The organism is Actinomyces oris (assembly GCF_001937665.1).
In the GTDB taxonomy this organism is placed as follows: Bacteria; Actinomycetota; Actinomycetes; order Actinomycetales; family Actinomycetaceae; genus Actinomyces; species Actinomyces stomatis.
Map to the genome: position 1 here is coordinate 57672 of NZ_MSKL01000020.1, position 57671 is coordinate 115342.

35 protein-coding genes and 3 tRNA genes (2 of these 38 cut by a window edge) are annotated in these 57671 nt (G+C 68.7%); 16 read left to right on the forward strand and 22 right to left on the reverse strand.

What is annotated here, in order from left to right; translation table 11 throughout:
* Positions 1-1157, forward strand: partial view of an RNB domain-containing ribonuclease gene (locus BKH28_RS08150; protein WP_075418333.1) — the 3' portion only. It extends 532 nt beyond the left edge of the window; 1157 of the gene's 1689 nt are visible here — the last part of the coding sequence; its start codon lies beyond the left edge, outside the window; its stop codon occupies positions 1155-1157.
* A 13-nt stretch (positions 1158-1170) separates the two neighbouring features.
* On the opposite strand, the gene BKH28_RS08155 is transcribed toward BKH28_RS08150, so the two are convergent.
* Positions 1171-1689, reverse strand: a complete 519-nt coding sequence (locus tag BKH28_RS08155; protein WP_075418334.1) for a TetR/AcrR family transcriptional regulator — start codon at positions 1687-1689, stop codon at positions 1171-1173.
* Positions 1690-1725: 36 nt separating this feature from the next.
* Between BKH28_RS08155 and BKH28_RS08160 the strand changes: the two genes are divergently transcribed.
* From BKH28_RS08160 to purM, 3 genes are all read left to right on the forward strand, one after another.
* Positions 1726-2592, forward strand: a complete 867-nt coding sequence (locus BKH28_RS08160; protein WP_075418335.1) for a DMT family transporter — start codon at positions 1726-1728, stop codon at positions 2590-2592.
* 217 nt (positions 2593-2809) lie between these two features.
* Positions 2810-4501 carry an amidophosphoribosyltransferase gene (gene purF / locus BKH28_RS08165; protein ID WP_430515700.1) on the forward strand — a complete coding sequence of 564 codons (1692 nt, stop codon included), beginning with the start codon at positions 2810-2812 and terminating at the stop codon, positions 4499-4501.
* A gap of 120 nt (positions 4502-4621) precedes the next feature.
* Entirely contained in the window at positions 4622-5767 is a 1146-nt protein-coding gene (gene purM / locus BKH28_RS08170; RefSeq protein ID WP_075418337.1) for a phosphoribosylformylglycinamidine cyclo-ligase, read from the forward strand.
* Between the two features lie 318 nt (positions 5768-6085).
* On the opposite strand, the gene BKH28_RS08175 is transcribed toward purM, so the two are convergent.
* The 3 genes from BKH28_RS08175 to BKH28_RS08190 form a co-directional block, all read right to left on the reverse strand.
* On the reverse strand, positions 6086-6289 hold the full coding sequence (locus BKH28_RS08175) for a DUF3073 domain-containing protein (protein ID WP_003781441.1): 204 nt from the start codon (positions 6287-6289) through the stop codon (positions 6086-6088).
* Positions 6290-6750: 461 nt separating this feature from the next.
* Positions 6751-9237 (reverse strand): UvrD-helicase domain-containing protein, encoded by a 2487-nt coding sequence (locus BKH28_RS08185; RefSeq protein ID WP_075418339.1) that lies wholly within the window; start codon positions 9235-9237, stop codon positions 6751-6753.
* A gap of 1 nt (position 9238) precedes the next feature.
* Positions 9239-15802 carry a DEAD/DEAH box helicase gene (locus tag BKH28_RS08190; protein WP_075418340.1) on the reverse strand — a complete coding sequence of 2188 codons (6564 nt, stop codon included), beginning with the start codon at positions 15800-15802 and terminating at the stop codon, positions 9239-9241.
* A 981-nt stretch (positions 15803-16783) separates the two neighbouring features.
* Between BKH28_RS08190 and BKH28_RS08195 the strand changes: the two genes are divergently transcribed.
* The gene (locus tag BKH28_RS08195) at positions 16784-17035 is read left to right on the forward strand and encodes a hypothetical protein (RefSeq protein WP_081380094.1); all 252 of its coding nucleotides are present in this window, start codon (positions 16784-16786) and stop codon (positions 17033-17035) included.
* A gap of 742 nt (positions 17036-17777) precedes the next feature.
* On the opposite strand, the gene BKH28_RS08200 is transcribed toward BKH28_RS08195, so the two are convergent.
* From BKH28_RS08200 to BKH28_RS08245, 10 genes are all read right to left on the reverse strand, one after another.
* On the reverse strand, positions 17778-20381 hold the full coding sequence (locus tag BKH28_RS08200; RefSeq protein ID WP_075418382.1) for a DEAD/DEAH box helicase: 2604 nt from the start codon (positions 20379-20381) through the stop codon (positions 17778-17780).
* A 37-nt stretch (positions 20382-20418) separates the two neighbouring features.
* Entirely contained in the window at positions 20419-25164 is a 4746-nt protein-coding gene (locus BKH28_RS08205) for an Eco57I restriction-modification methylase domain-containing protein (protein WP_075418342.1), read from the reverse strand.
* The gene (locus BKH28_RS08210; RefSeq protein WP_256695552.1) at positions 25164-28238 is read right to left on the reverse strand and encodes a helicase-related protein; all 3075 of its coding nucleotides are present in this window, start codon (positions 28236-28238) and stop codon (positions 25164-25166) included. The genes BKH28_RS08205 and BKH28_RS08210 overlap by 1 nt, the downstream gene beginning before the upstream one ends.
* A gap of 577 nt (positions 28239-28815) precedes the next feature.
* Positions 28816-29220: a DUF3618 domain-containing protein gene (locus BKH28_RS08215; RefSeq protein WP_075418344.1), complete on the reverse strand. Its 405-nt coding sequence runs from the start codon at positions 29218-29220 to the stop codon at positions 28816-28818.
* Positions 29217-29708, reverse strand: a complete 492-nt coding sequence (locus BKH28_RS08220) for a DUF3618 domain-containing protein (RefSeq protein WP_075418345.1) — start codon at positions 29706-29708, stop codon at positions 29217-29219. The genes BKH28_RS08215 and BKH28_RS08220 overlap by 4 nt, the downstream gene beginning before the upstream one ends.
* Positions 29705-30193 carry a phage holin family protein gene (locus BKH28_RS08225; RefSeq protein ID WP_075418346.1) on the reverse strand — a complete coding sequence of 163 codons (489 nt, stop codon included), beginning with the start codon at positions 30191-30193 and terminating at the stop codon, positions 29705-29707. The genes BKH28_RS08220 and BKH28_RS08225 overlap by 4 nt, the downstream gene beginning before the upstream one ends.
* A gap of 291 nt (positions 30194-30484) precedes the next feature.
* On the reverse strand, positions 30485-32221 hold the full coding sequence (locus BKH28_RS08230; protein WP_075418347.1) for an ABC transporter ATP-binding protein: 1737 nt from the start codon (positions 32219-32221) through the stop codon (positions 30485-30487).
* On the reverse strand, positions 32221-34089 hold the full coding sequence (locus tag BKH28_RS08235) for an ABC transporter ATP-binding protein (protein WP_075418348.1): 1869 nt from the start codon (positions 34087-34089) through the stop codon (positions 32221-32223). The genes BKH28_RS08230 and BKH28_RS08235 overlap by 1 nt, the downstream gene beginning before the upstream one ends.
* Positions 34090-34475: 386 nt before the next feature.
* The gene (locus BKH28_RS08240) at positions 34476-37058 is read right to left on the reverse strand and encodes an ABC transporter permease (RefSeq protein ID WP_075418349.1); all 2583 of its coding nucleotides are present in this window, start codon (positions 37056-37058) and stop codon (positions 34476-34478) included.
* 3 nt (positions 37059-37061) lie between these two features.
* On the reverse strand, positions 37062-37901 hold the full coding sequence (locus tag BKH28_RS08245; RefSeq protein WP_178388849.1) for an ABC transporter ATP-binding protein: 840 nt from the start codon (positions 37899-37901) through the stop codon (positions 37062-37064).
* 299 nt (positions 37902-38200) lie between these two features.
* Here BKH28_RS08245 and BKH28_RS08250 point away from each other — a divergent pair, with 299 nt between their 5' ends.
* Positions 38201-40816, forward strand: coding sequence for a hypothetical protein (locus BKH28_RS08250; RefSeq protein ID WP_075418351.1), 2616 nt, complete (start codon positions 38201-38203; stop codon positions 40814-40816).
* 81 nt (positions 40817-40897) lie between these two features.
* On the opposite strand, the gene BKH28_RS08255 is transcribed toward BKH28_RS08250, so the two are convergent.
* A complete protein-coding gene (locus BKH28_RS08255) occupies positions 40898-42220 on the reverse strand; it encodes a glycoside hydrolase family 3 N-terminal domain-containing protein (RefSeq protein ID WP_075418352.1) in 1323 nt (440 codons plus the stop codon).
* 59 nt (positions 42221-42279) lie between these two features.
* On the reverse strand, positions 42280-42720 hold the full coding sequence (locus tag BKH28_RS08260; RefSeq protein ID WP_075418353.1) for a metallopeptidase family protein: 441 nt from the start codon (positions 42718-42720) through the stop codon (positions 42280-42282).
* A 168-nt stretch (positions 42721-42888) separates the two neighbouring features.
* Here BKH28_RS08260 and BKH28_RS08265 point away from each other — a divergent pair.
* The 4 genes from BKH28_RS08265 (at position 42889) to acs (ending at position 45399) form a co-directional block, all read left to right on the forward strand.
* Positions 42889-42961, forward strand: a tRNA-Glu gene (locus BKH28_RS08265).
* Between the two features lie 38 nt (positions 42962-42999).
* Positions 43000-43073: transfer RNA gene (locus tag BKH28_RS08270), tRNA-Asp, on the forward strand.
* A 47-nt stretch (positions 43074-43120) separates the two neighbouring features.
* A tRNA-Phe gene (locus BKH28_RS08275) sits at positions 43121-43193 on the forward strand.
* Between the two features lie 277 nt (positions 43194-43470).
* The gene (gene acs / locus BKH28_RS08280; protein WP_081380095.1) at positions 43471-45399 is read left to right on the forward strand and encodes an acetate--CoA ligase; all 1929 of its coding nucleotides are present in this window, start codon (positions 43471-43473) and stop codon (positions 45397-45399) included.
* A gap of 126 nt (positions 45400-45525) precedes the next feature.
* On the opposite strand, the gene BKH28_RS08285 is transcribed toward acs, so the two are convergent.
* Positions 45526-46038, reverse strand: coding sequence for a permease prefix domain 1-containing protein (locus BKH28_RS08285; RefSeq protein ID WP_075418354.1), 513 nt, complete (start codon positions 46036-46038; stop codon positions 45526-45528).
* Positions 46038-46367 carry a PadR family transcriptional regulator gene (locus tag BKH28_RS08290; protein ID WP_075418355.1) on the reverse strand — a complete coding sequence of 110 codons (330 nt, stop codon included), beginning with the start codon at positions 46365-46367 and terminating at the stop codon, positions 46038-46040. Before BKH28_RS08290 ends, BKH28_RS08285 begins: the two co-directional genes overlap by 1 nt.
* A gap of 167 nt (positions 46368-46534) precedes the next feature.
* On the opposite strand from BKH28_RS08290, the gene BKH28_RS08295 reads away from it, so the two are divergent.
* From BKH28_RS08295 to BKH28_RS08310, 4 genes are all read left to right on the forward strand, one after another.
* A complete protein-coding gene (locus BKH28_RS08295) occupies positions 46535-47968 on the forward strand; it encodes a mechanosensitive ion channel family protein (protein ID WP_075418356.1) in 1434 nt (477 codons plus the stop codon).
* 100 nt (positions 47969-48068) lie between these two features.
* Positions 48069-48539 carry a peptide-methionine (R)-S-oxide reductase MsrB gene (gene msrB, locus BKH28_RS08300; protein ID WP_075418357.1) on the forward strand — a complete coding sequence of 157 codons (471 nt, stop codon included), beginning with the start codon at positions 48069-48071 and terminating at the stop codon, positions 48537-48539.
* Positions 48536-49507: an endonuclease/exonuclease/phosphatase family protein gene (locus tag BKH28_RS08305; RefSeq protein WP_075418358.1), complete on the forward strand. Its 972-nt coding sequence runs from the start codon at positions 48536-48538 to the stop codon at positions 49505-49507. The genes msrB and BKH28_RS08305 overlap by 4 nt, the downstream gene beginning before the upstream one ends.
* Before the next feature lie 196 nt (positions 49508-49703).
* A complete protein-coding gene (locus tag BKH28_RS08310) occupies positions 49704-50750 on the forward strand; it encodes an AEC family transporter (protein ID WP_075418359.1) in 1047 nt (348 codons plus the stop codon).
* A 168-nt stretch (positions 50751-50918) separates the two neighbouring features.
* Here BKH28_RS08310 and BKH28_RS08315 read toward each other — a convergent pair whose 3' ends face one another.
* From BKH28_RS08315 to xseA, 3 genes are all read right to left on the reverse strand, one after another.
* Positions 50919-51860: a carbohydrate kinase family protein gene (locus BKH28_RS08315; protein ID WP_075418360.1), complete on the reverse strand. Its 942-nt coding sequence runs from the start codon at positions 51858-51860 to the stop codon at positions 50919-50921.
* A 582-nt stretch (positions 51861-52442) separates the two neighbouring features.
* Positions 52443-52784: an exodeoxyribonuclease VII small subunit gene (locus tag BKH28_RS08320; RefSeq protein WP_428978921.1), complete on the reverse strand. Its 342-nt coding sequence runs from the start codon at positions 52782-52784 to the stop codon at positions 52443-52445.
* Positions 52785-52977: 193 nt separating this feature from the next.
* The gene (gene xseA / locus BKH28_RS08325; protein WP_075418362.1) at positions 52978-54339 is read right to left on the reverse strand and encodes an exodeoxyribonuclease VII large subunit; all 1362 of its coding nucleotides are present in this window, start codon (positions 54337-54339) and stop codon (positions 52978-52980) included.
* A gap of 62 nt (positions 54340-54401) precedes the next feature.
* Here xseA and BKH28_RS08330 point away from each other — a divergent pair, with 62 nt between their 5' ends.
* On the forward strand, positions 54402-55451 hold the full coding sequence (locus tag BKH28_RS08330) for a 4-hydroxy-3-methylbut-2-enyl diphosphate reductase (RefSeq protein ID WP_256695555.1): 1050 nt from the start codon (positions 54402-54404) through the stop codon (positions 55449-55451).
* Between the two features lie 114 nt (positions 55452-55565).
* Positions 55566-57179 carry an amino acid permease gene (locus BKH28_RS08335; RefSeq protein WP_143224104.1) on the forward strand — a complete coding sequence of 538 codons (1614 nt, stop codon included), beginning with the start codon at positions 55566-55568 and terminating at the stop codon, positions 57177-57179.
* A gap of 489 nt (positions 57180-57668) precedes the next feature.
* Here the strand turns inward: BKH28_RS08335 and BKH28_RS08345 are convergent, their stop codons facing one another.
* Positions 57669-57671, reverse strand: the final stretch of a protein-coding gene (locus BKH28_RS08345) for a transcriptional regulator (protein WP_075418366.1). It continues 369 nt past the right edge of the window; the window shows 3 of its 372 coding nt (coding positions 370-372); its start codon lies beyond the right edge, outside the window — the gene reads right to left on this strand; the stop codon is at positions 57669-57671.

A 57671-nucleotide genomic window follows, 5' to 3' on the forward strand; every position in this document is an offset into this window, starting at 1 on the left:
GGACCATCGACCTCGACGAGCGCGGCGAGGTCGTCTCCGCCCGCGTCGAGAGGGCCCTCGTGCGCTCGCGGGCACGCCTCACCTACGCCCAGGTCCAGGCCGCCATCGACGGGCAGGGCGCGCTGTCCCAGGAGGCGCCGGCCGACTTGCCCGAGCTCCTGGCCGAGATCGGCCGCCTGCGCCTGGAGCGCGAGGCCGCCTGCGGCGGCATCAGCATGACCACGCCCGAGCAGGTCGTCGAGGTGACCGAGGCAGCAGAAGCAACAGAGGCAGCACAGGCAACGGAGCCGGCGTCGCCGACCGAGGACGCGGGGGACACAGACCCCACCGAGAGCGCCGGCCCGGCCGGCTACCGGCTCGCCTACCGCGTGCCCGTGCCCGCCGAGCAGTACAACGCCCAGATCTCCCTGCTCACCGGCATGTGCGCCGCCCGGATCATGGTCGACAGTGGCGTCGGCATCCTGCGGACCCTTCCGCCGGCGCGCCCCGAGGACTACGCCCGCCTGAGGCGCGTCGCCGCGGCCCTGGGCATCGACTGGCCGGCCGCCCAGCCCTACCCCGAGCTCGTGCGCAGCCTGGACCACGCCGTGCCCGCCCATGCGGCCTTCATGGAGCAGGCCATGTCCCTCTTCCGCGGATCGGGCTACCTCGCCTTCGGGGTGGGCGGCGTCGGGGTCCCGGCCGAGGACGAGGCCTCCGACGCCGAGGAGGCCGTCCACTCCGCGATCGCCGCCCGCTACGCCCACGTCACCGCCCCGCTGCGCCGCCTCGTGGACCGCTACGGCGAGGAGGTCTGCATCGCCGCCTGCGCCCAGGCGCCCGTGCCCCAGTGGGTGCTTCAGGCGCTGCCCGACCTGCCCGACGTCATGGAACAGACCGGCAAGCGTGCCCGCGCCATCGGCCGCGGAGCCCTGACCGCACTGGAGGCCCTGGTCCTGCGCGGCCACGAGGGCGAGGTCTTCGACGGCGTCATCACCTCCGAGCGCGATGGCCGCGGCGAGCTCGTCCTCGTCGAGCCCGCCGTCGTCACTGAGATCCGCGCCGGCAAGAATGCCTCCGACGGAGGCCTCCCGGTAGGTGAGCGCGTGCGGGTCCGCCTCCTGTCCGTCGACCCCGCCACCGGCATCCGCTTCCAGCTCCTGCGGAACCGGTCCTGAGGCGCCAGGTGCGTCAGGCCTGCGGGAGCAACTGATCCAGCAGTTCCTCAGCATCGCTTCCCACCAGGTCCAGCGCACCCCGTGAGGCGAGTGAGGCGACGCCGTGGACGGCCGCCCAGGCGGCGGTCGCGGCGGCCTCGGGCGCATCCGGGCGTTCCTTGGCGAAGCGGGCGCGCCATTCTTCAAGGAGTGGCAGGGACCTGGCTCGAAGCTCCCGGCCGCTGCCGGCCAGCACGTCGTGACGGGTGATGAGGTCGAAGGCGTGGGGGTGCTCGACGGCGTAGGCGACGTAGGCCCTCGCGGTCTCCTTGAGGCCTGCCTCGGCATCGGTGAGGCGAGTGCGGAGCTCATCGAGGCACACCTCGGCGATGGCGGACAGTAGCAGCGCGAGGGTGGGGAAGTGGCGTCTCGGTGCGCCGTGGGAGATGCCGCAGCGCCGGGCCACCTCCCGCACCGTCACCGCGCTGATGCCGTTCTCTTCGAGCAGCTGCCGCCCAGCCTGGATCAGACGGTCCTCCGTTGTCTGGCTCATGGCCCTAGCCTGCCTCTTGTAGACGGCGTCTACAACATGGTAGACACCGTCTACATGATGGCTTTCGGATACTCCCTCGCCCTGGTCTCGGTCGGGTCCGCCCTGCACGCCCTGTGGAACGTGCTGGTGAAGCGCTCCGGTACTTCCGACGTCGCCTTCGTGTGGGTCTACAGCGCCATCGCCGCGCCGCTGTGGCTCGCGGTACTGACAGTGGGGGCGACCTGGGGAGGTCTGGGCCCGGCCTGGTGGGCGGCCCTCGTCAGCACGGCGCTGCACACGGCCTACGCGGCGGTTCTCCAACGCGCCTACTCGGCGGCGGACCTGTCAGTGGTCTACCCGGTCTCACGCGGACTGGCGCCGGTTCTGGTGACGGCGGTGGTGGCGCCGTGGACCGGGGGCCCGAGTGCCATCCAGACGCTCGCGCTGATGGCGGTCCTCGTCGGCGTCGTCCTCGCCTCGAGGGTCACCTGGCGGGATCTGACCCGGGCCCGAGGCCTCTGGGCGGGCGGCGCCGTCGCGTCCTGCACCGCCGCCTACACCCTGTGGGACGCTTTTGCCGTCGCGGAGCTGTACGTCTCTGTTGTGCCCTACATGGCGCTGTCCAGTCTGGCTCAGTTCGTGCTGCTCACTATCGTGCTGGGCCGGCGTCGTCGCGAGCTGCCCGCTGCTTTGGCTGCCGGCTGGGCCCGGGCCCTCCCGATCGCGGTGCTGGTGCCGGCGAGCTATGCGCTGGTGCTTGTCGCCATGCGCTTCGGGCCTCCGTCCGTCGTCGCCACCTCCCGGAGCCTCAACGTCGTCTTCGGTGTCATCGCCGGCGTGTGGCTCCTACGTGAGCCCTTCACCAGGCGATCCATACTGGGCGTCTCGATGATCGTCGTCGGAGTCCTGATGGGCGCCAGCTGATTCCGAAGCCGCCCGCGCTGAGCGGCTCCGGCGGTCGTAATGGTCAGACGGTGCCGGGCCATGACAGACTGTGTGTGTGCGCACCGGTGAGAAACCCTCGCAGATCACCTTCGACCATCCCGACGGCGCCCGTCGCATCCCGCGGGCTGGCTCCTCGGAGCCTCTCGGTCGGTCCAGCCAGTCGAGTCAGACCGATCCGACGGCTCCCGCGGCGCCCGTGAGCGCGCCCAGCCTGACCGCCCTGCCCGACGACCACTCCGACGAGCTCGAGCCCTCTCCGCGAGAGGAGTGCGGCGTCTTCGGCGTGTGGGCGCCCGGCGAGGACGTCTCCCGCCTGAGCTACTTCGGGCTGTACGCCCTCCAGCACCGCGGTCAGGAGTCGGCGGGCATCGCCACCTCCAACGGCTCCCAGATCCTCGTCTACAAGGACCTCGGCCTGGTCTCCCAGGTCTTCGACGACCAGGCCCTGTCCAACCTCACCGGCCACGTCGCCGTCGGCCACGTCCGCTACGCCACCCAGGGGGCCACCACCTGGGAGAACGCCCAGCCGATGCTCGGCCCGGCGGCCGGCTCCACCCTCGCCCTGGCCCACAACGGCAACCTCACCAACACCCGCGAGCTCATGGACGCTGTGCGCGTCACCTCCGGGGAGGACCTCAGCGGTGAGCTCGGCCGCGGCTCCTCCACCGACACAGCCGTCCTGGCCGCCCTGCTCAACCTCGTCTCCGAGCACGGAGCCCTGGAGGGCTGGGACTCGGCCGCCGACATCCTCACCTCCGGCATCACCGACGACGCCGATCTCGACGCCGCCTACTCCGCGCCGGCCCCCCTGAGCGTCCACCAGGCCGCCCGCCGGGTCCTGCCCATGCTGCGCGGCGCCTTCTCCCTGGTCTTCATGGATGAGCGCACCCTCTACGCCGCCCGCGACCCCCACGGGGTGCGCCCCCTGGTGCTGGGACGCCTGGGCAACGGGTGGGCCGTGGCCTCCGAGACCGCCGCCCTGGACATCGTCGGTGCCGCCTTCGTGCGCGAGATCGAGCCTGGCGAGCTCATCGAGATCGACGAGGACGGTGTGCGCTCCTCGCGCTTCGCCACCGCCCGCCGGGCCGGCTGCGTCTTCGAGTACGTCTATCTGGCCCGCCCCGACACCCGCATCGCCGGGCGCAGCGTCATCACCTCGCGCAACGAGATGGGAGCCGCCCTGGCCCGAGAGCACCCGGTGGAGGCCGACCTCGTCATCGCCACGCCCGAGTCGGGCACCCCGGCCGCCATCGGCTACGCGCAGGCCTCCGGTATCCCCTACGGTCAGGGCCTGGTGAAGAACGCCTACGTGGGGCGCACCTTCATCCAGCCCACCCAGACCCTGCGCCAGCTCGGCATCCGCCTCAAGCTCAACCCCCTGCGCGAGGTCATCGAGGGCAAGCGCCTCGTCGTCGTCGACGACTCCATCGTGCGCGGCAACACCCAGCGGGCCCTGGTGCGGATGCTGCGCGAGGCCGGCGCCGCCGAGGTCCACGTGCGCATCTCCTCCCCGCCGGTCATGTGGCCCTGCTTCTACGGCATTGACTTCGCCACCCGCGCCGAGCTCATCGCCACCGGCATGAGCGTGGAGGAGATCGGCGAGTCCATCGGCGCCGACTCCCTGGGCTTCCTGTCCGTCGAGGGCATGGTGGCCGCCAGCGGCCAGAAGGCCGACGAACTGTGCCTGGCCTGCTTCACCGGCGACTACCCGATCCCGCCGCCCGTGCGCAGCCTGAAGTCGGCCGCCATCCCTGTGCGCCGCGTCCCGACCGCCTACCGCGGACGGCGCCGCGCCGAGGCCGACGACGCTGAGCGCACCGTGCCGCCGGGCAGCATCACCCGCCCGGACCTGGCCTCCGGCAGCCCCCTGGGCTCGACGACGTCGTAGCCCTGGGCGGCCGGCCGTGCGCTGACTGGCCGACCCCGGTCAGCCGCCGGCCACCTGCTCCGCCCTCGCCCCTTCCGCTCACCACCGCACCTTCGACCCGAGTCCACAAGGAGCCCCCACATGACCCAGCAGCCCGAGCAGCCCACCTCCGCCATCACCTACGCCGACGCCGGCGTGGACACCGCCGCCGGGGACCGGGCCGTCGCGCTCATGAAGGACGCCGTGGCCTCCACCATGACCCCGGCCGTCGTCGGCGGCGTCGGGGGCTTCGCCGGGCTCGTGGACGTCTCCGCCCTGCGTGACTACCGCCGCCCCCTGCTGGCCACCTCCACCGACGGCGTGGGCACCAAGGTCGCCATTGCCCAGGCCCTCGACATCCACGACACCATTGGTCAGGACCTGGTGGGCATGGTCGTCGACGACATCGTCGTGGTCGGGGCCCGGCCCCTGCTCATGACCGACTACATCGCCTGCGGGCACGTCGTCCCTGAGCGGATCGCCGACATCGTGCGCGGCATCGCCCAGGCCTGCGCCGCCATCGGCACCCCGCTGCTGGGCGGTGAGACCGCCGAGCACCCCGGCCTCATGGCCCCCGACGAGTACGACGTCGCCGGGGCCGCCACCGGCGTCGTCGAGGCCGATCGCGTCCTCGGCGCCGAGAAGGTGCGTGCCGGCGACGTCCTGGTCGCCCTGGGCTCCTCCGGCCTGCACTCCAACGGCTACTCCCTGGTGCGCCGCGTCATCGAGCACGCCGGCTGGGGCCTGGAGCGCGAGGTCCCCGAGTTCGGCCGCACCCTGGGCCAGGAGCTGCTCGAGCCCACGCGCCTGTACACCCGCGTGTGCCTGGCCATGCTGGAGACCCTGTCCTCACCGGCCGCCCCGGGGCCGGTCCACGCCCTGTCCCACATCACCGGTGGGGGACTGGCCGCCAACGTCGCCCGGGTCCTGCCGGCCGGGCTCATCGCCGACGCCGACCGTTCCTCCTGGACGGTGCCGCCGGTCTTCTCCACCGTGCGCGAGCTCGGCTCAGTGCCGTGGGAGGACCTCGAGGGCACCCTCAACCTGGGTGTGGGGATGGTTGCCGTTGTCGACCCGGGCGTGGTCGACGCTGTCCTGCGGGTCGCCGAGGGCTCCGACATCCCCGCCTGGGTGCTGGGCGAGGTGCATGAGGCCGGGAAGTACGAGGCCCGGGACCGGGTGGTCTCCGGTACGAAGGGCGTCGACGGGGGAGCGGTCGACATTCACGGCACCTACCGGACCGCCTGAGCGGCCGAGGCCGCCGCTGGCACGAACAGCGGGCGACGACAACGACGAGGCCCCGATTGGATGCGGTATCCAACTGGGGCCTCGCACCGTGAGGTGTCACGTGTGGCGACTAGTCAAGCCTTACCGGGCCGGTTCTGCAGCAGTCGATCAGGGCGGCATCACCCTGACCTGGGTCGATGCGACACAGGTGGTTCGGGTCGGGAGTGAAAAGTCGCCGGGAGTGACACGGATGGCTGCCCGATGGCCTCGACTCACGCGCTCGTAGGCGCGCGGAAGGGCCGGCAGGTGCGTTCCTCCGGCCCTCCTCAACTGGGTGGGCTACTTGCCGCCCTCGTCCCAGTCGTCATCGTCGACGGCATACTTGGCGGCCAGCTCCTCGTAGTCGATCTCGTCGTCAGGCTCAGATCCCGAGGATGCTGAGACGAGCTCCCGCTCCAGAGCCTTGTAATCAGTCTCCGGGCTGAAGTACTTGAGCTTACGGGCAACCTTGGTTGCCTTGGCCTTCTGACGGCCGCGCCCCATAGGCTCGACCCCCTCCAACGTGTCACGGCGCGCACGTGGGCGCGCTCTTCCTGGTCAAATATGTCGTGGGGCAACCGTACAACGTCAATGGTCACGAACACCATTCGGACACCGGGGGAGAGGCGTGGTGACGCACACCCCACATGTTGGACGAGGGGTTCAAGAGTCCCATAGACATTGCCCAGCAAGCCTTCGGTAGACCCGCAGTGAGCCTGCGGATGTTGCCCAAAGTCGGCTCGAAGTACCTCCAGAGAGGCCGGGAGCCTCAGGGGGCGGGGCTGCCGTCCCGAGGATTCCTGACAAGGGGGTGGGGGGACTGCCTGGTGAGTAGGTGTCGGCACTTCGCCGGGGGCGTACGCGGGGGGCCTGACGTGTGCGCAGGTGGCGGCCCTGATGGGCGCACGGGTGCGCAGATGGTGGCCCAGACCGACTGAACCGCGAGGACGCACTGAGACCACAACCTACGGCGTGAGGGCGGTGATGAGGGGGCTGGCCTCGCCGCTCCAGGAGATGGCGAGCTGGTCCCGGGCGCGGGTCGCGGCCACATACAGCAGTGAGCGCTCCCGCAGGAGGGCATCGTCGTGGTCTGTGTCGGAGTACTGCTGGTCCCACAGTGGCCGGGGGATCGCGTTCTTCGAGACGTCGAAGAGCAGTACTTTGCGGAACTCCAGGCCCTTGGCGCGGTGCATTGTCATGACCACGGGCCTGCCCCGACCAGCTGCCTCCCGGTCCACGGCGCGCACCTCTATCCCGTGCTGGGCCAGGCCGTTGACGACGGCGTCGCGCTGGTATCGGTCACGCACGAGGACGGCGATTGTCTCCGGGGCACTGTCCTCACTGTCCCGGTCCTGCTCCAGCCACACCCGTAGCAGCTCAGCGGCCTTGCTCAGCTCGTCGGCGCGGTCGGTGGCGTGCAGCAGCAGTGGCTCGGGCCCGGAGCGCGGTGAGACGTAGTGGTGCTCCTCGGCCTGTCCCTCCATGTCTTCATAGGTGCCGGGATCGAGGATCCCGAAGGCGACATCGAGGTTCTGACGGGTGGTGCGGTAGTTGCGCGTCAGCCGCCGCGACCTCCCGCGCACCTGGATCCCGTAGTGGCTCAGCGTGATCTTCTTGCCGTAGATACGCTGGTGGGAGTCCTCAGCCAGGAACAGGTCATCTGGGCCTGGCTCCACCAGCGCCCGCAGCAGCTGCAGGTGAGCGGGCGTGAGGTCCTGAGCCTCATCGACGAGCACGTGCCGGAAGGGTCGGGGTGTGCCGAGCGCCGCCTCATGGTCGAGCCAGGCGGCAGCCAGGGCGAGCTGTTCGTCAAAGGAGGTCACGCCCAGGTCGGCGCTGCGGTCCCGGTAGCGCTCCATCGCCTTCCACACAGCGGCCCGCTTGGACCGGTCCAGGGCCACTCCCCGACCGGGGCGGCGCACGCGCAGGTACTGCTTAAGAGTTGTGACGCGCTGGGGCAGCACGATCAGCTCGTACTCCGACTCCAGGAAGTCGGCAGAGCGCAGTCCCTCGGGCAGCTCATCGCCCATGAGGGTGAGGACCTCCTGCCACACGTTCTCCCTGGGGTAGGTGAGTACCCGTGCCCGCGGCTGGCCGATGACCTCCTGGGCGATGGGGGAGATCTTGGCCCCGGCCTGCTGGAGGATCATGCGCGCAACCCGGTCCAGGCCGCTGACCATGACTCCGGACTCGCTCAGCCTCTCGGTGAAGGGCAGTCGTGGATCGAGCTGGGCGACCTGGCGGCGCAGGTCGTCGGCGAGGTTGCGCGTGTAGGTCGTCAGCAGGATCCGTGGCTCCTGCTCGTCAGCCTTGTCGCGCTTGGCGAGCTTGACGGCGCGGTGCACGGCGATGACGGTCTTCCCGGTTCCGGCGCCGCCCGAGACGCGCATGGGGCCGTTCGTGTGCCGCTCCACGATGGCCCGCTGCTGGGGATGCAGGAACAGCTGCCACTCGGCGAAGCTGAGCCCCTCGATGGCGCGGCGCAGGTCCTCGTCACCGACCAACCAGGTGAAGGTCGAGCGCGCCGCGCGAGTGCGTAGACCCTCGATGAGGTCAGCGTCGGTGGGTTCTGCGGACACGTCACGCGAGGGCCGCAGCCCGAAGTCCTCACGGATTTCCTCGATCGTCGCCCCGGTAGCCAGGTTGAGCAGTGCCTCGCCCTGCCAGGCGACCCGGGCGGTGGATGCCAGATCGAGGAGCTGGGACTCGCGCTGCGCCGCTAGTGCCGCTGCTCCGAGTCGGACGTCAATACCGAGCTCGTTGTGCAGCATTTCCACGGTGAGCCCGTCGGGCCACATCGGTGCCTGGTCCCGGCTGGGAACGGCGACGGCGCCCGGCACACTGGCGGCCCCGACGGCCACTCCGGCAGCCGTTACTCCTTCACCCTGGTGGCTCCCCATTGCGGGTTCGGTGCCAGGTGCCTGGGTGGGTGCGGAACTGGCGTCGGCTCCTCTGGCGGCTTCCTCGTTGCGACGGCGCGCCTCAGCGTTGGCGGCCTGGATGCGGGCCGTCTCGCGGGCGAGCTCATCGGCTTCGCGCTGGGCGGCGGCGAGCTCGGCCTGGGCTGTGCGCCGTGCCTCCTCAACGGCACCGGGATCCAGGCCGATGAGGTCCCCGACGTTGACGACCTCGGTGATGCCGTTGCGGGGGTTGACGTGGACGGTGACGGATTCGGCGATCTTGATGGCCTCGTCATGCGGCCAGATACCGTGGATGACGTAGACGACCTCACCGTCGGCGGCGAGCTCGAACAGGACGGCCCGGTAGAAGTCGGTGACGCGTGCGGTGCGTACGCGCCGGTCCCGCGATCCACGAATGGGCTCCAGGTGCAGCCCCGAGCTCGTGGTCATGGTGGACAGCTTGCTGATGAACGGCCCGATCTTCGCCCTGAGGGAGGGGTCCTTGGCGGTGGCGTCCTTCGTCTTGCTGCTGGGCAACAGGATCGTGGCCATGTCAGTGTCCTTCCAGGAGCTCGGGGATGAGCGCGCAGAGATCGGTGGCGGTGCGGGCCGGATCGTCGCCGGTGACAATGACGCGCCAGCCGGCCGCCGTCAGGGTCTCCTCGTCGCCGTCCTGCGGCTCGGCGAGGACAGCAACCTTGGGCGCGGCCCAGGACAGGTCCGTCATGATGCCGCCGACCTCGACGCCGTCGCCCTCGTGCGGGAGGCCGGCCGCAGCCAGGTGGGGCAGAAGGGTGAGGATCGGCTCGGGGGTGAGGTCCTGGTCGACGTCGTCCCAGCCGAGATCACTCATAGCGGCCGGGCTGCCGGCGACGTCGGCCACAGCGACCTCAGCCTGAGCGCGGGCGCGCAGCTCGTCCAGGGCCCGGCTGGTCGTGGTGATGTCCACGGGTACCTGAGCCAGGGCGAGCACGTTGCTGAGCCGCAGCCAAGCCAGCCAGGCCTCCGGGTGCTCGGGACTCCCCAGGGCCTCATCGGAGTCGTCCAGCACGAGGGCCATCCCCGTGGTGGAGGAGCCGGTGAGCTGGACCGCCAGGGCAAGGTGGGGGATAGCGAAGACCGAGCCGGAGTGCTTCGACGCCGCGGGAGCGCCTGCGGCATCAGCAGCACCAGCCGGCTCGGGCAGCTCGGCCTCAGGCCACAGCACACGCAACGCTTCCCACAGCGGATCCGCCATGGTTCGTCTGGTGTACTCCTCGGAATCACCCTCTGGGACCGGGGAGCACTGCAGGGAGGCGGTCCTGTTTAAGGGTAAGTGGTGGTAGGCACCGACGATGAGTGGCCCCCAGGCGGAGTCGGCCAGGGCCGCCAGGGCGGCGGTGGTCGGACTGGTATCGGGGTCCTCGTTGTCATCTCTGAGCATCGTCTCTAGCAGCGCCATTGGCCCGCCGCGCCAGGCGTCGATGGCCTGGTCGGTGACGCCGCCGGCGCGCGAGGCCCCCAGGGAGCCGTTCTTGAGCTGAGCGACGGTGGCCTCATTCAGCCAGGCCGGGTTCCACGGCCCGTCCAGGTCCTCGACGCTCACGGAGATGACCCGGTAGCCGGCGGCGCGCAGGCGTGCACGTTTGTCGGCGTCGTCGGCGAGACGGTTGTGCGCACGACTGGCGTGGTAGCGGCGGCCGTCGGTGAAGATGGCGATGGGACTGCGGCCGCCGGGGCGCAGGCAGGTGAAGTCGGGGCGGGTGCCGCGGGCGTCGAGCTGGGGGCGGATCCGCCAGCGGCCCCCGTCGATCTCCAACGCCGGTGCGCCCGAGGGGTCGCTGGTGGTGCGCACGGCCATCTGCTTGCTCAGGAGTTCGGCGAGTGCGGCGCGGAAGCGCACCTCCAGGGGGCTCTCCCCGGTGCCGGCGCGCACGGCCTCGTCGGTGACCGTCCACTGGGGGACCTCCGGGTCGAGCTCGGCGAACATGCCTTCGATGTCCTGGGCGCTGTTGTCCTCCCGTCCCAGGAGCTGGCCGATGGCGTGCAGGGCCGCGGCGCGGGTGACTTCGGCGGAGACGGCGTGGGGCCGCAGGCAGTCCGGGCACATGTCCTTGCCCTCGGCGCGGCACGGGCAGCTCTCCAGGTGCTTGCCGGTGCGGATGAGGAGGTTCCAGAGCCGGGTGGAGTCGTCATGGTCGGTGAGATAGCCGGTGCCCCCGGGCACGGTGTCGTGCAGCAGGAGGGCGGGACGGGTCTCACCGGGGGCGCCGCCGGCCACGGGGTGGGGGACGGATGCAATGCCCAGGTGATCGGGTGAGCCGCCGGTAGTGATCTCCAGCCCCAGAAGGATCGCGGAGGCCAGCGAGTCCACCCCCACCCGGTCGGTGGCGAAACCCAGCGGCAGGACGAAGGCGAGCGCCTCAGTGCTCAACTCGCGCATGAGGTCGACGGCGATCACGTGCTCGGCGGAGTCGCTCCGGTAGCGGCACCAGGGTCGGTGCTCGCGGGCGGAGGAGGCACGCGTGTCCGTGTCGAGCTTGCCGCAAGCCTCGCACAGGCGGAAGTCCCGCGAGGAGAGGGCGTTGCCGGAGACCCGGTCGACGCTCTGACCGGCCAGGGGCCGCCCGGTGTTGAGCCAGCGCAGGTTCATGCCGCGGTAGCGGGTCACCCCGAACCCGGAGGCCTCCACGTTCCACTGGCGCACCGTGCGGGTGGGGTCGAAGTCGGCCAGGGGCAGGACCTCGAAGTGGGTGTGGAGCCGCTCGTCGCTGGAGTCCCCGATGCGGGCGTCGTCCTGGGAGACGTCGGCGAAGACCCGGCTCAGGCGCAGGACCCGCCGGGCGCGTCCGACCTCGGCAATGTCGGTGTCACGGCACCTGGGGCACTCCGTGGGCGCGGCGGGCCGGGTCTCCTGCGGCTCACGCACGTCGATGTAGCCGCAGGCCTTGCAGCAGAACCACCACTGGGCCTGGTTGTTCAGGTCGGAGGCGTCAATGCCCTCGATCGCCATCTCCAGGCCGCGGGTGTAGAAGGTGGCGCCGGGAGCGAGCTCGTGCAGGGCGTTGACGGAGGCTCGATCGACGTCGCAGGGCTCGGAGTGGAACTCCTCCTTGTCCGGATCGCGCCAGGAGACGCGGGCGGACAGGCGCACGGAGTCGTCGATGAGGGTGTAGTTGGGCAGGATGCCGTGGCGCTCCAGGGCCGAGACCCAGTGCTCACGATCCTGGTCGAAGATTCGGGACTCGGCGGCCTTCCGGGCTCCTTCGGCAGAGCGATGGGCTCGTGTGTCCTCCTCGGTGGCGTTGGGGCGCTCGGCGGCGACCTTGAGCTCGGGCAGGGCCTCGCGGATCTGGCGTTCCTGGCGGTGGAGCTGCTCGGACTCGGCGCGGTGCTCGGCTGCGGCGCGCTGGAGCATCTCGCGAGGCCCGGCGCCGGCGTCCTGGGTCACCCAGCTGCTGAGCCGGTCGAGCGCCGGCGTGCGCTCCTGGAAGGCGGCGGTGAATGCCTGCACCAGCAGGGCGCCGTCGCGCTCGATCCGCTCGCACAGCGTGGTGACGAGCGAGCCCTCGCCGGTGGCACCCAGGGCGGTCTTCGCGGTGCCGCCGCCGTGGCCGCCGGAGGGGATGGCCGGGTGGTTCTCGCGGGCGAGGGTGTCAATGACGGAGGCCAGGAACTGGCGGCGCAGAATCTCCTCGGCCCCCAGATAGGTCGACGGCGGCGCGACAGAGCCGTTGAGCAGCCGATCCGGGGCGTCGAGGATCGGGAGCTGGCTGCGCCTGCCGGGCACGTAGGCCAGGGCGAGCGCCGAGCCGCTGCGGCGGCCCGCGCGGCCCACCCGCTGCACGTAGGAGGCGACGGTGGCCGGCAGGGAACCGAGCATGACGGTGGACAGGTCCCCGATGTCGATACCCATCTCCAGGGTGGGGGTGGCCACGAGGACGTTGGGGTCCCCGGGCACCTGCGTGGGGCGCTTGAACCCGGTCTCGACCTCGGCACGCTCCTTGGCATCGAGCAGGGAGGTGTGCTCATGGGAGTCGACCCGGCGCACATGGGCCCCGGCGTACATGCTGCGGTAAAAGCTCTCGGCCGGGTGCGGCTGGGCCCTCAGGTGGCCGGGGCAGGCGGCGGCCAGGCAAGGGGCGCCGTCGAGCTGGTCGACGGTGGCGGTGGCGGCGGGCAGCTGGGTGCGGCAGGTGTCGCACACCAGGAGCAGAGCCTCACGCGTGGTCTCGCGCAGCGGGGAGACGACGACGCGGCCGGCCGGCAGCCCGTAGACGGTGCCGCCAGAGTCGGTGGTGGTAACGCTGAGGATCCCGGCCTCGGCCAGGTGGGCCAGGAGCGCGCAGGCCAGGCGGGAGGCGTGGGTGGGCACGACCCCTAGGCACTTGCGGGCCCAGGTGGCGTACCAGGACTTCGAGGAGCCCACCGGCGTGAAGGCCGACTTGCGGGTGTCGAGGCGGCCGCCGACCTGGGGGAAGGCCGGGGCGGCGCGCCCGGTGGGGAAGGCCGGCTGGCCCTGGTGACGGTTGCGCTTGTACCAGATCCACAGGCGCTTGCCGTCGTCGCTCTTGTAGCGCGACAGCCACTCGTGGTCGATGGCGCCCTCGCGGCGCATGTGCTCCAGGGTGCCGCGTACCCAGGCGAGCAGGGCTGCGTCGCTGGTGTCCTTAAAGCCGTCGAGGACGCCCTGCTGGTCGGTGCCGAGGGCCTGACGGGCCAGGGCCACCAGAGCGTTGGCGCGCCCGGCGCTGACGTGGACGGTCACCGAGCCGGTGGCCTCCAGGGTGCGCCCGTAGGTGGACTGGAGCCCCACCTCCAAGGCGATATCGAACAGGAGCCGACGGCGCACGTGCGGCTTGGCCCGGCTGCGCTTGGAGGCCGGGGCCTTCGGGTCCCAGTAGGGTTTGAAGCGCTGGTGCTCGGACAGGGCCGCGGGGACCAGCCGGTAGCGGTCGAAGGCGCTGGCCTGGGCGTCGTCGAGGGCAGCCTCGGCCCATTCCTCGATGGGCATCTCCGCTCGCAGCGCCCCGCGCAGGGCCGAGCGCAGGCTCATCGTGTGGGAGCGCTGGTTGACATAGCCGGCGCGGTGGGCGGCGTCCTGCACGGAGTCGGTGAAGATGAGGGCGCGTTTCTCGGTGTTGTCGAGGCCGTCGTCGCCGAACAGGGTGGTCAGGGACACCGACAGGAGGGTGGCGACGGCCGAGCCGAGGAAGCGGATGGAGTCCTTGGACCCGCAGGAGGGGCAGACGTCGTTGGTGGAGTCCTCGGTGATGCTGCGCTCGTCCCCGGTGAGCATGAGGACCGGCAGGACGAGGCCCTCCTTGGCCTCGGTGCTCTCCTGGTCCGGGCGGCGGGTGAGGATTTCGCGGCTGTTGATGGAGTACCAGCGCAGCCCGGGGTGGCGGGCCTCCAGGTTGATCTCGCCGGCCTCGGTGCGGGTGCGGTAGTCGGCGTCCTCCCCGGGTGCGTGCAGGAGGGCCCGGAAGCGGGGGTCGCCGGTCTTGCGGTCGCGGCGCACGTGGGTCTGGTCGTCCTTCTCCTTCTGACCGGTGGGGGCCAGGACGATGCCCCACCCGGAGCGCCCGCAGGAGCGGCAGTACAGGGCGGGGCGTGCGGGCTCCTCGACCTGTGTCTGCTCGGAGACGGCGTCGGCCCAGCGGAAGGAGGGCAGTGAGCTCAGGGCCCGGTCGACGCGGGTGACCTCCCGGATCCACAGGGTGACCTCCACGTTGACTGCGCTGCGGTCGGGTTTGCCGTCGAGTCCGGCGCGCACGACGGACAGGGCCGCCAGGATCGCGGAGAGGACCCTCCGGGCTAGACCCGACTCCGGGATGGGGCCCAGGAGGTCCCGGGCGAGATCGGCCAGCGGCGTGGAGCGCTCGGCGGCGCGCACCAGGTCCAGGACGTCGGGGTGGGCCTGGAGTGCGGAGGCGAGGCCGGAGGCGTCGAGGGTGTCCTCCACCTCCTCGGGCAGGTCGTAGAGGTGGGCGACGACGCCGCGGAGCAGCTCCTCGGGGTTGGGGGAGCCGGCCTCGGCGAGGTGGGCCAGAGCCTGCAGGTTCTCACCGGGCAGGGAACGCAGGCGCAGGGCGCGGCCGGCCAGGCCCTTGGACTCGGCCACCTGGCGGTGCGTGGCGGCCCACTGGTCGAGGTCGGCGCGCGTCTCGGTGACGACGGCGCTGGTGGGCAGGTCGGTCCCAAAGACGTCGCGGGCGAAGGCAAGCATCTGCGAGGGGTCGCCGCCGTCGCCGAGGGTGGCGGAGGTCGCCACAGGGCACACGGGGCCGAGAGGGGCAGAGGCGAAGGCCTCCTGGCGGGGGTGGTCGGCGGGCAAGTGGGCGCGCAAGGTCAGGCCCAGGCGCCGCAGCAGCATGGCGACGTCGGTGCCCTGGGCGCCGTCGTAGGTGTGGAACTCGTCAAGGACCAGGTAGGTGAGCGACCCAGCTGAGGCCCGCCACAACTCGCGGTCCTCAGGGCGCAGGAGGAGCTGGTCGAGCATCTTGTAGTTGGTGAGCAGGATGTCCGGCGGGTTGTCGCGGATGACGTAGCGGTCGGTGATGAGGGAGTCGGCGGTGACGTGCTTGCGGGGGCTGGCGGAGGAGTCCCCGGTGTAGATGGCGGCGCGCACGCCGGCCAGGGCGGGGTCCTTGGTGATGAGGCTGACGAGGCGGCTGGCCTGGTCGGAGGCCAAGGCGTTCATGGGGTAGAGGATGAGGGCCTTGATGCCGGTGACTCCCTGGGCGCGGGCGCGCAGGACGTGGTCGAGGACGGGGTGGAGGAAGGACTCGGTCTTACCTGAGCCGGTGCCAGTGGTGACAATGGTCGGCTCGGGGCGGTGGCCGCCCTTGGTGGTCAGGCGCCGGTAGGAGTCCTCCTGATGCTGGTAGGGGGTCAGTCCCGGGTCCCAGTCGAGGGGACGGTCGGTGGGATCAGCGCCGGGGCGGGCGCTCGCGGCCAGGTAAGGCAGGCGAAGGCGGACGAAGGGGCCGACGAAGACTCCCTGCTTCTCGTCCTCCAGGAAGTCGGTGAGCACGCGCCGCGGCTCGGCGTCGGTGAGGGCGAAGGTCGTCGAGAGGTAGTCGACGATGGACCGACGGATGCGTTCGGCCTGGAGGCTAGGGAGAAGGAGCGTCATAGCTGGAGCGTGGTGGTGATGGGCGATGGGGTGGATGATGGCGGATGGTGTACGGGAGTGGTGTCTGCCGGGGCCGGCGCCACCTCGTGCGGATCGTCGTTGTTCCGGGAGTGATCCCGCAGATCAGAGGCTACCGCAGCGAGGGGAAGGCAGAGGAGGAGGCCCGAGTCGCTTCTTGGTGACGAGGCTGCCGACGCCGCTCGGGCTAAGATCGCAGAGCATCGCACCATCCCCTGGGATGACGTCAAGGCTGGTCTCGGGATAGAGGGCGCGGTCGGTTCGACGTGAGGTTACGAGCCTCGTTTGCGGAGATCCTTAGTGAGTCTCGTCCCGCTGTGGACAGGGCTGAGCGGGGCCGGCCATAATGGTGGGGAGCCACCCGGGTGCCATCCGGGCGACTCCCCTAGCAAGGGGATGGCCTAGCTGATCCACTTGCTGAGGGCATCCACAAGGACACCGACGGCCCGGACAAGGCGAGCGATCGAGTTCAGTATGTCGCTCACCCTCCGGGCCGTTACTTTGCCCTTGCGGACGTGTGCGCGTCGGCCTTTCGGCTTGGACACGGCCCCCACCTCCTTCCCAAGCCCTCTCTCCCCGGCAAGGACACATGGACGTTCCGGGAGGAGGTGCCGAGGGGAGGCAGGCTCCATCATGCCAGCCGGCACTGACATCCAGAGCGTGGCTCTACCACGGTTGTGGGCCGTGATAACTACTACGCCGATAACAAACGTTGACGGCTAGCCGTATTTTGTGGATAACATTATTTGCCATCATGAAGTTCTTGAAGAGTGCATGGAAGCATGGCCTCGCGAGAGATAATCGACCATGCTCTGAACAATCCTGTGACGGTCCATTATCTCTATGGGGATGTCATCGTCAGTCCTTCCTGATCCGGTCACCTGATCGAAGTTGGTGTCAACGACGACGATTCGTCTTTCATGCTACGTCTGTGCGCGAGAAGTTCTTGAGGAGGAAGTGAATATGAAGACCACCGACGAGATTCTTGAGGAGATCGAGAACGCCAACAACGGGGATGGCCCGGATCCCGTGGCTACGGTCGACGATCCCGATCTCGCAAGAATTGCGGTCGCGCAGATACGCCTCCGTGCCGCCGAGCGTGAGCTGGATGAGGCTGTGATGGTTGCACGCGATGTTGGCCTGTCATGGCAAGCGATCGGGGATGTATTGGGCATGACTCGCCAAGGTGCGAATAAACGCTTCCACGCCGCCTGACGTGGTCCACGGACGTCACAGGCAGTTCGACCTAAGGCATCGAACCTCCTCGGTAGGCATCCTTGACGAGTCTCGTAACCCCCCTTGCGGACATGTGCGCGTCGACCTTTCGGCTTGGACACAGCCCTCTCCTCCTTCCCAAGTCCTCCCTCCCCAGCAGGTACACATGGACGTTCCGAGACAGTATGCCGAGGGGGCATCAACCATCATGCGATTCCGCACTGACATCCTGATCCTGGTACTACGCTGGTTCGGTGTCCCAATAACTGGGCATTCTCTTGGGACCGGCAAACATGACTCACGCAGTTGCCGACCTCACCGAGGCCCGCAACCAGCGACAGGCTCGACGCAGTCGCCACCAACGGTGACCTGGTACCCAGACGTGTCTTCGCCAACTACGCGAAGTTCTGCATCAGCCGCACCAGGATTGCCATCGAAAACCCGTTGAAGGAGGTGTGATTCACACAATGCGATCGGATCCTCCTACCTCTTGTGGTAGGAAAGAGGCTCCGTTTCCATACTGCCGACATGAGTGGCTCCACAGTTGATGTTGCTGGTGGAAAATCCTGAATTTCTGCGGATTCACAGAGATCGACGTTGCTGCGGTGCCCATGTTCCGCTGTGTGGACACCTACTGTGGGACATTCTCTGTGTTTATAGTAAACAGCACAGCAAACTCAGTGAATTTCCTCGCTTCATCTGCATCGCTCTCGTGCATGGACAGTGGCGGAAGTAGGAAATCTCACTCCTCTGTGCACGATGTATGGAGTGCCTGTCCGACTGGAGTAATCGTCAATCGGTTAAGAACATCTGATGGCAAGAGGTTGAATCCGCGCAGCGTTTGAGTAACGAGCGTTCGTAGTTCCGTCGATTGTTTTCCTGCGCGTTCAGCTGCGATGCGTTTCCACGCCTCTGCCGTATCCGCGGCGATAGTTCGTATAGCGTCAGGGTGTGTGAGATACAAATTCTCGCTTGCAATGGTCATTGCGTCGCGATGGACCCCAGGTTTAGGGGAAATAATTATCACAGCACTGTCGGTTGGGATGCTTGAACATGCGCGATCGTCTGCGAGAAGTTGAAGTTGTCCGTTAGATTGTCTGACGTCTTTAATGGAAACTACCCCAGTAATTTTGTGTTCGCTCTTGGCTTCGAGGGCGAGCCATAGTTCGTTGCCCCAGCACCATACGGAATCGCATCTGCCCTGCTTGGCGGGTTTTGACGCCTCAGCTCCAAGCGCCTGACCAAGAACTGACAGCGCTGATTCGAATTTGCTAGCGTCCTGCAGCGCGAGATGTTGCTGCATTTCTGATATTCTTTCAAGAAACTTATTCTCTTTAAAGTTTCCTGATAGTAAAGCGGTAAGATTCTTGATGGAAATAGCGTCGGTATGGTTGATGGATGGGCTAGTGAGGTCCGGAAACTGCGACATATGGGCGATCCAAGAACACTTTCCTGCCAATGTGGTCGCTTCGTTCAACAATTGTTTAGATGTGACTTTTAATGTGGGATCATTATTTTCTTCCGCAGTCATATCTGTCCATGCGGATTCGAGGTATTTCCAGAATGCTTGGTATCGTCGAGTAGTGCTACCGCCGTTCCCCAATATACTTCCCGCCGCATGGGCATGCTGTGCTGCATCTCGCCAGGAACCCACCGATGCGCACTCCCATGCTTCTATTTCCTCTGCTACACATTCCGACAATTGCTGAGAGCCTGGTGAAGGAGATTGCTCGAAAGTCCGTCGATACTCGATGAGTGTTGGCTCTGCTTCGGATCTCCAGGTGTCATCGGTGTTCTGGTTAAGGAAGGCGCGAACGTTGCTCAGCATGTCTTTGTCGGTGCCGTCTTGTGAGTTCTCTAGGCCAAACATAATTTCGGCCTGCAGCTCAGGTGAAAGTGCGCTCCGCGTTGTTGGCTGCGCCAAGTAATCAGATAGGTTTCCCAGGATCATTACAATAGCTGTGTCTTCGGGTCCTCGCGTGCACCTTCCGATTCCTTGGATGATCCGAGTTCGAATCCTTGAATCCAGTGCAACGCCTGCCTGAGCGTTCCTTTGGAGAAAAATTTCTTGAAGATTCAGTTGGTCGGGCTTCCCGTCCAGAAGAACGAGGCGGCAGGTATCTCCGGGTAGATCTAGGCCATCGTAGCGGGCTGCTAGCGCGCAGATAGCATGCTCGGAATCTGCAAATGGTTCCATGCTCGTGGAAACATCATCGATGCCGAAGATTGGCCACCCGTCCGGCGCTAATCGTTTCGCATCACTCATGGCAACGTCAGTGCGCTGGGATAAAATGAGGGCTTTTCCTGCCTGGGAGACGATTTCGCGGCTCAACGTTGTTTTGTCAGTATCGACATACTTTGTGGATTCTGGAAATACAAAGAATCTGCGTCCAGATCTCGGGACAGTACCTTTGCCTGGCTGATGCAGGCGATCGATACCATGGCGCCCAAACGCGCGCTCAAGTTCACCCCCTTCGCCAAGAGTTGCAGAGAGGTAAACGCGCTGTTCCGCCTGCCTGAAGGGGTGATTCTGATGCGTAGGCGGGATATACGGACGAACGAGTATTTCGTTGTAAGAAACGTAGACCAAGCAAGATGCAATACATTGTTCGATCATGGAGTATCTGAAGGAGTATGGCTCGTCCAGTCTTGACAGGAACTTAATTATCTGCGCCACCATGCCAGGTTGACGTAGCGGTACGACTAGGCGAACCTCTTGCGAGAGTCCTCGGCTTGGCTGCTCTGCATTTAAACGTTCGAGGAAGACCTCGTCGATCGCGGGTGCTACAATTCTAAGTAGTCGCCGATACTCGTCGTCATTGCAATCCCTAATGAAGCGAAGGCTATATGCTTCGCCAACATACTGTTCGCCAGCATGTGCATCATCAAACAAGAGCACCGATGGGGCAGTTAGTTTCGGGTGTGAATTAAAAATGCTGCTGTATGTTGTGATTCCGATGTGTCGGGCCGACTCGTACCGAACTTTCGAATTCGGATCCCAATTCGCATGTGAGCCAGTCAGTAGGGCTGTGTCGATACCTTCTCGGTTCGCTTCATCACGTACTTGCTCAGCTAGTTGTCGTGTAGGGCAAGCGTAGAGAACCTGTTGATTGCGTTGCTGGCGGTTCCATTCTGCAATAAGGAGGCCAATTAGTGTTTTTCCTGTGCCTGTCGGCAATTCCAAGGCGACATCGGGACGTCGAACCTTATCCATGTATGCGTTGAGAACTTCCGATTGGTGTGCCCATAGTCCAGGAACTGCGTTCGGTCGACGAGGAAGGTCACGATAGAGTTCTCCGGGAGTCGTGGGGAGGACTGTAATGCGATTCGGCTTCGTGAAGGCCATAACTTTTCCTGTCGAGTGAACTAAGTGAGTATGTGAATCAGATGTGTTGGTTGGGGGCGGTCTGCGTGAGGGTGGTGTGGATGCGGCGGAAGTCGGATTCGCGGTCGCGGATGCGGAAGGGGAGGTCGTAGACGTAGGAGACGCCAGAACCGGGGTGGGTGTGAGTACGCTCCGATAGTGGCATGTCCTCGTTGGAGGTAGGGCGCTTGCGCTTTTCCCAAGCCTGGCGGACCGGAGTGGGTAGCTGGCGACCATTCGCGTCATAGACGTAGGCGCCCTGGCCGCGGCCGTGATCGTAGTCGTACAGCACCGCGAACTGGGTGCGGTAGATCGTGCACAGGTCCTCAATCGGCACGCCTAGCATCATCGCCACCATGACGTCGATCTCCGCTTGGGCGTTGCGACGATCCTCCGCCCGACGCAAGGGTGTGTCCGCTGTCCAGTCCGGACCGATTGACCGCTCGTCATAACGCTCCAGGATCGGAGTGTCAACCACAAATGACTCATCCCAGCACTCCGTCCACAGGTCTGCGTAGGCGTCCGTGAGGCAGTTAAGGCGGAGAACTCTAGCAGCAATTCTTAAAGTAAGCGAGTCGTTCTCGTTTAGCCTGGGGAGGCGATTGAATGTAGACATCTGTATTGTTGATTTAGGTGAAGAGCGCACTGAGAAGTCTGCGAGAAGGCTTGAGGATACGCCTAGTATTGCTGGAAGTGAACTCAATGTGAGATCATTTGAGCCTGCAGAAGAAACACCATGTACGTGTGTTGATCCTGGAGGAATGATAGATGGAATGAAGGTTCTTTCTCCGGTGTTGGCTGCCATGGCGCGCCAGGCAATGCGGTAATGGTCGCGGGCGGGAGAATTGTCCCAATGAGTGTAGAGACGGTCATACGTGGCGCGGTCGCCCGCGGGCTTGTACTGGGTGACGGGTTGTGCGCTCGGAGGGAGTGCTTCCAAGTCGGTTGAAGTCCAGTCCTGGTTGTGGCGCATAGATTCGTTGGGTTGCTTGTACAGCGGGGCTGAGACGTGAAGATGAGGTCCTTGAAGGATGGCGTCGCCCCAGGATGTGGGCCCCCATTTTTTTTCAAAGCGTCCCTTCTCGAAGTCTGACGTTTCATGCCAACCCGCTGAGAACTGGAGATTGAGACTGTCGATGCGTAGTTGTACGGCCAGTGTTGCCAACGTTCGTGATGCTGCTGAGTTAACAGTCGAGACCATGGGGGTCGAGCACCAGTCGTCAGATTCCGTCACCGATTGCCAAGTCTTTAGCGCTGCTTCATCAATGGATTCGATGCGGGCTGCATGAGGGCGTAGGTCCCAGGTTCCGGTGTGTGGATCCTTGAAGCCTGGTTCCTCGCCGCTGCCATCGTGCAGGAGCGAGCGCACTACTGTATCGGGGTGATATAAGGCTGCGGCATGCAGGAATTGTGGAGAGCGAGGTGCTCCATATACGTGAACTCCGTAGTGCTTGTGATCTTCAATGTCAAAGAGTCGGAGTTCATTGATGAATCGCCAGTGTCGCCGTAGGTGCTTGTATGTGACGGCGCGGAGTCTGGAGATTTTGGTGTCAGTAAAATGGGTGTTCATGTGGATGAGTGATGAGATGCCGTACTCATCCTGGTGTTCCCATACCTGACACATGAATGCGCGATAGAGATCCGGCTGGCCGCTGAGCAACGGATAGACGGTTGGGTCGCTCAGAAGCTCAGAGAGCACGATGACCTCAGCGGTTCCGTCGAGGACTGTGTGCAGGACTCCAGGACGAGCCAAGGTGCGTGGCATTCGCTCGTTCTTTGCGGTGACGGAAGGCTTGTTACTGAGTGACCACCAGGGGTCTCCTTCCGCGAGAAGACCAGCAACATCGGTGCGGGGCCTCACCCACGGCGGGTTCCCCACCTGGAGGTCGAAGCCACCGCGGGCGAAGACGGTGGCGAAGTCGAGCTCCCAGTGGAAGAAGCCCTGGGCCTCCGCTACCTTTTGGGCCACGGTGAGCCACTCGTGCTCGTCAATGACCGACTGCACTTTGCGGGCCCCGGCGAGGCCGAGCTCAACCTCCTCCATGGTCTCCAGCTCTGCCCAGGAGGAGGCATCCACAAGGGTCCCATCGGTGCCCTTGGCGTCCTTGACCTGCTTTCCCAGCAGCCCCTCCAGGGCGTCCAGCCACTCATCGAGGCTCGGCGGCGTCACATCCGTGGTCAGCGGCCAGAACCACAGGGCGCACCACGCATCCATGACCAGGCGCAGACGCCGGTACGCTGAACCCGGCGCCGCCAGGTAGGCCTCGATCTCTTCGCGGGACACCGTTGAACCGGAGCCCTCCTGTGCGTTGCGGCCCCACAGGTCAATGCGGCGCGAGGCCTCCGCCTCCGCCACCCGCAGGCGCCGCAGGGTCATCTCCCACAGGACTTCCACACGCCGAGCCAAGGCTGTCAACCGCAAGGCCTGGGTGGTGCTCAGCGCCTTCGTGATCTCCTTGCGCCAGGTCTTGAGGGCCTTAAGCCTGCCGGCATCAACCAGGTCCCGCACCTGCTTGGGGATCTCCACCGCGCTGCCCCAGCCCTTGGCCGGCAGGAGGAAGTGGTGGATGTTCCCGGAGACGTCCAGCGCCCCGCCGATCCGGTGCCGGGAGGCGGCATCGGCGTCGTCGAGCACGGCCGCCACCTGGCTCAGCGGCTCGGCCACCGGAGCGGCCGACAGCCACGCCCGCTTCTTTAGCTGGGAGGTGGAGTACAGGGCCCGGCGCGCCCCTACCAGCGAGTTACCGCGCCGCAGCCGTAGCCCGAACCACGGGGCCGCCAGCCCCTCCACCATCGTGTCCAGCCACAGGGACACCTCCGCCAGCTCCACTGCCGTCGCGTTGAGGTCCACCCCGTAGACCTGGTGCAGGGCGATGAAGGCCTTCACCTTCGCCAGTTCCCGGGGCCGCTCCTCAGGATCCACACGCCGGCCCAGCTCGCGCTCGCGCCGCGAGAGATACTGCTCCGCCAGCTGGCGCACCGCCTCAATCGCGAAGGCCCCCGAGCCCAGCGCCGGCTCACACACCGTCAGGTGCAGGATCTCCTCAGCGCTCGTCGTTCGCCCGTCCTGATCCAGCAGCTCCTCCAGCGCCTGCTGCACCGTGAAACGCGTCAGCACCTCCGGGGTGTAGAAGGAAGCCGAGCGCTGCCGGTCCCGGCCGGAGAGCCGGTAGACGAACTGACCCTTCTCATAGGTGACGTTGCGGCGTTCACCCGTCACCTCATCCTCCACCGTCACGAAGTCCTTCTCCTCCAGGCCCTTCATGACGTCCTCGGGCACCACCCACGAGCCCTTCGAGGCGTCACCGCCCGGCGCCACCTCCCACAGGCGCTCGGTGGCGAAGGAACCCGAGTAGCTCATGAGCCCCTCGTAGACGGCGCCCAGCTGGTTGATGCCCAGCTCCACATAGGAGATGAAGCCTCGGCCGCTCTTGCTGTTCTCCTTGGTCAGCAGCAGGTGGCGCAGCACCCGCAGCAGGGCCCCGTTGCCCAGGCCCACCTCGTCAATGAGGGCGGTCGCCACCGGGCGGAAGAGGTCGGCGCGCATCGGCCGGAAGACCAGACCATCGAAGCCACCCTCGTCGGCGGCTGGCACCTGCTCATTGTGGCCCTCATCGACCAGGCGGAACAGCCGGTCCAAGGACTCATAGATATGCGTGCCCGCCAGGGACGACTCCTCATGCAGCTCCCTGAGGGCCAGTTCGCGCAGACGATCCAGGCCGTAGCCGGCGTCGTACTCGGCGGCGCCCACCGGCAGGACCCCCAGCTCGGGGCTCGCCTCCGCATACAGCAGGAAGATGATCCGGTAGATGTAGCGCAGCGACTGCAGGGCCAGATCCTGCGCCCGCTCCTGGGCCAACGGCTCCAGCCCCCGCGCGGCGCGACGGCGCACCACCTCATTCGCGATGATCTCAATCGAGGAGCGCACGCCCTCACGCAGATCCTTCGAGACCCCCACCGTGTGGGCCGCCGAGTCCTCCAAGGTGGCCGCCCACCACGTCTCGCCCTCCGCCGTCGGTAGCAGAGAGCGGGCATCCAGGCAGGTCAAGGCCCGCTCCACCTCGCCGCCGCGCGTGGCCTCATGACGCTCGACGACGAGCTGCACGTTCACCGCCAGCCAGCGGCCCTCCGGCCACCGTTCCCGCTCCGCTACCAGCGCCCACTGGCCCGCCAGGACCAGAGCGAAGGCCGGGCCGTGACCATCCGTCATGAGCGTCGACAGCGCCCGGGACACCGACTCTACCGGCTCAGCCTCCTCCAGTGCCGGGGCGTCGGGGTCCCCCAGATCCACGGGCTGCCACTCCTCAGCGAGCGTAGAGGCGTCCTTGACCAGCAGGTCCTCCACCGTGGTCACCGGGCGGGCGCGCAGCAGCGCCAGCGGCGCCGGGCCTTCATCGCCCACCGGCCTCACCAGGGTCACCGGGCCCCGATCGGTCAGCCGGTACTCCGACGACGTGAAGCCCAGAATCTCGCGCAGGAGCGCATCGAGCTCGCCGGCCGCCTCCAGGGCGGCGCCGGTCAGGGAGCCTGCGTCGTCGGCGGGAAGGGCCGCCAGCAGCTCCTCCAAGCGGGAGCGCTCGGAACGGAACCGGGAGCGAGGCGTCGGCGTCGAGGCAGTACCGGGATCGGCCGGCTTCTCCAGGGCCTCCCACTCCTTGCGACGCTCCAGCACGCGCGCCAGGAAGGACTCCTTGGTGGCGTCGGTCGTGAAGTAGTGCTCGCTGATCCAGTCCTCGCCGACGACCAGCGCATCCGACACCGCCATCAGAGATCCCCTTCCATCCCGAAGTCCTGCGGCACCACCACCAGCAGCGGGCGCACCAGCGTGTGCGCGGGCAGGTGCTGTTTCCTGAGCTCGTGCTCCTGCGCCACCGTGATCCGCTGCTCGCGCAGGTGGCGGTTCTGGATGAGGCGACCGGCCTCGTCATCCCAGGTATTCGCACGTTCCGCCCAGGCCTCAACCCGAGCCTCGGCCTGACGGCTCGCCGCGTCCACCGTCACCTTCATGTGGTCCTTGGCCACCTTCACCGCCGGGGAGATGAGCGCCTCCAGCAGGCTGGTCTGCGTCACCGGCCCGGAGTTCCGCAGCTCCCGGGAGATACCCACCGCCTCGAACATGGCGGTGGGGGAGTCATGCACCTGCCCGATCGGCACCGCCTCGACCGGCCGGCCCGCATCCAGCTCCGACTGCGCGGCCGCCAGGTCCAGGTAGGGGAAGTCGGCACTGACACACACCATCGACACCGTCCGGCCCGCCTGGTTCGTCAGAGTCCCCAGCAGCAGGACGGTCGGCGAGTCGACGTCGCCGCGCACCGCGAACACTGAGGAGCGGCCAAGCTTGGCCAGAACCCGGTCGCCGGCCCAGTCCAGCACCGGGTGCAGCGGCCCCAGGTAGTGGGCCTCCGGCCAGGAGGAGTCCGAGGAGTCACTCAGGGCCTCCGTGAGAAGACGCGCGCCCTTCGTCTGCGTCGTCGCCAGCTTGAGATGCTCCTGGACACGGCGCTCACGCAGATAGGACTGCGGCAGCACCGACAGGCGATGGCGAAGCCCCGCCGGGGGCACCATCTCCACGATGTGCTGTGTACCGTGCTCGCGCCACGAGACACCCCCGCCGCCGGTCTGACGCTGCTCAGGCTCCTCAGGGCGCTCATAAAGCTCAGTGAGGGCCTGGCGCAGATAGTCCAGCTGGGTTTCGTACAGCGTCGATGTCGCCAGAGGGGCAGCGGGCTGGATGGGGGAGACTGGACCGGCCGGGTCACCGGGATTGCTTGGATCAGCAGGGGAGTCCTCGGTGCCGGTGGGTGCAGCGGCGTCGTCGCCCCGGGCCTCGGCCGTGCCCGTCAGCTTCGCGAACAGGGCCGCCATCGGATCCAGGTTGAGTGCGTCGTCGGCGTCGGGGACGACGTCGTCAATGTCCTGCCCGGCCGCCAGCGCCTGACGGATCGCCTCCTCCTCCTTCTCACCCGAGTACAGGCCCATGAGGGAGGCGGCGTCGCCCAGGGCCCGATGCGCCTGATCCTCCTTCTCCATCAGGCGCGTGAGCACCCGGACGTCGCCGGAGAAGCGCGGGTCCGACGGGCTCAGCAGCAGGGTCGTGATCTGCGGTGAGACACTCTGGCCGTAGCGGTCGATGCGGCCATTGCGCTGCTCGATGCGGATGAGCGACCAGGGAATGTCGTAGTGGATGAGCTCATGGCACTGGGCGTGCAGGTTGACGCCCTCCGAGGCGACGTCGCCAGTCACCAGGACGCGCACCGGAGTGTGGGCCTGGCGGAACTGCTCCACGATCTCCTGCTGCTCCACGTCGGACAGGCTCCCGTGCATGACCCGCACCGCGTCGGCGGGCAGGCACAGGTCCTCACGCAGGTGCTCAGCCAGCCAGGTCAGCGTCGCGATGCGCTCAGCGAAGACGACGACGCGCTCGGTCGACCTGGGGGCGATCCCGATGCGGCGCAGCTCGGTCAGCAGCGCCTGGTACTTACCCGATGCCGTCGTGTTGGCTTCGACGGCCAGCTCGCGCAGGCGGGTCAGGACCTGTGACTGCTCCGAGGGCTCTGTGCCGGATTCGCATGCTGCCCGGCTGCGGCGTCGGGCCAGGCGCTCGTCGATCGTCTGGATGAGGGCTGCCGGTGAGGACAGGAAGGACTTGGCCAGGGTCCAGGCGAACAGGGAGTCGCCGCGCGAGCCCGCTTTCCGGCCTCCGGGCAGGGTGGCGCCGTCGGAACGGTGCAGCCAGGTGCGCGAGAGCTCGCCGGCCACCGCGTCCTCGGCCGGGGAGGGCTCCACCAGCTTGTTGACCGGAGTCAGGCGCTCCTTCCAGCGGCCCCCCACGACGTCGCGCACCTCGTCGGAGTGACGGTGACGGCGGATGACGAGGCGACGCACCGCCTCCTCATCGAGGGAGCCGTCCGCGCGCACCGCCGTCGGCTCCAGCAGACGGATGAGTTCGGCGAAGGACTTCGGGTTGCCGTTGTGGGGCGTGGCCGAGGCCAGGATGAGGGCGTCGGTCTGGCGGGCCAGAATGTCCGCGAGCCGGTTGTTGAGCGTGCCTTTGTTAGTGACGTTGTGCGACTCGTCGATGACGACCGCGTCCCAGCGCTGCTTGCGCAGATGATTGAGGTAGCGGTCCGACTTCAGCGTGTCGATGGAGATGATCGCGCGGTGGAACACCGAGAACGGGTTGCGCGAGGCCGGCACCGAACGGCGCACCCGCTGGATGCCCACCGAGTCCAGGCGCACGAAGGGCAGGGCGAAGCGCGACCACATCTCGTGCTGCATCTGCTCGAGCACGTGACGGGGCGTGACGATGAGAATGCGGTCGCCCCGGCCGCGGCGCACGAGCTCGGCCAGAATCATGCCGATCTCCAGGGTCTTGCCCAGGCCCACGGTGTCAGCCAGGAGGATGCGCGGGCGCAGGTTCGCCGGGTCCAGGGCCTGGCGGACTGCCGTCAACTGGTAGGCCAGCGGGTCGGCGAGGACGTCACTGACCACGGCCAGGTCGGTCGAGGTCGCCGGGAGCGCCGTCTTGCGTAGCGTCGCCTCCAGCCACAGTCGCGAGAGCCGGTGACGAGTGGAGGTGTCCGCGATGACCCGGGTGTGGCGCGGATCCACCGGGACGATGTGGTCAAGACCAGCGGAGAACTGCGCCGTCGTGTCCCGAACCAGCTCGGACAGGCCCTGCACCGTCACCAGCATGCCGTCAGACGTGGTGGAGACCTGGGTGACCAGCCAGTCCTCGTCGCGTACCCGGACCACAGAGCCCGGAGCGACATCAAGAGAAGGGAGGGAAGGAGCAGGATCCGTCACCGCATCCTGGGGAGTCGTGGGCGCCGTTGTCACGGAAGTGATTTTAGGACGCCGGCGCAGGTGGTCGAGACCAATTCGGGGCAGTGACTGATCTGTGACCTGCGGGCCGGTGCGGGGCTACAGCGAGCAGAACTGGCGGGCGTGCGTCCTCGGTAGGACGCCCCGGCATGTACAGACTTGCCGCAGTGAGATGGACGTTCTGGTAGTCAACGACGACCGCCATTTAGAGGGCCACGAGTAGCCTCCTGCGAAGAAAGATAGACCCCGCCAGTCCCGGAGGACGGCGGGGAGTTATGGGATTAGGTTAGGGGCTTGCGGGGTGCGAGACTAGATGACATAAGTGTGTCGTGGAACACATTTCACTCGGTGGCGTATCTCCCCCTACTGCCTTGCTCAGGTATGACGGGAAACTGTTCTCCCAGCTATCAGTGCGCGAGGACGCACCCTCGGGGACGTACTTGGTGATCGAGGACTGCGTTCTCCTCCAGGTCACTGGGGTTTGACCGCAGTGATCTGGAGGAGAAGTACGTCCCCGGCGGACATCGCAGTCCTCGATGCGGACTGGCTGGCTCCTGGTGCTGGAGTATGGCGGGGCGCCGGTGCGCTGGCCTCAGCGGCGGGCGAAGCGGGTCAGGACGACGCCGGCGGTCACCACGGCGCCGGCGACGGCGGCCGCCTTGGCGAGCGTGGAGGTCGCCTCGGAGTCACCCTGCTTAGCGCGCTCCCAGGTCTGCTCAGCCTGCTCGGCCCATCGGCGGGCCTCCTCGCGCAGTCGGCTGGCGCCGGCCTCCGCCTGCTCGCGCAGGTGGTCGGCCTTGGCGCTCGCCTGCTCGCGCAGATGCTCCCCGGCCTCCTTCGCCTGCGTGCGCGGGTCGACCCGGGAGGCGAACTCGTCGACGCTCGCCGCCAGGGCCACGCGCTGGGCGCGCAGCCGCTCCTCGATCTGCTCGGGGCTCAGCGACCTGGACCCGGTGGCCTCGGCGCCGGAGGCACCTGCCTGCGTCCCGCTAGTCATACCCTGCCCGCCCGGGCGCGGAAGGCCTTGACCGCAGCGACGGTCGCCGTCACGCTGAGGCCCGCCAGGGCGAGCCCCGCCACCGTGACGATCCCCAGGGAGGCGGGGTCGCCGTCGCGGGCGTCGTCGAACAGGCGGGAGACGCGTTGGCCGAAGGTCAGCGTGCCGGGCTCGTAGGTATCGACCCCGCCCTCGGGGTCGGTGCCACCACCGGCCAGGGAGACCAGGCGGTTCTTGACCTGCCCGACCGTGTCCTCAACTTTGCTGACGGCCTGGCTGCGCAGCTCCTGGACCTTCTCGCGGGCCTTGAGCTTGGCGACCCTGGCCAGGTTGTTCGGAGCCAGGCGCGCGGCGAGCTCGTCGACGTCGGCGGCCAGCGTCAGGCGCCGAGCCGCCATATCGGACAGGACGGCGTCAGCCGACGGCGCGGCCTCAGCAGCCGGCGCGGCGGGGACGGATGTGGACGTGGGAGCGTTGTGGGTGCTCACTTGGCGTTCCCCCTCTCCAGGCCGGAGGCGACGGCCCCCTTGACGGCGTTGACCGACTCCATCAGACCCTCCTGTGGCGTGGGTGTGTCGGCCTTGGCGGCCTTGAGCCGCTTGATGCCGATCAGGGCCATCGGCACGGCGATCACGGTGAGGAGCAGCGCCACCACGAGGAAGGCGGCCCACAGCGGCATGATGTTGGACAGCCCCGACGTCATGGCTCCCAGCACCAACCCGAAGATGAACAGGGCCAGCACCCCGGCGGCGGCGAGCAGCCCGGCCCCCAGACCCATCTCCTTGGCCATGCGCTGGCCCTTGGCCTTGGCCAGGTCGATCTCGCCGCGCACCAGCGCGGAGATGTTCTCCGAGATGCGGGCGATGAGCTCACCGAGCGTGGGCTGGGTGCTGCCGCTGGCCCTGCGAGGAGGCGTGGTGGAGGCCGACGGCGTCGCCTGCGACGGCGGGGGAGGTGGCTGGTTGTTGGGCATGAACGGACCTTCTCATGTGAGGCACGGCGTTGGAGGCAATCAGCTGACTGCGAGGCGGCGGGATCGCGACAGTGGGACGACCCGCCGAACTAAGAATCTCACAGCCTGCGCCATCGTGGAACAACGCAGGCCCGAGCGGGTTTGTAGGTTTGGGAGATAGGGGCCGGCTTTCGCCACCGGCGATCTACGAAGGACTGCCGTCGCCGCCCTGACCGGTAGGGCGATCCGGACCGTGCCGACGGAGTGGAACGAGTCGGTGCGGAGCGTCGGTGCGGGCGGCCCGCAGGCCCGCTACTCCTGGTTCCAGGCCTGCCAGAGGCTCGCGTACTCCCCGCCGAGGGCCACGAGCTCGTCATGGCTGCCCAGCTCGACGATCCTCCCGTCCATGACGACGGCGACCCGGTCGGCGTCAGCGGCCGTGTAGAGACGGTGGGCCACCTCGATGACGGTGCGCCCGGCCAGCGCCGTGGACAGGGTCCGCTCCAGGGTGCGGGCGGCGCGCGGGTCCAGCAGCGAGGTGGCCTCATCCAGGATGAGCGTGTGCGGGTCCAGCAGCACGAGCCGGGCCAGCGCCACCTCCTGGGCCTGGGCGGGGCTGAGCTCGAGGTGACCCGACCCGACCATCGTGTTCATCCCCTCGGGCAGCGCGTCCACCCAGGTGTCGGCCCCGATGGCCTCAATGGCCTCGCGGATCGTGTCATCGGAGGCGCGGGGGCGGCCCAGGCGCACGTTGTCCGCCACGGTGCCGACGAACACGTGGTGCTCCTGGGTCACCAGGGCCACGTGGCGGCGCAGCTCGTCCTCCGTCAGGTCCGTCAGCGCCACTCCTCCCACGGTGACGCTCCCGGAGGTGGGCGGGTTGATGCCGGCCAGCATCCGCCCCAGCGTGGACTTCCCGGACCCCGAGGGCCCGACGACGGCCAGCCGCTCCCCGGGCACGAGCTCCAGGTCGATCCCGTGGAGCACCTCGACGCCCTCCCGGTAGGAGAAGCGCACGTCGTCGAGCACGATCCGCGTGCCCTCGGGCTCCTGGCCGGTGGGGGCGCGGTCGTCGGGGACCTCCTCCACCCCCAGGATGCGGGACAGGGAGGCCTGGGCGATCTGGACCTGGTCGATCCAGAACATGAGCTGGCCCACCGGTTTGCGCAGCTCCATGGAGTAGAGGGCGACAGTGGTGATCGCCCCCAGGGTCGCGTAGCCGCGGCCGGCCAGGAACCCGCCCCACAGGAGGATGACGACGACGGGCGCCCGCCAGGCGACGTCGAGCACCATGAACAGGCGCACCCGCAGCGCGGCCGTGTAGCGCTCCAAGGACCATGCCTCCTTGACGGAGGCCATGATGGCGCGCTCGCGGCGAGCCCCGATACCCAGCGCGTCCACGGTCTCGGCGTGCTCGACCGTCTCGGAGACCGCCCCGTTGAGACGGGCCTGGGCGGCCGACTCGGCCCGGTAGGCGGGGATGGAGATCGGCAGGTACCAGCGCATCATCGACCACACGGGCGGGGCGATGACGAGCAGCCCGAGCGCCAGGAGGGGGTCGGCGACGGCGGCGGCCAGGAGCGTGAAGACGATCGTCACCACGCACACGAGGATCTGGGGGATCCCCACCCGCACCAGGAACTCGATGCGGGAGACGTCGGTGGTGGTGCGCCCCACGAGGTCGCCGGTGCCGGCGGACTCCACCGCGCTCAGCGGCAGGTGCACCACCCGGTTCATCATGCGCTCGCGCAGCTCGGCGAAGACCGACTCGCCCAGGGTCCGGGCGTGCTTCTGGGCGAAGCGGTTGATGAGCGCGCCCACGAGCGTGACCGCGATGATGGTCAGCACGATCCGGTCCACGTAGCCGGCGTCGGCCCGCCCGGCCGAGACCCGCCCGACCAGCCGCCCCAGCAGCTGCGGGGCCACGAGCGTGGACAGGACCGCCGTGATCTGGAGGACCAGGACGACGGCGAAGCGCCCCCGGTAGGAGGCCATGATCCGGAAGGTCTTGCGCAGGGCGACGGGCCCGGGCGCGACGGGAAGCGCCATCAGCAGCTCGCCTCCGCGTCCTCACCCATGGCCCTCGAGACGACGGCGCGGTAGTCGGCCGCCTGCGCGTGGCCGTCGCGGGCCATGGCCATGAGCTCGCGGTGCGTGGAGCGCAGCCGCTCGGCGCCGCTGGAGTCCAGGAGGACGACCTCGTCGCAGGCCTCCAGGACCAGCGGCGAGGCGGTGACGACGACGGTCGTGCGCCCGGCGCGGGCCCGGTGCACCTGGGCGGCCACGCGGGCCTCGGTGTGGGAGTCCAGGGCGGAGGTCGGCTCGATGAGCACGAGCGTGGGCGCCTCGGTGAGCAGCGCCCGGGCCAGGGCCACGCGCTGACGCTGCCCGCCGGACAGGGACCGGCCCTTCTCGGTGATCATCCCGGCCAGGCCCTCGCTCAGGGAGGTCAGGACATCGCCGGCGTCGGCGATCTCGATGGCCTCGATCAGCCGGTCGTCGCCGGGGGCCTCGCGCTCCTGGGGGCGGACCTGCTGGTCGACGTCGGCCCCGGTGGTGCGTTCGGCCTCGGCGCGCACGAGGTCCTCCAGGCCCGCCGGCTGCGGGTCGGGGCCGCCGCGCACGTCGAGGGCCTCGCGCAGGGTCCCGGTGAAGAGCTGGGCGGTGGCGCCGGAGACGACGACGCTGGCGCGCACCTGCTCCAGGGGCATGGTGGTCAGTGGCCGGCCCGCCAGGGTCACGGTGGGGCCGGCGTCGGTGAAGCGCCCCAGGCGCGTGGCCAGGTCGGCGGAGACCTGCGGGTCGGGGCACACGAGGGCCGTCATGCGGCCCTCCTTGAGGCGCAGGCCGCTGCCGGTGTCCACCAGGTCGCCGCTGACGGGGTGGGCGGCGGCCGGGTCCAGGCTGAGGCGCTCCACGAGGCTGCCGGCGGCCGGCGCCACCTCCAGCAGGCGGCTCAGGCGCCGGGCGCCGACGACGGCCCGGGTGTAGTCCTGCACGGAGCTGGTGAACACCCACAGCGGCCAGGACAGGTAGGCGGTGTAGCCGTAGAAGGTGATGAGCCCGCCGGGGGTGAGGCTGCCGGCCACGGCCATGCGCGCCGCCACCCACACGACGATGGCGGCGAAGAGCCCGGGCAGCAGCACCTGGAGGGTCATGAGGGTGGCCTGGGAGGAGGCCACCTCGACGCCGCGGCGCCGCAGCTCCTGGGAGGCGTCCCGATAGCGGCGGGCGAAGACGTCCTCCCCGCCGATGCCCCGCAGGATCCGCAGGCCCGCCACCGTGTCCGTGGTGATCGTGGTGACCGCGGACTGGGCCTCGCGCTGAACGGCCTGACGCTTCTGCAGGGGACGGATGACCAGGGTGACGATGGCCGCCACCAGCGGCATGCCCAGGATGACGATGAGCCCCAGGCTCACCGAGGTGCGCAGCATGAGGACGGCCACGACGAGGAAGCTGGCCGCCGCCCCCAGCAGGGCCGGCAGGTACTCGATGAGATTGCCCAGGTAGCCGGCGTCGGAGGCGATGATGGTGGCGACCTCACCGGTGGAGACCTGCCGGGACAGGTCCTTGCCCGTGGCCGAGATCTGTCGGCCCACGAGCCGGTCGACGTCGAAGGCGGTGCGCATCCAGGCCGTCACCCCGAAGTAGGACAGCATCGTGTCCCCGACGGCGTAGACGACGAACAGCACCAGCAGCAGGGCGCCGATGCCCCAGACGCGGCTGTTGAGTCCGTTCTCGATCTCGGCGTCGAGGGCCTGCCCCAGGAAGGCCGGCACGATCGCCTGGATGGTGTTGGAGGTGCAGGCTGCCAGGGTCGCCAGGGTGACCGGGACGGCGGCACGGCGCAGCAGCCAGCGCAGAAGCGCCCCGGCCCCGAGGGAAGGGGGCTGGGGGAGTGGAGCGTCGGGGGTCATGGACTGTGCAGTCAGGGCGGACAGCGTTGCCGGGGTGGTCGGGAACGACCGAGAGGACGGTTCGGGCATGATCGCATGAGGCTATCGGAGCTGAAACGGGTGCGGCAGGGGGAGAGCCGGTGACAAGGAAGATACTGGGCACGGGAATATCCGGCGGGTGTGCGGCTCGGGCGGCTGTCGGACGGGTCGTGCAGACGTACCGGAGCCCCGGCCCGACCCCTCAATGGGGGCGGGCCGGGGCTCCGGGCTTGGCAGGGTCGGGACTCATCCAGTGCCGGCTGGTTGAGTCCCGACCCCACCGGCTGCCGCCGTGAGGCGCCAGCAGATGCGTGAGCGGTACCGGGCGGGGCCCGCCTGTCGCGTGCCTCGCGCCGTCTGCTCCTGGGTCACTCGGTGGCGATGGCGTCCAGGACGGGAATCCGGGAGGCGCGCAGCGCCGGCCACAGGGCCGCGATGACGCCGACCACCACGGAGAGCACGAGCATGCCCACCATCTGGCCCCAGGGGATGCTCAGCGACGTGAGCCCCTGATCCTCCAGGACCTCCTTGAGGGCGGCGGCCAGGACCACCCCGGTCGCCCCGCCCAGCACGGTGCCGTACAGGGCGGTGAGGACCGACTCGGTGATGATCTCCCCGGACAGCTGGGCCTTGCCCAGGCCGACGGCGCGCATGAGCCCGATCTCCCGCGTGCGCTCCGAGACCGAGAGCACCAGGGTGTTGACGATGCCCAGGATGGCGATGGCGATACTCAGCCCCAGCAGGCCGTAGAGGATGGCGAGCATCTGGTTGATCTGCTGGCCGACCTGGTCGGAGATCTCGTCGGCGTCGCGCACCGAGTACTGGTAGGTGTCGGCCACGATGTCGCGTGCCTGGTTCCGTACTGCGTTGAGGTCGGCGCCCTCGTCGAGGGTCAGGAGCATGCCCAGTGGCGCGTCCAGGACATGGGCCGCGTCCGTGCTGGTGCCCGGCGAGCTCCAGGAGCCCACCGACGCCGCCAGCTCAGGCGAGATGTAGTAGTTGCCGCCGGTTCCCTTCGGGTCGACGATGGCGCCGACCGTGGCCTCAGCCGACCCGCTGGGGCCGGTGATGGATACCTTGTCTCCCAGCTTGAGGCCCTCGTCCTTCTTCGCGGCTACGTGGGTGGCATCCAGGTCCTCCATCGACCCGGAGCTCGTGGAGACGTCGTAGGCCTTGGAGTAGGTATCGGGCTCGACGACGACGACGGTGGCGGCGGGGTTCTGGCTGCCGTCGGGCTTGGTGACGGAGTCGGCGTAGATGGAGTAGGAGGAGGTCTCCTTGACCCCGTCGATCGCGGCGATGTCCTTGGCCTTGTCGGCTGAGAGCCGGGTGTTCAGGCTGCCGATCGTGGCGGGCTGGACCACGAGGTCGGCCTTGAGGGACTTGTCGATCTCGTCGGCGGTCGAGGCCTGGAAGGAGGCGGCCAGCGTGGCGCCGGCGCACACCAGGGCCATGCCCACCATGAGGGCGCCGGAGGTGTTGGCCGTGCGGCGCGGGTTGTGGATGATGTTGCGCACCGCCAGGCGCCCGGCGGGCCGCAGCAGCCGGAAGGGCAGACCCAGCACGGCCACCACCGGGCGGGCCAGGGTCGGGGAGACGATGAGCAGTCCCAGGACCGTGCCGCCCGCGCCCACACCCATGATGGGGCGGCGCCACGTCAGGTCTGCGTTCACCCACGCGGCGGCGATCGCGGCCACTCCGGCCGCCAGCAGCAGCCCACCCAGGATCGTGCGCAGGACCAGTGACTTCTCCCGGGAGCCCGACACGCCGCGCATGGCCTCGACCGGGTGGGTCAGGGCGGCCTCCCGGGCCGGCAGCAGGGCGCCGACGATGGTGACGCCCAGCCCCACCGCCAGCGAGATCGCGATGATCGGCCCGCTCAGGCCCGTGCCCTCCAGCAGTGGCATGCCCAAGGCGTCGAGTATTGCGGACAGCCCGGCCAGGAGCCCCGCACCCGCGGCCACGCCCAGGGTGGAGCCGACGACGCCGATGACGACCGCCTGCAGGAACACCACGCCGAACACCGAGCCGGGTGAGGCCCCGACCGCCCGCAGGAGGGCGAACTCCTTGACCCGCTGACGCACGCTCATCGCGAAGGAGTTCATGATGATGAAGGAGCCCACGAACATGGCGACGACGACGAAGACCAGCAGGAAGACCTGGATGAAGCCCAGCTGCTTCTCAATGGTCTTGTTCTGCTCCTTGATGACCTCGGCCTGGGTCTGAACCCGGGAGCCGTCGGGAAGGAGCTTGGTGACCTCGGACTTGACCGTGTCCACCGAGGTGCCCTGAGCGACGTCGACGGAGATGCTCGACACCTTGCCGTCCGGGGCGGCGATCGGCATGAGCCAGTTCGGATCCACGCCCACGACCGTCGCGCTGGCCATGGACGACTCGTAGTGGAACTCGCCGACCACGGTGACCTCGCTGGGAGTGCCCTGCACCACGATGTGCGTCTTGTCCCCGACCTTGAGGCCGGAGGTCTTCAGGGCCCCGGACTCCAGGGAGATCTCGCCCCCTCCTTGAGGCTTGTGGCCCTGGACCCAGGTCAGGCCCTCCTCATTGTCATACTGCGGTATGAACAGTGTGGGGGCGCCGGTGGTGGTGACCGGGGTGTCGTTGGCTCCCACGAGGACCCCGGTCATCTCGACTCCGGGGTTGGCTGCCTCCACACCGTCGATCTGCTTGATCTGCTCGGTCAGGGCGCTGTCGATGGGCTGGGACGGTGTGGAGCTCGACGAGTTGTTGTCGCCGTTGGTGGCGAGCTTGGGGCCCTGGACGTACAGGTCGGAGGTGACGGTGGAGGACAGCAGCTTGGAGAAGGTCTCCGACATGGAGGCGCGCAGGGCGAGCGTGCCCGACAGGAACGCCACCCCGAGCATGACGGCGAAGGTGGTCAGGAAGAACTGTTTGGCGTGGGCGCGTACGGAGCGCCAGGCGACTCGTCTCACGGCTCAGGCCCCCTTGACGGCCGGGCCGGTCTGCGGGGCGCCGGCTGCGGGGGCGGGCTCGGCCTCGCTCAGCTCGCGCAGGGCGTCCAGGACCCGGTCGCGGTTGGGCTCATTCAGCTGGGCGACGACGTGGCCGTCGCGCAGGAAGATGACGGTGTCGGCCCAGGCGGCCGCCTCCGGCTCGTGAGTCACCATGACCACCGACTGCCCCAGGTCGTCGACACTGCGTCGCAGGATCTCCAGGACCTGGTCGGTGGAGTGGGAGTCCAGGTTCCCGGTGGGCTCGTCGGCGAAGACGACCGCCGGCTCGCCCACGAGCGCCCGGGCGCAGGCCACGCGCTGGACCTGACCGCCGGAGAGCTCGGCGGGCCGGTGGGACAGGCGCTCCCTGAGGCCGACGGCGTCGATCACCTGGTCGAAGCGCTGCGGGTTGACCTTCTTGCGGGCGATGTCCAGGGGCAGGGTGATGTTCTCCGCCGCCGTGAGGGTGGGGACCAGGTTGAAGGACTGGAAGATGAAGCCGATGCGTTCGCGGCGCAGGCGGGTGAGGCGGCGCTGGTTCATGGAGGAGACCATGTCGCCGTCGAGCATGATCTCCCCGGACGTGATCGAGTCCAGGCCGGCCAGGCAGTGCATGAGCGTGGACTTGCCGGAGCCGGACGGCCCCATGATGGCGGTGAAACGGGCTCGCGCGATGTCGACGTTGACGGAGTCGAGCGCTGTGACGGCGCCCGAGCCGCGGCCGTAGACCTTGGTGAGGCTGCGTGCGGAGACCACAGGGTCATCCACCGGTCGGTGAGGTGTGAGGATGGAGGAAGCGGTGGCTGGAACGGAGCTACTCATAGGTTCAGTTTGACAGTGGTATGGGTGAGGTGAATCCTCCTCGCGGAGGACAGGCCCCTGACTGGGTGGCCGATCGACCCTGACCCGAGGTCGGGGATGTCCCTGAGGTGGGCCGGGACGGGGGTGCAGCTGCGTGGAGGATGAAGGTGTTTTCCCCGGCTGACTCCGTTTCTTAAACCTTTCAGCCGATTCGTGACTACCATCAGGGATGATCGGAGCCTGGTGAAGGACCCGGGATGGGTTGGCGACGAGCCCGATCAGTCGAGGTCACCCAATACGTTCTCCCGGAAGGGCTCTGCATGGATCCGGTTCAGCTCATGATGGCGGCGCATCAGGCCGATGCGGCGGTTGCCGCGCAGACTCCGGACCAGGCCCTGCAGGCCGCGATCGCACAGAGCCGGCCCGACCTGTGGGCACCGCTGTCGACCAACCCGGCGGCCTATCCCGACCTGCTCGGCTGGCTGGCCAGTACCGGGAACGTCGAGGTCCTCGCCAACCTTCGCGCACGCGGCTACCTGACCGACGATGCGGCCGCCAATGCTGCGGACGCCGCGGATGCCGCCGTTACCGCGGGCGGTGAGCCCGCCGTGGATCCCACTGTCGTTCAGGAGGGGCCGGTGCAGACGGAGTCGGCCGACGATGGTGCCGCGCCGGTGGATGAGGGCGAAGCTGAAACGGCTGATGAGTCCGAGGTGGTCGAGGAGAGCGATTCGGAGCCTGTGGAGTCCGCGGAGTCTGCGGCTGAGGCCGCCACGCAGGCTGATGCGGAGGCGGAGGCCGCTGAGGATGCCGCTGACGAGGATCAGGGGTCGGGCTCCGACGAAGCGGATGACGGGGCCGGGGACGAGCCGGGCGCCGATCCGACTGCGGAGCCGACCGAGATCGACGAGTCCGCTGACGAGTCCGCGAGCACCGATGATGACTCTGGCGAGACCGGCGACGATCAGGGGGCCGAGGAGCCCACCGAGCCCGCTGAGGGCGCCGAGGTCGACGAGGCTGAGAGCCAGGCTCCGGAGGGCCAGGACACTGAGGACGCCACAGCCGACGAGCCTGCCGATGCGACTGAGGATCCGGGATCCGACGAGTCGGCTGATGAGCCCGAGGAGGACGCTCCTGAGGGGCAGGCCGCCGAGGATGCCGTCGGCGATGAGTCCGCCGGTGAGGTGAGTGCCGAGGTCGCTGAAGCGGTTGAGACCATGGAGGCCACGGAGTCTGAGGCTGCTGCACAGGCCGATGCGGAGGCGGAGGCCGCTGAGGATGCCGCTGACGAGGATCAGGGGTCGGGCTCCGACGAACCCGATGACGAGGGCGGGGACGAGCCGGGCGCCGATCCGAGTGCGGAGCCGACCGAGGTCGACGAGGCCGCTGACGATTCCGAGGACGCCGCCGACGAGGCTAAGAACACGGCTTCGGAGGGCCCGGATGCCGAGGACGTCGCCAAGGGCGACTCCGGTGAGGCTACGGACTCCGGTGACGACGTCATCGCCCCGGCCGACGAGGAACCGAAGGCCGAGGAATCCACCGAGGCGGAGAACATCGAACCCGTCGACGACGACCCGACCGTCCTCACCCCCGTGTCGCAGTGGCACGAGGTCGACTCGGCCGACACGACGACCGACGTCATGACCTCGGCCCAGTCCGCGGCCGTAGCCGCCGGCTGGGCAGCGGACTCGGCCGCTCCCGCCGCGGGCTCGGCCGAGTCAGTGGCCCTCCCCGTGCCCCCGCCCCCGTCGGCCGAGGACATCGCCGCCTGGGCCGAGACCCCCAGCGGGGCGCCGTCGGGCTTCTCCGCCGCTCAGCCGGCCGTGGAGCTGGACATGTTCGGGCCCCAGATGGCGGCCCAGATGCCGCCTCCCCAGCAGCAGAAGCAGCCGTCGAAGTCCAGCACCGGGCGCCTGATCGCGATCATCGTGGTCCTCCTGCTCGTCATCGCCGGCGGAGGCGGCGTGTGGGCCGGGAACTACTTCGCCAACAAGGGCAAGGGTGAGGACTCCTCCCAGGACAAGGCCGGCGCCAACGGGGACGAGGGCGGCAAGCAGAACGGCCAGGCCGACGCCGCAGCCACGTCGACCGCGGCGGCCCTGCCCTCGGGCGCGGTCAAGGCCTGCTCCAGCATGCCGACCTTCACGATCACCTCGGTGGAGGACGGCCAGGGTGAGCTGAAGGTCCAGGGCAACATGGCGACCTCCTGCACCGAGGGCGACTTCCTGGCCGGATCGTCCAACCAGGTCCTCGTCTACAGCGCCACCAGCCCCACCGGTGGCGCCGACGTCGACCACCTCGTGGCCTCGGGAACCTTCGACCTCTCCAGCGACCCGCTCATCATCCCCAACGGCGGACGGACGGTGACGCTGCGCTTCGGCGAGCAGCACTACTTCCGCACCGCCAAGGACCTCGACCTCAAGGGCCTGTCGGTCAGGCCCTCCTACGACCGCGGCTCCCCGTCCAGCGCCACCTCGAAGAGCTCGACGAACTCCCCGATGACCATCGCCTCCTCAGCGAGCTCCAACGCCAACCAGGAGACGCAGGACGAGCAGGCCGCCGGAGACGCCATCCAGTGGCAGGTCAAGCACGACTACCCCATCGTCATGAACAGCATGCGGGGTAAATGGACCCCGCAGCTGTCCTCCAAGCAGGTCGGCCTGGTGGCCGACGGGCAGACCTGGACCAACCGCTCGATCCTCGCGGAGTTCCTGAAGACACGGCAGTCCAACCCGAAGGCCGTCATCATCGACACCGGTCAATGGCCGGTCTACGACGTCAGCGGCTGGTGGGTGACCCTGTCCGGCGAGCTCTACGACGACGCCGACAAGGCCAACGGCTGGTGCGACGCCCAGGGCTACGACTCCGACCACTGCCTGGCCAAGCGCATCGAGTCCAACGGGTCGCCGCAGGGCACCACCAAGACCCGCTGAGGCTTGAGCCGGCTCGCCTGAGAACGCGATCGGCCCTCCTGAGCCACTGGCTCAGGAGGGCCGATGCGCTTTCGGCGCGACTCAGGACTGGAGGCCGCTCTTGAGGGCCAGCACTCGCGTGGCCGACTCGTCGACCCGTGCCGCGAAGGCCGGGTCGGACTGGGCGGCGGCAATGAGGGCCTTGACCATGTCCGCGACCACCGTCGGGTCCGCCGAGGCCAGCACGATGTCGCAGCCGGCCCGGATCGCCTGCACGGCCCGATCGCCCGCGGCCACGTCCTGGACCTGGACGGCGGCCGAGACGTCGTCGGTGATGACCACCCCGGAGAAGCCCATCTCCTTACGCAGCATGTCGGTGACGATCTTCGAGGAGAACACCGCCGGCGCCGAGGGATCCATGAGCGTGTACGTGGCCGAGGAGACCATGATGACCTGCGCGCCGGCGGCGATGGCGCTGGCGAAGACGCCGACCGCGGCGTCGGAGTTGCGGCTCGTGGTGCGGTCGACGACGCCCGCGGAGGTGTCCGTGTTGGCCGTCACCCGCCCCAGACCCGGGAAGTGCTTGTAGGTGGGGATGACCTTCGATGCCTGCATCCCCTCGGCGAAGGCGCCGGCCTGGGAGGAGACGGTGGCGGCGTCGTGGCCGTACTCGCGGCCCCAGTGGCCAATGGGTTCGTTGGTGGTCGGTCGGTCGATGTCGACCAGGTCGACCACCGGGGCCAGGTTCATGTTGACGCCGACATCGGCCAGCTCCTTGCCCCAGGTGCGCGCCGCGGCCACCAGCTGATCGCGCGACTGGGCCGACTGATCCATCGCCGAGGGGATCTCGGAGAAGCCCGATCCGGACAGGACCTGGACCTCGCCGCCCTCCTGGTCGGTGGACACGAGCATCGGAGTGTTGTGGGTCGTGCCCGGGCCGACCTTGCCGGTGAACGAGGCGATGACCTTCTGGGTCGCCTGGCTGCCCGCCGTGGTGCGGCCGGCAATGAAGATATTGCCGACATGGTGGGTGTCGATGGCCTCGGTGGAGGAGTCCTTGGGGGAGGTGGCGTCCACGCCGACCATCATGAGCTGACCGACCTTCTCCTCCAGGCTCCAGCCCGCCAGCGCTCCGTCGGTGGCCGTCGCGGTGGCCGACGCCGTCGTGCTCGCGGTGGGCGAGGGGACGGCGCTGGGTGATGCGGGCGCCGGGGTCTTGGGCTGCGCGCTGGGGGAGGAGCCGCCGGCCGACGAGGAGCCGGGGATCAGCGAGCATCCGGCCAGGGAGCCGGCGCCCAGGAGGGCCGCGAGGAGTACTGGCCGTCGGCTCACGTGGTTCTGCGGGGACTCGCCGGGGGCGTCGGGGGTGGGAGGCTTCCCGGCGTCCGGAGTCTCAGGCCGATGACGGTCGTTCATGCCGGCCACACTAAGGCAGGTCCCTGGGTGCTTGCGAGGTAATGACTCTTACGGCCGGTTCCCGGCGGCTACTCCCAACCCAGCTCGTGGAGGCGCTCGTCGGGGATGCCGAAGTGGTGGGCCACCTCATGGATGACCGTCACTGTGATCTCCTCCTCCAGCTCCTCGCGGCTCGTGCACCAGCGCTCCAGTGGCCCACGGAAGATGAGGATGCGGTCGGGCAGTACCATGGACCAGCCATCGTCGCGCTCGGTGAGGGGGACGCCGTCGTACAGCCCCAGGAGCGTGGGCAGGCCGGAGTCGTCATAGTCCTCCTCGGTGAGCATCTCCGGATCGGGCTCGTCCTGGATGAGAACGACGACGTTGTCGATCGCCTCGGCCAGGTCCGCGGGGATCCTGTCGAGGGCGTCGCCGACGACGTCCTCGAACTCCTGCTGCGACATCCTCCCGAAGGGCTGTTCCCGGGGCCGGCGGGGCTGGTCCGCCTCCTGCTGGTGCTCATGGCTCACGGGATCAGCCTGCCAGACCGTCAGGCTCCGGCTCGTCAGTCCTCGCGGGCCGCAATCCCGCCGAAAACCGAGCGGTGAGGAGGGTCACGCTCCTGGGATTTGCGCTGCGGAAGACTGTCCCCTTAGTGTTCATCCCGGTTCGAGGCGCGACGACGTCGAAGGCCCCTGGCCCCCATCGTCTAGCGGCCTAGGACCCCGCCCTTTCACGGCGGTAGCACGGGTTCGAATCCCGTTGGGGGTACGGATTCGCACAAGTGAATAACACAGTGAATTCACACTGGCCTCGTGGCGCAGTTGGTTAGCGCGCCGCCCTGTCACGGCGGAGGTCGCGGGTTCAAGTCCCGTCGAGGTCGCGGAAAGGTCGGTCCGATCAGAAATGGTCGGACCGCTTCCATCCCAAGGCTCTGTAGCTCAGTTGGTAGAGCGTTCGACTGAAAATCGAAAGGTCACCGGATCGACGCCGGTCGGAGCCACTGCGAAAGGCCCGGAACCCACAAGGTTCCGGGCCTTCGCTCTGTCTGCGTGCTCCGCCCGGGACCGAGCGCGCCAGGCCCCTTCTGTGTGACGCCCGCGGGTTCCCTTCGCCGTTTCGGTGGCCAAGCGGGCCTTCATGATGGATGATGGCTGCCCACATGTGTGCGACGCCACGTTCGTGAGTGCCGAGAGCTCCGTACTCCACACGGCCCGCACGCCACCGGACGCCCCTCGCCGCGTGACGGCGCCATATTCATACTGCACAAGGAGGACGCCATGATCTCAAGGACCGTGACTCAACCCCCGGGTGAGCCGATGGAGGAGCCGGAGCAGACCATCCATCCCGACCCCGAGGTCGTCGCCAACGCCTGGGTCGGCGACTGGCGCGCTCTGGAGGAGCGGGCCGCCGCGGATCTGGAGGGCTACTGGGCCGAGCGCGCCGGCGAGCTGGAGTGGTCCAGGCGCTGGGACACGGTGCTCGACGAGTCCGGGGCCCCTTTCTACCGCTGGTTCGTCGGTGCTAGGACGAACATCGTCTCCAACGCCGTCGACCGGCACCTGACCAACTCCCACCGCAACAAGCTCGCCCTCATCTGGGTGGGTGAGGACGTCGAGCAGGTGCGTACCTTCTCCTACTTCGACCTGGGTCGGGAGGTCGAGAGGATGGCCAACGTCCTCAAGGCCATGGGTGTGCACAAGGGCGATGTTGTGACGATCTACCTGCCCCGCATCCCCGAGGTCTTCTTCGCCATGCTCGCCTGCGCCAAGCTCGGGGCCATCCACTCGGTGGTCTTCGCCGGCTACTCCTCCGACGCCCTGAGCGCGCGCATCGATAACTCGGAGTCCAAGGTCGTCATCACTGCCGACGGCTCGTGGATCAACGGCAAGGTCTTCCCCATGAAGAAGATCGTCGACGACGCGGTGCGCTTCTCGCCCACCGTCCAGAACGTCATCGTCGTGCGCAACACCGGCACCGAGGCCGTCATGGACCCCATCCGCGACCACTGGTACCACGAGCTGTGCAAGCTCCCGATTGCCCAGGGCCGCTGTGAGACCGTGCAGGTCGACGCCGAGGACCCCCTGTTCATCCTCTACACCTCCGGGTCCACCGGCAAGCCCAAGGCGATCCTGCACTCCCATGGCGGCTACCAGGTGGGCACCTATGTCACCCTCCACGACTGCTTCGATGTCCATGACGCCGACCGTTGGTGGTGTACCTCGGACCCGGGCTGGATCACCGGCCACAGCTACCTCGTCTACGGTCCGCTGCTCAACGGCGCCACCGTCTTCATGTACGAGGGAAACCCGACCTACCCCTACCCGGACCGCTGGTGGAACCTCATCGAGCGTTACGGCATCAACGCCTTCTACACCGCCCCCACGGCCATCCGCACACTCATGCGTTTCGGCGAGGCATGGGTGCGGCGTCACGACCTGTCCAGCCTGCGGCTGCTGGGCAGCGTCGGCGAGCCCCTCAACCCCGAGGCGTGGCGCTGGTTCCACCACGTCGTGGGCGCCGACCGCTGCCCGATCATCGACACCTGGTGGCAGACCGAGACCGGCATGTTCCAGATCACGACGGTGCCCTCCATGCCTCAGAAGCCCGGCGCGGCCGGCCGGCCGGTGTTCGGCCAGGAGGCGGCCGTCGTTGACGATGAGGGCCGGGAGGTCCCTGACGGCGTCGAGGGGAACCTCGTCCTCAAGCGGCCCTGGCCCTCGATGATGCGCACTCTCTTCCGTGACCCGCAGCGCTACGTGGACACCTACTGGACCAAGTACCCGGGCCTGTATCTGACCGGGGACTCGGCCAAGCGCGACGCTGACGGCTGGTTCTGGATCATCGGGCGCACCGATGACGTCATCAAGGTCTCCGGCCACCGCCTGGGCACGGCCGAGGTCGAGTCGGCGCTCGTCTCCCACTCCGCGGTGACCGAGGCCGCCGCCGTCGGCCTGCCCCACGAGGTCAAGGGCCACTCCGTCCATGTCGCCGTCGTCCTGGCCACCGGGGTCGAGCCTTCGCGTGAGCTCGAGGCCGAGCTGCGTCAGCACGTGGCGGCGACTCTGTCGCCGATCGCCAAGCCGGAGTCCTTCGTCTTCCTCGAGTCGCTGCCCAAGACCCGCTCGGGCAAGATCCTGCGCCGGGTGCTGCGGGCCCGGGCACTGGGCCAGGATGAGGGCGACCTGTCCACCCTCGCCGAGGAGTGAGCTCCTCGGCTCAGGCCAGGCCCCGGATCAAGGGTGCGGTCGGAGCCGCTGCGAAGGGCCCGGAACCCACCAGGTTCCGGGCCCTTCGCTCATGACTGAGGGAGTCCTGGGCCGGGGTGGAAGGACTCACTGGCGACTGCGCCGGTAGTTGCGCACGGTGGCGAAGATGGCGAAGGCGACGGCGGCGACCGGCCAGATGATCCAGGAGATGTCCCAGGCGTCGAAGATGAAGCTCCACAGCAGGTAGATGACCACCGTGGCCGGCCAGTAGATTCCGGCGACGAGGTTGGTGAAGGGGTCGTCGTCCTGATCGCCCCACCCGGAGGCCTGCTGGCCGGCAGGTGCGGGGCCGGCGGGCCGGCTGGGCTCGGACGTCGTCGGGGCGCCGGCGGGAGCCGCCTGCGGGTAGCCTCCGGGCTGGATGTCCTGAGCGATGCCCAGGACCGGGGCCAGCTCGTGAAGGTTGCCGAAGTCGGTGATGACCTGCCCGACCGCCTCGTTGTGGGTCTTGCCCTGGGCGATGGCGTCGTTGTAGGCGTCCTCCATCATGGCGCGCAGCTCGGCGCGGGCCTCGGTCAGGCGCGGCGTGGTCGGGTAGGGGGCGAACATGTTGTCGAGGAAGGTCTCGATGGTGTCCATCAGTGGGCTCCTTTCGCGAAGCGGTCGATGAGGGTCTTGGTGTCCTCCCACTCGGAGACCTTGGCGGTCAGGTGGGCGGTGCCTTCGGAGGTGAGGCGGTAGTAGGTGCGGGACTTGCCGGAGTCGGATACCCCGGCGTAGGAGGCCGCCAGGCCGGTGGACTCCAGGCGCTTGAGGGCGGTGTAGAGGGTGGTCTGCTTGATGGTGTACTCGCCGTCGGAGACCTCGGTGATGGTCTTGGCCAGGTCGTAGGCGTAGGACGGCTGCCGCTTGAGCAGGGACAGGACGATGAGGTCGATGTAGCCGCGAATGGCGTCTGCGCTGATCATGTGAACCCTCCTTCCTGAGGTTCGTGGTGAAGGTGCCCTGAGGTCCTTATGCATCTAACGTACTACGGCACACGTAGTACGTCAAGTGGAAGTTGGAGGATGCTCCGGCCGTCGGTCCAGGCCATGTGTCACAGCCCAGGTACAGCCTGGCTGCTTAAGGTGGTCCCATGCTCGTCGCAGCCACCACCGCTCCCGCGACCCCCGGCGCAGATCCCAGCGCGAATCCTTCAGCCACCCCGACTCCCACGCCCACCACCGCTCCCACGGGTGTGCCACAGGTCAACGTGGACGAGACCGTCAAAGTGGTGACCAAGACGACGAACGACCTGGTCACCATCGCCTGGCAGGCCGGGCTGGGGGCCCTCATCGGCCTGGTCGTCGCCTTCGTGGTAGTGGCGATCCTCAGATTCATGGGCAGGCGCCGCCTCCTGTACCGCGAGATCGTGGAGTTCGGGCGCCGACCCGCCTTCGCCGTCGGCGCCATGACCGGGGCCTTCCTGGGCTCCCAGCTCGCTCTGACCGGACTGCGGCACGCCAAGAGCGACTCCACGACGATGGTCGTCATCGAACGCGGGGTCACCATCGCCCTCATCTTCGCGGTGACCTGGCTCGTCGTCGCCTTCGTCAAGGCCATCGAGTCCACCGTCGTCAAGGGGGCGCAGGCCGGCGGTAACCAGGGGCACGCCAACCGGGTGACCACCCAGAGTCAGATCATCCGGCGCGTCACCCAGGTGATCATCGTCATCGCCGGGCTCGTCAGTGCCATCATGACCTTCCCCAGCGTCCAGTTCGCCATGGGGTCGCTGCTCGCCTCGGCCGGTCTGGCCTCCGTCATCGCCGGTATGGCCGCCCGCTCCATGCTCGGCAACGTCTTCGCCGGCCTCCAGCTGGCCACCACCGACGCCATCCGCGTGGACGACATCGTCGTCGTCGACAAGGAGCAGGGCACCATCGAGGAGATCACCCTGACCTACGTGGTCATGCGCACCTGGGACGACCGGCGCCTCATCCTGCCCTCGACCCACTTCACCGAGAACCCCTTCGCCAACTGGACGCGCGGAGGCTCCCAGGCCACCGGCTCCTTCACCCTCGATCTGGACTGGCGCGTGCCCATCGCCTCGCTGCGCGCCGAGCTGGCCCGCCTCGTGGCCGCCTCCACCGTCTGGGACGGGCGCCAGGCCTCACTCGAGGTCTCCGACGCCGTCGGCGGCCACGTCACGGTGCAGGTCGTCCTGACCGGGGACAACCCCGGCGATGTCGGCACCCTCAAGTCCCACGTGCGTGAGGAGCTGGTCACCTGGCTCCAGCGGGAGGCCCCCTACGCGCTGCCGCGCACGCGAGTGGAGGTCGAGCAGGTCGAGCTCACCCAGGACCTCGGCCCCGAGGAGGTGGCCCGCGCGGCCGAGGAGATCGTCGCCAAGCAGAAGGATGAGGTATCCAGAACCACCACGCGGAGCGGAGACGATGCCGCCGTGACCACGGAGGCCGAGGGTGAGAGCGCCGCCCACGGGCTGGGGGCCCGGCGGGCCGTCACCCTGGGGCGGGCCATGGGCCGCTCCCTGCTGCACCGCGCCCGGCGCGGGGGACTGGGCCCCAGGTGAGCCGGGCAGCCGCTATGTGGCCGGCGCCCGAGCGGATGGGTGAGTTTTCGATGCGTGAACGCAGGTCGCCCGGCGCCGTCGGGCGGGTGACGATGAGCCCATGAGTACCGACATGAGCGGCGACCCCTCCGTGACGCCCGCCTCCGCGCCCTCCGACCCGGCCATCGACCTGGAGGCCGCCGCGCGCACCGACGCCCAGTGGCGCGCCGCCTTGAGCCCCATGGAGTACCACGTGCTGCGCGAGGCCGGCACCGAGCGGCCCTTCACCGGGGCCCTGCTCGACGAGCGCCGCGAGGGCGTCTACCGGTGCCGCGGCTGCGGCGCCGAGCTGTTCCGCTCCACCACCAAGTTCGACTCCCACTGCGGCTGGCCCTCCTTCTACGACCCCTCCGAGTCCGAGGCGGTCACCCTGAGCACCGACACCTCCCACGGCATGGTGCGCACCGAGGTCCGCTGCGCCACCTGCGACAGCCACCTGGGACACGTCTTCGACGACGCCCCCCAGACCCCCACCGGCCAGCGCTACTGTATGAACTCCGTGAGCCTGACCTTCGAGGAGGAGCAAGCATGATCCGGGTCCTGAGCCTCAATCTTCAGCACGGTCTGCCCGGCGCCGGGGCCGGGGACGGCAGCGCCTCCACCGGCTCGCTGGCCGGCGCCGACATCTCCGACCCCGCCACCGCCCGTGCCGTCATGCGGGCCACGGCCGAGCAGATCGCCGAGCTGGCCCCTGACATCGTCGCCCTCCAGGAGGTTGACCTGGGCCAGGCCCGTTCTGGGCGCCTTCACCAGGCGGCCTTCCTGGCCGAGGAGCTGGGCATGCCGACCTGCCGCTTCTCCGCCAGCTATGCCGGGCCGGTGGTGGGACTTCGCCGTCGGCCCCTGCGCACCGCGCTGAGCTCGCCGACCGACGACGTCCTCGGGCTGCTGCGCGCCGCCGTCGGGTCCGGACCGATCGGCTACGGCAACGCCCTCCTCTCCCGCTTCCCGGTCTCCGGCTGGCACGTCAAGCGCCTGGGGCGCGGGGCCTCCAGCGTGGAGAAGCGCGGCGAGCGGGCCTGGGACCCGCGCTCCTACCACGTGTCCACCGCATCCCAGCGCATCATGGTGGCCGCCACCCTCGAGGTGCCCGAAAGCGCCGGCGGGCCGGTCCGCCAGCTGTCGGTCGCCTCCACCCACCTGGCCACCCGCCAGTCCATGGCGGCGCGCCAGCTCGCCGCCGCCTGGGGGGCGCTCGCCGGACTGCCCGGGCCGCACCTGCTCGTGGGCGACTACAACCTCTCCGCCGAGCAGGTCGACGTCCTGGGGCTGGGGAGGACCGTGGGGGAGGGGCTCACCTTCCCGGCAGCCGGCCCCAATCGGCGCATTGACCACGTTCTGACCGACCTGTGGCCCACCGGCCCCGACGGCCTGCCCCTGACCAATGAGGCGGCCGCCGCAGGTGGGAGCCCGCTGCTGCGCGCCGTGGACTGGGGCACGACCTCCTTCATCATCTCCGACCACGTCGGCACCTGGGTGGACCTCGAACCGGTCGCCTAACGGGCGCCCCCGGCCCGCGATCCTGCGCTGAGCCCGCACGCGGTCGTACTCCCGGCTCCGGCCCCGTCGCCGCCCTGAGGCGGTCGTACCTTGTGGCCCGTTGAGGGGTGAGGGGACGAACGCGGGGGCTGACCTACGAACTCGTCGCGCCGGGGCCTATCATCGCCGTCGAAGCGGCCGATGAGAGGGGGAGGCCATGACCGATGTGGTGGCGGGACTGGCCGTCTTCGGCGTGGTCATCGCTGTCGGATGGTTGCTGGTGCGCAGCCGGGCCGTGCCGGCCGACGCCGACGGGGTCCTCACCCGCGTCTGCTTCTTCGCCGCCACCCCGGCCCTGCTCGTGACCACGCTGAGCCGCGCCGACCTGACGGCGGTTCTCTCCCGGGCCACCGCCGTGGCCGTGGCCGCCGAGCTCGGGGCCATCATCTCGGCCTGGTGCCTCCACCGCCTCGTGCTGCGCCGCCCCACCGCCGAGGCCACCATCGGTGCGCTCGCCTCCGGCTACGTCAACGCCGCGAACCTGGGGATCCCGGTGGCCGTCCTCGTCCTGGGGGACGCGGCCACCATCGCCCCGATCCTCCTGCTCCAGCTCCTCGTGCTCACCCCTGTCACCTTCACCGTGCTCGACGCCGTCACCCGCCGCGGCAACCCGTCTCGCCTGGCGACCTTGACCCTCCCGCTGCGCAACCCGCTGCTGTGGGGCGTCGTGGCCGGGACCGCGGCGAACCTGCGCGGGCTGAACCTGAAGGAGTGGGCCGGCGGCTACCCGTCTCAGGGCCTGGAGATGCTCGGGCGCGTCGCGGTGCCGCTCATGATGCTGGCCCTGGGCATGAGCCTGGCCGGGGCACCCCGGCCCCTGAAGAAGCCCGCGCCGGAGGAGCCCGCCCCGTCCCCGCAGGGCTCACCGGTCCGGTCGGTCCAGTCAGCCCGGCAGGATCAGGAGTCCCAGGCGGCGGCGTCGATGTCTCATCGCGGTGCGGTCCGGCGCAGTGGCCTGTGGCTGGCCGTGGGCTGGAAGCTCGCCGTCATGCCGGGGCTGGCCGTCGTCGTCGGACTGGCGGCGGGACTCCGCGGTGCGCAGCTGCTCGTCCCGGTCGTCACCGCCGCCCTGCCCACGGCGCAGAACGTCTTCATGTACGCCTCGCGCTACGGGGCGGCCAAGGACCTGGCCCGCGACGCCGTCCTGCTGACGACTGCGGGATTCGTCCCCGTGATCCTGCTGGCCGCCGCGATCCTGCGCTGAGCCCGCCCTGACGCGGTCGTACTGCCCGGCTGCGTCGTCAGCGCGGCCCCTGCCTCCGCCCTGACACGGTCGTACCTCATGCCGCCTGTTCGAGGGGTAAGGGTACGAACGCGAGGGGCTGACCTACGAACTCGTCGCGCCGGGGCCTGTCATCGCCGTCGAAGCGTCTCAGGGCAGCTCGTCGCGCGTGGGAGGGTTGGCCCCGGCCCGCGAGACCGTGATGTCGGCGATGGCCGCGGCGTGGCGCACGATCCGCTCCAGGGTCTCGGCATCCACCGCGCGCAGCGCCTCGCGCCGGTCCGCGCCCACGAGGTCCTCGCTCCACAGGGCGTCCTCCAGGCCTCCCATGAAGGAGTCGCCGGCACCCACCGTGTCCGCCACCACGACGCTCGGGTCGGCGGGCACCTCCAGACGCACTCCGGAGGCGGACAGGGCCAGGGCCCCCTTCTTGCCGCGCGTGACGACCACGATGGCCGCGCCCTTCTCCAGCCAGGAGCACAGCACCGTCTCCAGATCCGCGTCCTGGCCGTAGAGCCAGGTGATGTCCTCGTCCGAGCACTTGACCAGGTCGGACAGGCCCACCAGGCGCTCGACGACCTGGCGGGCGTCCTCGGGCTCACCCATGAGCTGGGGTCGGGCGTTGGGGTCGTAGGCGATGGTGGAGGTGGTGCGGGTCTCGCGCAGCACCTGCTCCACGGTGGCGGCACCGGGAGCCAGGATCGCTGCGATCGAGCCGGTGTGCACCAGCAGTGGAGCCTGCCCGTCAGTCAGGGCCGGGCGCGGCGGGTTCCAGTCCAGGTCGAAGACGTAGGTGGCGGCGCGGTCCTCACCGATGGTGGCCTGTGCCGTGGAGGTGCGCGCCGCGCCGTCGGCACCCGGAGCCAGACGGACCCCGGAGGCCTCCAGGTGGGAGCGCACGGCCTGACCGCGCTCATCGGTGCCGATCCAGCAGTGCAGCTCGGCGTCACGGCCCAGGCGCGCCAGCCCCAGGGCGACGTTGGCGGGCGAACCGCCGGGGATGTCCACGGGCTCCTGCCCGGGGTGGATGACGACGTCAACCAGGGCCTCGCCGATGACGAGGGCGGATCCTGAGCGGCCGGGTGCGGTCATGGGTGACTCCTTCGTGCGGGACCGGGGTCCAGTGGCGGTGAGCTGAGATGAGACGTGGGAGGGACGGAGGACTGACCGGAGTGGCGGGCGGGGAGAAGCGGAGCGGGTCGGTGAGGAGACTCTGGCGGATGAGGAACGTGGCAGCACGACACTGCCCGTGAATGGCCGACGCGCTAGTCGGTGCGCGGGGACGGAGGGCGAGTGCCCACAGACTACCGATCAGGCGCCGCCCTCAGGGCCCGTCTCGCCCAGAAATGTCCAAATCGGTGACAAAGGCCTTCCGGCGCGCAGGCCGTATGAACGAAAACCTTGGAATCATGCGGTTGTATTTCGTCAGGATGAGAGCGGGCCGAGCCTTTGTCACCGATTTGGACATCCATGGCTCCTTTCGGGCTCGTGCTCAGGATGCCGGTGGCGCTCGATGGGTGCACCGCTGCCAGATGGAGCCCCGGTCGATTCGTCGCTCAGGCGGGCACGAGCGCGACTCCCGGGTCAATGGCAACGTCGCCAAGACGGTCGATTCGCCGCGCAGGTGGGCATGAGCGCGGCCTGGAGCCGCCGATCCGGGCGGGTCATGCCCTGTCAGTCCGCGGAGTCCTCCTGCGCGACCGCGGCCAGGCGGGAGCGGGCCTCGTCGAGCCAGGTCTGACAGCGCTGGGCCAGGGCCTCGCCGCGCTCCCACAGGGCCAGGGAGTCCTCCAGGGGGACGGATCCCGCTTCGAGGCGCTGCACGACGGCCACCAGCTCCTCGCGGGCCCGCTCATAGCTGAGCGAGGCCACGTCCTCATTGGCACCGCCTGCGGAGGGGGCCGACGACGCTGAAGACCCCGAAGATCCTGAGGATGCCGAGTAGGGGCTGTTCTGGGGTGAGTACTCGTCTGGGTACTGGTCGGAGTATGGGCCGGGGTTCATCTCGGAGCTCACGCCCCGATTCTCGCACGGGCGCCGCCACGGGAGGGGCGGGTCGCCCACATCGCGAGGACGCGCCCTAGGTCTCGACGACTGACCCCTGGGGTGCCATCCGCAGGCTCTACGGTGCGTCCTGGGGGCTTGGCGAGGTCCTGCGAGGCCACGAGCGGGCGCGCTCCCAGAGGCGTTGCCGGTGCCCAGTCGCTGCTCAGTCGATGTTGGCGGGCCGGGGCTTGGTGGCGCCGACGACCTGGGCGACGAGCCGCCCCTGAGCCAGGACACCCTCGATGAGATCACCCTTTTTGACGTCCTCGGCGCTGGTGATGACCTTGCCGCCGGGGGTGCGCAGGATCGTGTAGCCGCGATCCAGGACGCCCTGCGGTGACAGGGCCGTCAGACGGGCGTGGTCGGCGCGCAGGTCCGCGGCCGCCAGCGACAGCCGGTGCCCCACGGCCCGGCGCATCCTGTCGCGGGCCTGGCCCAGCTCGATGACCCGGTCACGCACGATCGAGGTGGGGTCGGCCATGACCGGCCGGGCCCGCAGCTGGTCCAGGGCCGCCTGCTCGGCGTCCAGCCGCGAGGCGAGCACGCTGCGCAGGCGCTCGCGGGCCGAGTCCAGGCCCACGGTCTCCTGGGTGAGGTCCGGGACGATCCGACGGGCGGCGTCTGTGGGGGTGGAGGCCCGGTAGTCGGCCACCAGGTCCAGCAGAGGACAGTCGGTCTCGTGGCCGATCGCGGAGACCAGCGGCGTGCGGCAGGCGGCCGCGGCGCGCACGAGCCCCTCGTCGGAGAAGGGCAGCAGGTCCTCGACGGCGCCGCCCCCGCGGGCCACGACGATGACGTCGATCTGCGCATCGGCGTCGAGCTCCTGGATGGCCCGGGTGACCTCGCCGACGGCGCGCGCCCCCTGGACGGCGACCTCCCGCACCTCGAAGGGCAGGCCGGGCCAGCGCAGGCGGGCGTTGACCATCACGTCGTCCTTGGCCTTGGCCTGGCGGCCGCACACGAGGCCCACCTTGCGCGGCAGGAAGGGCAGGGGCCGCTTGCGCTCGGCGTCGAACAGGCCCTCGGCGGCCAGGATACGGCGCAGCTGCTCGATGCGGGCCAGCAGGTCGCCGACGCCGACGGGCCGGATGTCGTCGGCCTGCAGCTGGAGAGAGCCCCGCTTGGTCCAGAAGGTGGGCTTGGCGCGGACCACCACGCGGGCGCCCTCGCTCAGCTCGGCGCCGGTGCGCGCCAGGACGGCGTCGAGGACCTTGGCGTAGATGGACACCGACATGGAGACGTCGGCGTCCGTGTCCCGCAGGGTGAGGAAGGCCATGCCGGCGCCGGGGCGGCGGTTGAGCTGGATGACCTGCCCCTCCACCCACACCTGGCTCATGCGGGCGACGTACTGGTCGATCTTGGAGGACAGCAGTCGCAGCGGCCACGGGTTCTCCGCGGTGGTGAGGTTCGCTCGCGGCGCCAGCTCCCGGGGGCCGCCGTCCGCGTCGGGGCCGGACATCGGGCCGGCGCCGGGGGAGGGCTGCGGGCTGGGCTGGGAGGGGCTCTGGCCTGTCACATGCACCACTGTGCCACGTCCACCACTGGGGACCTGGGTCCTGCTGTGGCACAGTGGTGACCGTGACGACCATCGAGCTCGCCAGTGAGCACACCGACGCCGCTTCCCCCTCTCCCAAGGGCGGCAAGCGGATCCTCATGGCCGCCCCGCGCGGCTACTGCGCCGGCGTGGACCGCGCCGTCGACGCCGTCGAGCAGGCCCTGGCCCACTACGGGGCGCCGATCTACGTGCGCAAGGAGATCGTCCACAACAAGTACGTCGTGGAGGCCCTCTCGAAGCGCGGCGCCATCTTCGTCTCCGAGACCGACGAGGTGCCGGTGGGTGCCCGCGTCGTCTTCTCCGCCCACGGCGTCTCCCCGGCCGTCCACGCCGAGGCCGCCGAGCGCCAGCTGGACACGATCGATGCGACCTGCCCGCTGGTGACCAAGGTGCACAAGCAGGCGGTGCGTTTCGCGGACAAGGACTACGACATCATCCTCGTGGGCCACACCGGCCACGAGGAGGTCGAGGGCACTCAGGGCGAGGCCCCCGACCACATCCAGGTCGTCAACGGCCCCCATGAGGTGGACCAGATCGAGGTGCGCGACCCCTCCAAGGTCGTGTGGATCAGCCAGACCACCCTGAGCGTCGATGAGACCCTGGAGACGGTGCGCCTGCTGCGCGAGCGCTTCCCGGAGATGATCGACCCTCCCGGTGAGGACATCTGCTACGCCACCCAGAACCGTCAGGCCGCGGTCAAGCAGATCGCCCCGAAAGTGGACCTCATGATCGTGGTCGGCTCCGGCAACTCCTCGAACTCGGTGCGCCTCAAGGAGGTGGCCCTCGAGACCGGTGCGGGCGCCGCCCACCGGGTGGACTTCGCCAGTGAGATCGACCCGTCCTGGTTCGACGGCGTTGAGACGGTCGGCCTGACCTCGGGCGCCTCGGTGCCGGAGATCCTGGTGCGCGAGGTGGTTGAGCGCCTGGCCGAGCTCGGGTTCGACGACGTCGAGGAGGTGCGCACCACCACGGAGAAGATCTCCTTCTCCCTGCCCAAGAACCTGCGCGCCGACCTCATGGCGGCCCGGGGCGCCTCCTCCTCCCACACGCGTCGCCAGCCGGCCGCCGATCACACCTGCTGAGACTGAGCCTCCCCCGGCCGTGCGGGAGACCGTGAGCGTCAACACACGCCGGGGTGCGGGAGACAGGCCGAACGTGAACGCCGGGTTGCATGCTCGACGATTACCCTCGGTTGGGTGACACACTCCCATGACGAGTCGGCCCCCAGTGGCCCTCCCTCCGCCGGGGCGGGCGGGCGGTCCGGTAGCGGTGGCGCCGACAGTGCTGACCCTGTGACCTCGGCAGACCCTGTCGGCGAGGTGGTCTCCGACGCTTCCGGCCAGGTCTCCAATGAGACTCTGGAGGAGGATGGCGGGCTGCATCGGAGCCTGACCAGCAGGCACATGCAGATGATCGCCATTGGCGGCGCCATCGGCACGGGACTGTTCGTGGCCTCGGGGGCGACGGTCTCCACTGCCGGCCCGGGCGGCGCCCTGGTGGCCTACGCGGCGATCGGCCTCATGGTGCTGCTGCTCATGCAGTCCCTGGGTGAGATGACGGCGCACATGCCGGTGGCCGGCTCCTTCCAGACCTACGCCACCCGGTTCGTCAGTCCTTCCTTCGGCTTCGCCATGGGCTGGAACTACTGGTTCAACTGGGCGATTACGGTGGCGGCCGAGCTGGTGGCCGCCGGAATCGTCATGGGCTACTGGCTGCCGGGGGTGCCCTCGTGGATCTGGGCGGCGCTGTTCCTGGCGTTGTTGACGACGCTTAACGCCCTGTCGGCCCGCGCCTTCGGGGAGGGGGAGTTCTGGCTGTCGGCCATCAAGGTGGTGACGGTCGTCGTCTTCCTGGTGGCGGGTTTGGCGATGATCGTCGGCATCATCGGCGGGAAGTCCCCGGGCTTCAGCAACTGGGTGGTCGACGATGCGCCCTTCCATGGCGGGATGCTGGCGATCGTGTCGGTGTTCATGGTGGCCGGGTTCTCCTTCCAGGGTACCGAGCTGGTGGGGGTGGCGGCCGGTGAGGCCCGCAATCCGCGCCGGGACGTGCCCAAGGCGATCCACACGGTGTTCTGGCGGATCATGATCTTCTACATCGGGGCGATCACGGTCATCGGCTTCCTCATCGCCTTCAACGACAGCCGGCTGCTGCACACCGAGACCGAGGACGTGGCCTACTCGCCCTTCACCCTGGTCTTCGAGCGGGCGGGGATCGGGATCGCGGCGGCCCTCATGAACGCCGTCATCCTCACCGCGGTGCTCAGCGCCGGCAACTCGGGCCTGTACGCCTCGACCCGCATGCTGCACTCGATGGCCCTGCAGGGGCAGGCGCCGGCCTGGTTCTCCTACGTCAACCGCCACGGGGTCCCGGTGCGGGCCCTGGGGGCGACGGCGCTGGTGGGGGCGGCCGGCTTCCTCACCGCCGTGGTGGGGCAGAACACCGCCTACGCGTGGTTGGTCAACGTCTCCGCCCTGTGCGGGTTCATCGTGTGGCTGGGGATCGCCGCGTGCCACTTCCGTTTCCGGCGCGCCTACGTGCTCCAGGGCAACGACCCGGCCGACCTGCCCTACCAGGCGCCCTGGTTCCCGCTGGGGCCGGTCCTGGCCTTCACACTGTGCGCCCTGGTGATCCTGGGGCAGAACTACGAGGCGGTCTTCAAGGGACAGCTGCTGGAGGTGCTCTCCTCCTACATCGGCCTGCCGGTCTTCGGGGCGATCTGGCTGGGGCACCGCCTGGTGACCGGATCGCGCATGGTGCGTCTTGAGGACGCCGACGTCTCCGGCGCCGTCGTCCGCGAGCCCCGCTGAGCCCCGCTTGACCCCCGCTGAGCCGTGCGTCTGCTGGGCTCACGCCCTGAACCCCTATGACCGACGTCGGGGCACCGATCATCTGACCGGTGCCCCGACGTCGACTCGTGCTGGAACCTGCACGGGGTGGAGCTGCTGGTGCCAATAGCTGTCTTGAGACACTCGCTCGGGGTGGTGGTTCTCCTGGAGGCGACGGTGGGCTGAGGGAAGAGGCCTGGTTGCTCGCAGGTGTCCATGGCGCTGACATCAAGACTGCACCGGTGCCGCTCGCCAAGGAGGAACCGCGGAATTCCAACGATCCTTGCGCAGCGCTTCGACGGCGGGATCGTTGATGTCAGCGCTGTGGACACTGGGCTGCCGGTGGGGTCGACGCCGCGGGACCTTGGCGCTGGGGCCGAGCGGGCGGTCCTGCTCTGGCCCGCTGCGCCGGTGTCTGAGACGCCATGACATCCGAAAGTCTCAGAAGTCATGAGACAACAAGGAGGGGCCCTA

Excerpts from the sequence above, each read along its gene's own strand:
- BKH28_RS08285 (WP_075418354.1), bottom strand. The coding sequence starts at position 46,038 with ATGGACACCATCGAGACCTTCCTCGACAACATGTTCGCCCCCTACCCG.
- BKH28_RS08315 (WP_075418360.1), bottom strand. The coding sequence starts at position 51,860 with ATGACCGCACCCGGCCGCTCAGGATCCGCCCTCGTCATCGGCGAGGCC.
- BKH28_RS08200 (WP_075418382.1), bottom strand. The coding sequence starts at position 20,381 with ATGGCCTTCACGAAGCCGAATCGCATTACAGTCCTCCCCACGACTCCC.
- BKH28_RS08235 (WP_075418348.1), bottom strand. The coding sequence starts at position 34,089 with ATGACCCCCGACGCTCCACTCCCCCAGCCCCCTTCCCTCGGGGCCGGG.
- BKH28_RS08205 (WP_075418342.1), bottom strand. The coding sequence starts at position 25,164 with ATGGCGGTGTCGGATGCGCTGGTCGTCGGCGAGGACTGGATCAGCGAG.
- BKH28_RS08225 (WP_075418346.1), bottom strand. The coding sequence starts at position 30,193 with ATGCCCAACAACCAGCCACCTCCCCCGCCGTCGCAGGCGACGCCGTCG.
- BKH28_RS08290 (WP_075418355.1), bottom strand. The coding sequence starts at position 46,367 with ATGATCAGCGCAGACGCCATTCGCGGCTACATCGACCTCATCGTCCTG.
- BKH28_RS08160 (WP_075418335.1), top strand. The coding sequence starts at position 1,726 with ATGGTAGACACCGTCTACATGATGGCTTTCGGATACTCCCTCGCCCTG.
- BKH28_RS08185 (WP_075418339.1), bottom strand. The coding sequence starts at position 9,237 with ATGGCCACGATCCTGTTGCCCAGCAGCAAGACGAAGGACGCCACCGCC.
- BKH28_RS08190 (WP_075418340.1), bottom strand. The coding sequence starts at position 15,802 with ATGACGCTCCTTCTCCCTAGCCTCCAGGCCGAACGCATCCGTCGGTCC.
- BKH28_RS08175 (WP_003781441.1), bottom strand. The coding sequence starts at position 6,289 with ATGGGGCGCGGCCGTCAGAAGGCCAAGGCAACCAAGGTTGCCCGTAAG.
- BKH28_RS08250 (WP_075418351.1), top strand. The coding sequence starts at position 38,201 with ATGGATCCGGTTCAGCTCATGATGGCGGCGCATCAGGCCGATGCGGCG.
- msrB (WP_075418357.1), top strand. The coding sequence starts at position 48,069 with ATGAGTACCGACATGAGCGGCGACCCCTCCGTGACGCCCGCCTCCGCG.
- acs (WP_081380095.1), top strand. The coding sequence starts at position 43,471 with ATGATCTCAAGGACCGTGACTCAACCCCCGGGTGAGCCGATGGAGGAG.
- BKH28_RS08195 (WP_081380094.1), top strand. The coding sequence starts at position 16,784 with ATGAAGACCACCGACGAGATTCTTGAGGAGATCGAGAACGCCAACAAC.
- BKH28_RS08310 (WP_075418359.1), top strand. The coding sequence starts at position 49,704 with ATGACCGATGTGGTGGCGGGACTGGCCGTCTTCGGCGTGGTCATCGCT.
- BKH28_RS08305 (WP_075418358.1), top strand. The coding sequence starts at position 48,536 with ATGATCCGGGTCCTGAGCCTCAATCTTCAGCACGGTCTGCCCGGCGCC.
- BKH28_RS08215 (WP_075418344.1), bottom strand. The coding sequence starts at position 29,220 with ATGACTAGCGGGACGCAGGCAGGTGCCTCCGGCGCCGAGGCCACCGGG.
- BKH28_RS08230 (WP_075418347.1), bottom strand. The coding sequence starts at position 32,221 with ATGGCGCTTCCCGTCGCGCCCGGGCCCGTCGCCCTGCGCAAGACCTTC.
- BKH28_RS08295 (WP_075418356.1), top strand. The coding sequence starts at position 46,535 with ATGCTCGTCGCAGCCACCACCGCTCCCGCGACCCCCGGCGCAGATCCC.
- BKH28_RS08245 (WP_178388849.1), bottom strand. The coding sequence starts at position 37,901 with ATGAGTAGCTCCGTTCCAGCCACCGCTTCCTCCATCCTCACACCTCAC.
- purM (WP_075418337.1), top strand. The coding sequence starts at position 4,622 with ATGACCCAGCAGCCCGAGCAGCCCACCTCCGCCATCACCTACGCCGAC.
- BKH28_RS08155 (WP_075418334.1), bottom strand. The coding sequence starts at position 1,689 with ATGAGCCAGACAACGGAGGACCGTCTGATCCAGGCTGGGCGGCAGCTG.